Source organism: Mycolicibacterium sarraceniae (genome assembly GCF_010731875.1).
Taxonomy (GTDB): domain Bacteria; phylum Actinomycetota; class Actinomycetes; order Mycobacteriales; family Mycobacteriaceae; genus Mycobacterium; species Mycobacterium sarraceniae.
This window is the reverse complement of sequence record NZ_AP022595.1, coordinates 4,553,607-4,611,277: the sequence shown is the minus strand read 5'-3', so window position 1 is coordinate 4,611,277 and position 57,671 is coordinate 4,553,607. Positions and strand designations below refer to the sequence as shown.

At 66.3% G+C, this 57,671-nt stretch carries 50 protein-coding genes, 2 tRNA genes and 3 pseudogenes (2 of these 55 cut by a window edge); 36 read left to right on the top strand and 19 right to left on the bottom strand.

Going from position 1 to position 57,671, the window contains the following annotated elements:
* On the top strand, positions 1 to 471 hold the 3' portion of the coding sequence (locus G6N13_RS23000; RefSeq protein WP_163700967.1) for an isopenicillin N synthase family dioxygenase. 483 nt of this gene lie to the left of the window's left edge; only the last 471 of its 954 coding nucleotides appear in the window; its start codon lies beyond the left edge, outside the window; it ends in the stop codon at positions 469 to 471.
* Here the strand turns inward: G6N13_RS23000 and G6N13_RS22995 are convergent.
* Positions 427 to 654, bottom strand: coding sequence for a hypothetical protein (locus G6N13_RS22995; protein WP_163700964.1), 228 nt, complete (start codon positions 652 to 654; stop codon positions 427 to 429). The genes G6N13_RS23000 and G6N13_RS22995 overlap by 45 nt on opposite strands.
* A 50-nt stretch (positions 655 to 704) precedes the next feature.
* Between G6N13_RS22995 and G6N13_RS22990 the strand changes: the two are divergent.
* From G6N13_RS22990 to G6N13_RS22970, 5 genes and pseudogenes are all read left to right on the top strand, one after another.
* Positions 705 to 881 (top strand): annotated as a pseudogene (locus G6N13_RS22990) (TetR/AcrR family transcriptional regulator); the annotation flags it as partial.
* Between the two features lie 10 nt (positions 882 to 891).
* The gene (locus G6N13_RS22985; RefSeq protein WP_163700961.1) at positions 892 to 1,371 is read left to right on the top strand and encodes a ribose-5-phosphate isomerase; all 480 of its coding nucleotides are present in this window, start codon (positions 892 to 894) and stop codon (positions 1,369 to 1,371) included.
* A gap of 3 nt (positions 1,372 to 1,374) precedes the next feature.
* Entirely contained in the window at positions 1,375 to 2,166 is a 792-nt protein-coding gene (locus G6N13_RS22980) for an Fpg/Nei family DNA glycosylase (RefSeq protein ID WP_163700959.1), read from the top strand.
* A 440-nt stretch (positions 2,167 to 2,606) separates the two neighbouring features.
* Positions 2,607 to 2,930 carry a helix-turn-helix domain-containing protein gene (locus G6N13_RS22975; protein ID WP_163700956.1) on the top strand — a complete coding sequence of 108 codons (324 nt, stop codon included), beginning with the start codon at positions 2,607 to 2,609 and terminating at the stop codon, positions 2,928 to 2,930.
* A gap of 688 nt (positions 2,931 to 3,618) precedes the next feature.
* Entirely contained in the window at positions 3,619 to 5,307 is a 1,689-nt protein-coding gene (locus tag G6N13_RS22970) for a cation:proton antiporter (protein WP_163700953.1), read from the top strand.
* Here G6N13_RS22970 and G6N13_RS22965 read toward each other — a convergent pair.
* Positions 5,304 to 6,152, bottom strand: a complete 849-nt coding sequence (locus G6N13_RS22965; RefSeq protein WP_163700950.1) for a DUF1542 domain-containing protein — start codon at positions 6,150 to 6,152, stop codon at positions 5,304 to 5,306. The genes G6N13_RS22970 and G6N13_RS22965 overlap by 4 nt on opposite strands.
* A 54-nt stretch (positions 6,153 to 6,206) precedes the next feature.
* A complete protein-coding gene (locus G6N13_RS22960) occupies positions 6,207 to 7,388 on the bottom strand; it encodes a serine hydrolase domain-containing protein (protein ID WP_163700947.1) in 1,182 nt (393 codons plus the stop codon).
* Positions 7,389 to 7,632: 244 nt separating this feature from the next.
* On the opposite strand from G6N13_RS22960, the gene G6N13_RS22955 reads away from it, so the two are divergent.
* On the top strand, positions 7,633 to 9,261 hold the full coding sequence (locus tag G6N13_RS22955) for a metallophosphoesterase (protein WP_235678117.1): 1,629 nt from the start codon (positions 7,633 to 7,635) through the stop codon (positions 9,259 to 9,261).
* Positions 9,262 to 9,304: 43 nt separating this feature from the next.
* Here the strand turns inward: G6N13_RS22955 and G6N13_RS22950 are convergent, their stop codons facing one another.
* From G6N13_RS22950 to G6N13_RS26290, 3 genes are all read right to left on the bottom strand, one after another.
* On the bottom strand, positions 9,305 to 10,924 hold the full coding sequence (locus tag G6N13_RS22950) for a PecA family PE domain-processing aspartic protease (protein ID WP_163700940.1): 1,620 nt from the start codon (positions 10,922 to 10,924) through the stop codon (positions 9,305 to 9,307).
* Positions 10,925 to 10,939: 15 nt separating this feature from the next.
* On the bottom strand, positions 10,940 to 12,544 hold the full coding sequence (locus G6N13_RS25770; RefSeq protein WP_163700937.1) for a hypothetical protein: 1,605 nt from the start codon (positions 12,542 to 12,544) through the stop codon (positions 10,940 to 10,942).
* A gap of 299 nt (positions 12,545 to 12,843) precedes the next feature.
* Entirely contained in the window at positions 12,844 to 13,452 is a 609-nt protein-coding gene (locus tag G6N13_RS26290; protein ID WP_407663825.1) for an FAD-dependent oxidoreductase, read from the bottom strand.
* 69 nt (positions 13,453 to 13,521) lie between these two features.
* Between G6N13_RS26290 and G6N13_RS26285 the strand changes: the two genes are divergently transcribed.
* Positions 13,522 to 14,319, top strand: coding sequence for a hypothetical protein (locus G6N13_RS26285; RefSeq protein WP_407663949.1), 798 nt, complete (start codon positions 13,522 to 13,524; stop codon positions 14,317 to 14,319).
* On the opposite strand, the gene G6N13_RS22935 is transcribed toward G6N13_RS26285, so the two are convergent.
* A tRNA-Gly gene (locus G6N13_RS22935) sits at positions 14,274 to 14,344 on the bottom strand. The two genes, G6N13_RS26285 and G6N13_RS22935, sit on opposite strands and share 46 nt — an antisense overlap.
* A gap of 134 nt (positions 14,345 to 14,478) precedes the next feature.
* On the opposite strand from G6N13_RS22935, the gene G6N13_RS22930 reads away from it, so the two are divergent.
* The 6 genes from G6N13_RS22930 (at position 14,479) to G6N13_RS22905 (ending at position 19,861) form a co-directional block, all read left to right on the top strand.
* A tRNA-Pro gene (locus tag G6N13_RS22930) sits at positions 14,479 to 14,552 on the top strand.
* Positions 14,553 to 14,602: 50 nt separating this feature from the next.
* Positions 14,603 to 16,024 carry a trigger factor gene (gene tig / locus G6N13_RS22925; protein WP_163700932.1) on the top strand — a complete coding sequence of 474 codons (1,422 nt, stop codon included), beginning with the start codon at positions 14,603 to 14,605 and terminating at the stop codon, positions 16,022 to 16,024.
* 105 nt (positions 16,025 to 16,129) lie between these two features.
* A complete protein-coding gene (locus tag G6N13_RS22920) occupies positions 16,130 to 16,717 on the top strand; it encodes an ATP-dependent Clp protease proteolytic subunit (protein ID WP_179965175.1) in 588 nt (195 codons plus the stop codon).
* Positions 16,710 to 17,366, top strand: a complete 657-nt coding sequence (locus G6N13_RS22915; RefSeq protein ID WP_163700926.1) for an ATP-dependent Clp protease proteolytic subunit — start codon at positions 16,710 to 16,712, stop codon at positions 17,364 to 17,366. The genes G6N13_RS22920 and G6N13_RS22915 overlap by 8 nt, the downstream gene beginning before the upstream one ends.
* Positions 17,367 to 17,969: 603 nt before the next feature.
* On the top strand, positions 17,970 to 19,250 hold the full coding sequence (gene clpX, locus G6N13_RS22910; RefSeq protein WP_163700923.1) for an ATP-dependent Clp protease ATP-binding subunit ClpX: 1,281 nt from the start codon (positions 17,970 to 17,972) through the stop codon (positions 19,248 to 19,250).
* A gap of 350 nt (positions 19,251 to 19,600) precedes the next feature.
* Positions 19,601 to 19,861 (top strand): hypothetical protein, encoded by a 261-nt coding sequence (locus tag G6N13_RS22905; protein WP_163700920.1) that lies wholly within the window; start codon positions 19,601 to 19,603, stop codon positions 19,859 to 19,861.
* Between the two features lie 3 nt (positions 19,862 to 19,864).
* Here the strand turns inward: G6N13_RS22905 and fdhD are convergent, their stop codons facing one another.
* Both fdhD and G6N13_RS22895 read right to left on the bottom strand, forming a co-directional pair.
* Positions 19,865 to 20,692 carry a formate dehydrogenase accessory sulfurtransferase FdhD gene (fdhD, locus tag G6N13_RS22900; RefSeq protein WP_163700917.1) on the bottom strand — a complete coding sequence of 276 codons (828 nt, stop codon included), beginning with the start codon at positions 20,690 to 20,692 and terminating at the stop codon, positions 19,865 to 19,867.
* Positions 20,680 to 23,007: an FdhF/YdeP family oxidoreductase gene (locus G6N13_RS22895; RefSeq protein ID WP_163700914.1), complete on the bottom strand. Its 2,328-nt coding sequence runs from the start codon at positions 23,005 to 23,007 to the stop codon at positions 20,680 to 20,682. Before G6N13_RS22895 ends, fdhD begins: the two co-directional genes overlap by 13 nt.
* Before the next feature lie 101 nt (positions 23,008 to 23,108).
* Here G6N13_RS22895 and G6N13_RS22890 point away from each other — a divergent pair, with 101 nt between their 5' ends.
* The gene (locus tag G6N13_RS22890; protein WP_163700912.1) at positions 23,109 to 24,044 is read left to right on the top strand and encodes a LysR family transcriptional regulator; all 936 of its coding nucleotides are present in this window, start codon (positions 23,109 to 23,111) and stop codon (positions 24,042 to 24,044) included.
* A 20-nt stretch (positions 24,045 to 24,064) separates the two neighbouring features.
* Here G6N13_RS22890 and G6N13_RS22885 read toward each other — a convergent pair whose 3' ends face one another.
* Positions 24,065 to 25,489: an HNH endonuclease signature motif containing protein gene (locus G6N13_RS22885; protein ID WP_163700910.1), complete on the bottom strand. Its 1,425-nt coding sequence runs from the start codon at positions 25,487 to 25,489 to the stop codon at positions 24,065 to 24,067.
* A gap of 198 nt (positions 25,490 to 25,687) precedes the next feature.
* On the opposite strand from G6N13_RS22885, the gene G6N13_RS22880 reads away from it, so the two are divergent.
* On the top strand, positions 25,688 to 27,862 hold the full coding sequence (locus tag G6N13_RS22880; RefSeq protein ID WP_163700908.1) for a glutamine synthetase III family protein: 2,175 nt from the start codon (positions 25,688 to 25,690) through the stop codon (positions 27,860 to 27,862).
* A 37-nt stretch (positions 27,863 to 27,899) separates the two neighbouring features.
* Here G6N13_RS22880 and G6N13_RS22875 read toward each other — a convergent pair.
* Positions 27,900 to 28,466, bottom strand: a pseudogene (locus G6N13_RS22875) (thiamine pyrophosphate-dependent enzyme); the annotation flags it as partial.
* 231 nt (positions 28,467 to 28,697) lie between these two features.
* Between G6N13_RS22875 and G6N13_RS22865 the strand changes: the two are divergent.
* The 6 genes from G6N13_RS22865 to G6N13_RS22840 all read left to right on the top strand — a co-directional run bounded on the left by G6N13_RS22865 (position 28,698) and on the right by G6N13_RS22840 (position 35,378).
* Positions 28,698 to 29,510, top strand: coding sequence for a PfkB family carbohydrate kinase (locus tag G6N13_RS22865; protein WP_163702458.1), 813 nt, complete (start codon positions 28,698 to 28,700; stop codon positions 29,508 to 29,510).
* 284 nt (positions 29,511 to 29,794) lie between these two features.
* Positions 29,795 to 31,738 carry a 2-oxoacid:acceptor oxidoreductase subunit alpha gene (locus tag G6N13_RS22860; protein ID WP_163702457.1) on the top strand — a complete coding sequence of 648 codons (1,944 nt, stop codon included), beginning with the start codon at positions 29,795 to 29,797 and terminating at the stop codon, positions 31,736 to 31,738.
* Positions 31,735 to 32,811 (top strand): 2-oxoacid:ferredoxin oxidoreductase subunit beta, encoded by a 1,077-nt coding sequence (locus tag G6N13_RS22855; protein WP_163700899.1) that lies wholly within the window; start codon positions 31,735 to 31,737, stop codon positions 32,809 to 32,811. Before G6N13_RS22860 ends, G6N13_RS22855 begins: the two co-directional genes overlap by 4 nt.
* 19 nt (positions 32,812 to 32,830) lie before the next feature.
* Positions 32,831 to 33,409, top strand: a complete 579-nt coding sequence (gene mobA, locus G6N13_RS22850; protein ID WP_163700895.1) for a molybdenum cofactor guanylyltransferase — start codon at positions 32,831 to 32,833, stop codon at positions 33,407 to 33,409.
* 995 nt (positions 33,410 to 34,404) lie between these two features.
* On the top strand, positions 34,405 to 34,701 hold the full coding sequence (locus G6N13_RS22845) for a transglycosylase family protein (protein WP_235678116.1): 297 nt from the start codon (positions 34,405 to 34,407) through the stop codon (positions 34,699 to 34,701).
* Positions 34,702 to 34,886: 185 nt separating this feature from the next.
* Positions 34,887 to 35,378 (top strand): transglycosylase family protein, encoded by a 492-nt coding sequence (locus tag G6N13_RS22840; protein WP_163700892.1) that lies wholly within the window; start codon positions 34,887 to 34,889, stop codon positions 35,376 to 35,378.
* On the opposite strand, the gene G6N13_RS22835 is transcribed toward G6N13_RS22840, so the two are convergent.
* A complete protein-coding gene (locus G6N13_RS22835; RefSeq protein ID WP_163700889.1) occupies positions 35,375 to 36,526 on the bottom strand; it encodes an FAD-dependent oxidoreductase in 1,152 nt (383 codons plus the stop codon). The genes G6N13_RS22840 and G6N13_RS22835 overlap by 4 nt on opposite strands.
* A gap of 40 nt (positions 36,527 to 36,566) precedes the next feature.
* Between G6N13_RS22835 and G6N13_RS22830 the strand changes: the two are divergent.
* The 12 genes and pseudogenes from G6N13_RS22830 to proB all read left to right on the top strand — a co-directional run.
* A pseudogene (locus tag G6N13_RS22830) lies at positions 36,567 to 37,424 on the top strand (alpha/beta hydrolase family protein); the annotation flags it as partial.
* Positions 37,425 to 37,447: 23 nt separating this feature from the next.
* Complete coding sequence (locus G6N13_RS22825) at positions 37,448 to 38,707, top strand: saccharopine dehydrogenase family protein (RefSeq protein WP_163700887.1); 1,260 nt, start codon at positions 37,448 to 37,450, stop codon at positions 38,705 to 38,707.
* Between the two features lie 19 nt (positions 38,708 to 38,726).
* On the top strand, positions 38,727 to 38,858 hold the full coding sequence (locus G6N13_RS25765; protein WP_268949066.1) for a hypothetical protein: 132 nt from the start codon (positions 38,727 to 38,729) through the stop codon (positions 38,856 to 38,858).
* Between the two features lie 9 nt (positions 38,859 to 38,867).
* Positions 38,868 to 41,531, top strand: a complete 2,664-nt coding sequence (locus tag G6N13_RS22820; RefSeq protein WP_163700885.1) for a valine--tRNA ligase — start codon at positions 38,868 to 38,870, stop codon at positions 41,529 to 41,531.
* Positions 41,528 to 42,931, top strand: coding sequence for a bifunctional tetrahydrofolate synthase/dihydrofolate synthase (gene folC / locus G6N13_RS22815; protein WP_163700882.1), 1,404 nt, complete (start codon positions 41,528 to 41,530; stop codon positions 42,929 to 42,931). Before G6N13_RS22820 ends, folC begins: the two co-directional genes overlap by 4 nt.
* The gene (locus G6N13_RS22810) at positions 42,928 to 43,323 is read left to right on the top strand and encodes a DUF4233 domain-containing protein (RefSeq protein ID WP_163700879.1); all 396 of its coding nucleotides are present in this window, start codon (positions 42,928 to 42,930) and stop codon (positions 43,321 to 43,323) included. The genes folC and G6N13_RS22810 overlap by 4 nt, the downstream gene beginning before the upstream one ends.
* Positions 43,324 to 43,541: 218 nt before the next feature.
* Positions 43,542 to 43,952: a nucleoside-diphosphate kinase gene (gene ndk, locus G6N13_RS22805; RefSeq protein ID WP_163700875.1), complete on the top strand. Its 411-nt coding sequence runs from the start codon at positions 43,542 to 43,544 to the stop codon at positions 43,950 to 43,952.
* Between the two features lie 291 nt (positions 43,953 to 44,243).
* Positions 44,244 to 47,198 (top strand): ribonuclease E, encoded by a 2,955-nt coding sequence (locus G6N13_RS22800; RefSeq protein ID WP_163700871.1) that lies wholly within the window; start codon positions 44,244 to 44,246, stop codon positions 47,196 to 47,198.
* 156 nt (positions 47,199 to 47,354) lie between these two features.
* Complete coding sequence (gene rplU / locus G6N13_RS22795; protein ID WP_163700868.1) at positions 47,355 to 47,666, top strand: 50S ribosomal protein L21; 312 nt, start codon at positions 47,355 to 47,357, stop codon at positions 47,664 to 47,666.
* An 18-nt stretch (positions 47,667 to 47,684) separates the two neighbouring features.
* Positions 47,685 to 47,948: a 50S ribosomal protein L27 gene (rpmA, locus tag G6N13_RS22790; RefSeq protein ID WP_163700865.1), complete on the top strand. Its 264-nt coding sequence runs from the start codon at positions 47,685 to 47,687 to the stop codon at positions 47,946 to 47,948.
* 86 nt (positions 47,949 to 48,034) lie between these two features.
* Entirely contained in the window at positions 48,035 to 49,483 is a 1,449-nt protein-coding gene (gene obgE / locus G6N13_RS22785; RefSeq protein ID WP_163700862.1) for a GTPase ObgE, read from the top strand.
* The gene (proB, locus tag G6N13_RS22780) at positions 49,480 to 50,583 is read left to right on the top strand and encodes a glutamate 5-kinase (RefSeq protein ID WP_163700859.1); all 1,104 of its coding nucleotides are present in this window, start codon (positions 49,480 to 49,482) and stop codon (positions 50,581 to 50,583) included. Before obgE ends, proB begins: the two co-directional genes overlap by 4 nt.
* On the opposite strand, the gene G6N13_RS22775 is transcribed toward proB, so the two are convergent.
* Complete coding sequence (locus G6N13_RS22775; protein WP_163700856.1) at positions 50,580 to 51,416, bottom strand: NAD-dependent protein deacetylase; 837 nt, start codon at positions 51,414 to 51,416, stop codon at positions 50,580 to 50,582. The two genes, proB and G6N13_RS22775, sit on opposite strands and share 4 nt — an antisense overlap.
* Before the next feature lie 18 nt (positions 51,417 to 51,434).
* On the bottom strand, positions 51,435 to 52,025 hold the full coding sequence (locus G6N13_RS22770; protein ID WP_163700853.1) for a YdcF family protein: 591 nt from the start codon (positions 52,023 to 52,025) through the stop codon (positions 51,435 to 51,437).
* Between the two features lie 408 nt (positions 52,026 to 52,433).
* On the opposite strand from G6N13_RS22770, the gene G6N13_RS22765 reads away from it, so the two are divergent.
* Complete coding sequence (locus tag G6N13_RS22765; protein ID WP_163700849.1) at positions 52,434 to 54,476, top strand: NAD(+) synthase; 2,043 nt, start codon at positions 52,434 to 52,436, stop codon at positions 54,474 to 54,476.
* Here the strand turns inward: G6N13_RS22765 and G6N13_RS22760 are convergent.
* Genes G6N13_RS22760 through G6N13_RS25530 form a run of 5 tightly spaced genes read right to left on the bottom strand, consistent with a single transcriptional unit; the run spans position 54,473 to position 57,149 of the window.
* On the bottom strand, positions 54,473 to 55,084 hold the full coding sequence (locus G6N13_RS22760) for a methyltransferase family protein (protein ID WP_163700845.1): 612 nt from the start codon (positions 55,082 to 55,084) through the stop codon (positions 54,473 to 54,475). The genes G6N13_RS22765 and G6N13_RS22760 overlap by 4 nt on opposite strands.
* Entirely contained in the window at positions 55,066 to 55,734 is a 669-nt protein-coding gene (locus G6N13_RS22755) for a cation efflux transmembrane domain-containing protein (RefSeq protein ID WP_179965041.1), read from the bottom strand. Before G6N13_RS22755 ends, G6N13_RS22760 begins: the two co-directional genes overlap by 19 nt.
* Entirely contained in the window at positions 55,734 to 56,063 is a 330-nt protein-coding gene (locus G6N13_RS22750) for an ArsR/SmtB family transcription factor (protein ID WP_163700842.1), read from the bottom strand. Before G6N13_RS22750 ends, G6N13_RS22755 begins: the two co-directional genes overlap by 1 nt.
* A 43-nt stretch (positions 56,064 to 56,106) precedes the next feature.
* A complete protein-coding gene (locus G6N13_RS22745; RefSeq protein ID WP_163700839.1) occupies positions 56,107 to 56,928 on the bottom strand; it encodes an enoyl-CoA hydratase/isomerase family protein in 822 nt (273 codons plus the stop codon).
* Between the two features lie 32 nt (positions 56,929 to 56,960).
* On the bottom strand, positions 56,961 to 57,149 hold the full coding sequence (locus G6N13_RS25530) for a PfkB family carbohydrate kinase (RefSeq protein ID WP_322789285.1): 189 nt from the start codon (positions 57,147 to 57,149) through the stop codon (positions 56,961 to 56,963).
* A gap of 142 nt (positions 57,150 to 57,291) precedes the next feature.
* Between G6N13_RS25530 and G6N13_RS25525 the strand changes: the two genes are divergently transcribed.
* Positions 57,292 to 57,671, top strand: the beginning of a protein-coding gene (locus G6N13_RS25525; RefSeq protein WP_163700836.1) for a TIGR04255 family protein. Its footprint extends 484 nt past the window's final position; the window shows 380 of its 864 coding nt (coding positions 1-380); the start codon lies at positions 57,292 to 57,294; its stop codon lies off the right edge, out of view.

The following is a 57,671-nucleotide window of genomic DNA, read 5'->3' as shown; positions in this document are numbered from 1 at the left end:
CCGTTCGTCGCGCTGGCTGACCGGCCGACTTGGACGATGAACATCAACCACTACCCGCCGGTCAGCGTCGTCGGCGACCCCGAGCCGGGACAGTTCCGGATCGGGCCGCACACCGACTTCGGCACTGTGACGATCCTGGACCGCGAGCCCGGAGCCGTTGGGCTGCAAGTCTTTTCCGAGGCGGGCGGCTGGGAGGACGCGCCCTACGACCCCGCCGCGCTGACCATCAATATCGGCGATCTTCTCGAGTACTGGAGCGGGCTGCGCTGGCCGTCGGGCCGGCATCGGGTGTTACCCCCGCAACCGCACGCCCCCGAAGAGGACCTGATCTCGCTAATCTATTTCTACGAGGCCAACCATGACGCGCTGATCACTCCGCTGGCACCGCCCATCGGCCGGGTCGAGGGGCTGACACCGGTGACGTCGTCAGCCTTCATCAAAGAACGCCTCGACGCCATCACCGTGGGCTAGCGTCTCGCTCGGAACGTCGTCGAGTTCGGCAATCGCTGTGGTGCTCCTCGTGATAGACCCGGCGGCGGCGTTCTCCTCCAGGCGCCCGACCGATCCGGTGCCCGGGATGAGCAGGCTGTAGGCGTTCTGGACGCCGACGATCCGGGCCGGCCCCGCGCGCTGCTCGGCCGGCTTCTGCGCCAAGGCGAGTGGCCCGAAACGTGGCGCGCGCCGACCTTGCTCACGACCAGCAGGTCGTCGGGGCCGTGGACCTGCTGCTGAAGGCGGGTGCGGCCGACGGCAGTCTGCTCGCTGACGTGCAGGCCGACGACGTGGTGTCCAGCCTGTTGGGGATCTTCTTGACGAGTGGAGCAAGCGAGCAGGCCCAGCGAATGCTGGACCTTCTCGCGGCTGGGGTAGCGGCCCGTTAGGGTTACCGCCATGCGTGTCTACCTCGGCTCAGACCATGCCGGATACGAACTCAAACAAGCCATCATCGAGCACCTCACCAAGGGTGGCCACGAGCCGATCGACTGCGGCGCGTTCACCTACGACGCTGAGGACGACTACCCGGCGTTCTGCATCGCCGCGGCCACCAAGACCCTGGCCGACCCCGACAGCCTCGGCATCGTGATCGGCGGCTCCGGCAACGGCGAGCAGATCGCCGCCAACAAGGTACCCGGCATCCGCTGTGCGCTGGCGTGGAGCGCGGAGACGGCGTCGCTGGCCCGCGAGCACAACAACGCTCAGGTGATCGGCATCGGCGGCCGTATGCACCCGGTCGAGGACGCGCTGTCTTTCGTCGACGCCTTCATCGGCACCCCGTGGTCGAAAGCTGAACGCCACCAACGGCGTATCGACATCCTCGACGAGTACGAGCGCACCCACGTGCTGCCGCCAGTACCAGGGGCCCCGGCCTGACCCGTGCCGGAAGGCCACACCCTTCACCGGCTCGCCCGGCTGCATCAACGTCGCTTCGCGGGCGCGCCGGCGGCCGTGTCGAGCCCGCAGGGCCGGTTCGCCGACGCCGCGATCCTCAACGGCCGGGTCTTCACCCGGGCGTCGGTGTGGGGCAAGCACCTGTTCCACCACTACGACGGCGGCCCGATCGTGCACATCCACCTGGGCTTGTACGGCACCTTCACCGAGGCGCCGGTGCCGATGCCGCTACCCGTCGGTCAGGTGCGGATGAGGCTGGTCGGCACGGAGTACGGCACCGATCTGCGCGGCCCGACGGCCTGTGATGTGCTCGACGAGGCGCAGGTGTCCGCAATCGTGGCCCGGCTCGGGCCCGACCCGCTGCGCCGCGACGCCGACCCGGCAGTGCCGTGGGCGCGAATAGCCAAGTCCGGCAAAACTATCGGGGCACTATTGATGGATCAGAGCGTGATCGCCGGGGTGGGTAATGTGTACCGCAGCGAGTTGCTGTTCCGGCACCACATCGACCCTTTCCGGCTGGGCCGTGATGTCAGCGAGGAGGAGTTCACCGACGCCTGGACCGACCTGGTCGCGTTGATGAAGGTCGGCGTGCGGCGCGGCAAGATTGTGGTGGTGGAGCCCGAGTACGACCACGGTGCACCGTCGTATGCGCCGAACCGTCCGCGCACGTACGTCTACCGACGTGCCGGCGAGCCGTGCCGGGTGTGCAGCACACCGATTCTCACCGCCGTGCTGGAGGGCCGCAACGTGTTCTGGTGTCCCATCTGCCAGGTGTAGTCGAGCCCGGACATCGGGAAACGCTCTTCGCCCATTTGGGCCAGGGCTTGCGCCTCACGCCAACCGAGGCTGACATAGTTATCGGCATTGCGCTCGGCCAGCAGCGCGATCGACGAACTACGGAAATCCGGGCACCGACTGGCACTTGTGGTGCGTAGGCGCCATGACGACGCCACCGTCCGTCGACGTGCCGCCGAGCACGGGACGGACAGGCCAGCCGGCTTCGACCGCCCTCGCGTCGCGGTCCGCGATACGCAACGTTTCAAAAGCTGATACGCTCTGTATCAGACGGAGGAATCATGCCTACAACGATCGAACGCACTGTTGACGTCGAACACAGAGTTGAAGTCCTTGCCCACGAAGCACAGATACGTCGGGCACAGGAGCGCTTGCTGCGCATTGAAGACATGCGTGCGGCGAGCCAGCTTAAACAGTCGGGTATGACCCAACGCGAAATCGCCGACGTTTTGCGTACCACGCAGCCGCGGGTGGGCCGGCTGCTGCGCGGAGCAAGCGCGCTCGGTGACGCGCCGACCCCTGAGGAAGTCATCCTGCTTGCCACAGTCCGTGAGATCCCCCGCGACAGGCTGCTGAGACAACTTTGCGGCCTCGACTACACCTTCACCCAGTTCGCGCCCTATCCCCACGAGAGATCGGTACCGGGGACGTGGACTCAGGTGAGTACTGCCCATCAACTCGGACTACTCAGCGACGAGGAATACGAGAGTGTCAGCTCCGCAGTCCACCCGCCGACTGCGCAATAGGGTCCATTCCCAGCTGCCTGCCCTCCACGACGGGGGCAGTTCGCTGTTCCCCGCACGGTGGAGCGGTACCTCAGTGATCAGCTGATCGAGGAGGTCGCACACGAGTACCGCGCCACATGCCCCGACGCGCCGGCCCATGGTCGTGCCGCGATCATTACCGCCGGCGTCCCGGGCGCGGGCAAGTCGGTCGCAGTCAACTTGTTAGCCACGGATCACCGTCGAATCGACCCAGACGACTTCAAGGACCTCATCCTGATCCGACTGCACCAGGCCGGATTCCTCGACTACTGGCGCAACCACGTTCTCACCGACGGCAAACCCGTCCTTCCCAGCGAATTGCGGCGATGGGTGCAGAACGCCTCCACCGAGGCGGCGAACCGTGTTCGTGCCGCGTCTCTGCGTCTGGGCGAGAACTTCGTGATGGAGGGAACCCTGTCCTGGACTTGCTGTCGAGCAGTCCAAACACCGCTGGTGGGTCGGGCGGGAAGCAGCGCGAACCGTAGATGGCGTCGAACTCGGCGGCCGATTCATCGCAGAAGCCGCCCTCGAGGATTACTACATCCGGCAGCCCCTTCGCTGACGCCTTCATGCCTGCCTTCCTGACCCAAGAATCCCCGACGATTTCTTGGTTCACGCCCGTTTGTAACTACACCAGGCGAACTCATAGGGCGGACGGGACAATCTTCGTATGGAACTGATTCTCGTCGTCGTCGGCGCCATCGCAGTGGCGGCGATCGCCAAGCAGCGAGGCCTTGAGCCCGCACTGTGGATCGTCATCGTCGGCATCGCCGCGTCGTTCCTGCCGGGTTTCACCGCACCTGAACTGGATTCCCATGTTCTGCTCTCGGTGGTGCTGCCGCCGCTGCTGTATTCGGCGGCGTTGGACTTCTCGTTCCCGGCTTTCATGCGCAACATCAAGCCGATCCTCGGCCTCGGGGTGGGGCTGGTGGTGGTCACCGCCTTCACCGTCGCCGCTGTCTCGGCGTGGCTGGTCGTGGTGCCGCTGACCTTCGCCACCGCGCTGGTCCTCGGTGCCATCGTCGCACCGCCCGACGCCGTCACCGCCGTGGCGGTGGGCCGCAAACTGGGCCTGCCCAAGCGGGTGATGACGATCCTGACCGGTGAGAGCCTGATCAACGACGCCGCCGCGCTGGCGCTGTTCTCGATCGCGGTCGCCCAGGTCGCCGGTACCCACACCTTCATCAGCAACCCGCTGCTGTTGTTCGGCTACAGCGCGGTTCTCGGTCCGGTGGTCGGCGTGGCTCTGGGCTATGTCACGCTGTGGATCCGCGACCGGCTCAACAGCGCGAGTCTGGAGACGATCCAGGGCTTGGTCGTGCCGTTCGCCGCGTACCTGACCGCCGAACGGTTCCACGCGTCGGGCGTGCTGGCCGTGGTGGCCGCCGGGTTTATCGTCGGCAGTGGCACGTTGAGTGCGGGCTATCAGACCCGGCTGCAGGAGCGTTACGTCTGGCATTCGGTCGACGTGCTGCTGGAGGCGTTCGTCTTCGCCTATATCGGTCTGCATCTGCGGTTCGTCCTGGAAGATCTGCGCGCCGCCCACGAATCGCTGGTGGAGGTCGGCGTCGCCGCGGCGGTGGTGCTGGCGATCGTGCTGGTGATCCGTCCACTGTCGGTGTTCGTGATGTTCGGCCGCGGCGTGCTGTCCCGGCACGTCGATCGCAAGCTGAGCGTGCCGGTCCCCGAAGGTGGCCGGGGTGCGCTCGGCGGCCGCAAGAGAACTCGGCCACCAGGCAAGTGGCGGTCGATGATTGACCACACCTCGCTGACCTGGCAGGAGAACGTGGTGGTGTCCTGGACCGGGATGCGCGGTGTGGTGACACTGGCCGCCGCGGCCGGCATTCCGCCGACGATCGCCAGCGGGGAACCGTTCCCGGAACGGGCCACCATTCAGGCGATCGCCTTCGCGGTGGCGGTCGGCACGCTGCTCCTGCAGGGGTCGACGCTGCCGCCGCTGATCCGGCGACTCAAGCTGTCGTCACAAGAGAACGACCGCGCCTACGACCGGGAGGAGACCCTCAAGGCCGAGGGCACCGTCCACGCCGCGGCCGACGAGGTGCTGGCCTGGTTCGAGGCGAACCCGCCCGAGGGACTTGACCCGCACGTGTTGACCGACATCCGAAATTGGATCGCCCGGCACTCCAAGGACGCCGACGAGATGCCCGACCCCGAGGAGCACGATCTGCGGGCCGCAGTGTTCTCGACGTTGTATCGCGAGGTCTTGGCCGCCCAGCGGGCCGCGCTGATCCGGGAGCGGGATTCCGGCGAGATCGACGACGAGGCCGTGCGCGCCATGCTCGGTCGGCTGGATCTGCAGGAGGCCAGTGTGACCGCCCGGATGGAAAGCAGACTCTAGAAGTCGCCGAAATCGCCCCCACCGAAATCGCCGCCGCCCCAGCCGCCGCCGTCACCGAGGCCGCCCCCGTCGCTGCCCCAACCACCGCCGTCACCAGCCCAGCCGCCACCGTCGCCGCCCGCGCCTGCGTCTTGGCCGGTGCCCGCGTCCAGACCCTGGTCATACCCCTGGTCAAAACCTTGGTCGAAGCCCGAGCCGTAACCGTTCTCGAATCCTGACGCCCCGTAGCTGACGCCGCCCATGCCGGAGAACAGCGCATCGAAGAGCAGCACCGAACCCACGCCCCAGGCGCCAGCGACCAGCGCCGTCTTCCACCACGGCTCGGAATACCAGCCGGCCGGCACCGGTCGGCCCGCTACCTGGCCGCCGGGGTAATAGTTCGGGGTGCGCTCGCTTGGCACCGGCGAAGCCTCGATCTCACGGCCCTCGAACTGCACCTTGCGGTCCTCGGTGACCGCACCCGCCGACTTCTGTCCGGCGATGGTCTCCAATTCCGGACCAGGATCCATGCCCATCGCGGTGCGCGCGGCACGCACGTAGTACAGCCCCTCGATCGCGCTTTCCTTGGCCAGCATGGCCTGTTTGGCGGTGGTCGCCTGCTCGATCTGCGATGAGGCGGCGGTGAAACGTTCCGACGCGTCGGCCAGCGCCTGGGTGGAGGCGTCGTTGTTGCCCGACAGGTTGAGCACTTGGCCGCCGAGACGTTCGATGAGCCGCCGCGCGTCAGCCTTGGCGTCGGCCAGCGAGGCGGCGGTGCGATTGCCCGAGGCGCGCGACGAACTCACCACCGCCAGCACGATCGCAGCGACAACGACGAGGATGAGCACGACCAGCACACCGTTCATGGCGTCTACAGTACCGATCCTGTGAGAGTGCTCCGAAGAACGAGAGTTTGCTTGTCAGAGCACGCCGAGAGCGCGGTAGACCGCGTCACTCAACGCGGTGCTGCGGGGGTCGGCATTGCACTTGGTGGCGTCGAAGTAGTTCATCACGTAGGCGTACCCGATGCCGTGTTCGAGGTCGACAAACCCGTACGAGCCACCCGATCCGCCATGGCCGAAGCTGCGCAGGTTCGGTCCCGCGACACCCCGCTGGTTGAGCATGTAGCCGAGGCCCCAGCCATGATCGGCGACCCGGGCACCGAGCACGACATCGGCATCGAAGCCGCCTTGGGAGACACGGACGGATTCCAGATGGTCGCGGCCGAGCAACTTCTCCTGCGCCAGCCCGTTGTAGAACGTGGCCAGGCCCAGCGCCGACACGTGACCGTTGGTGGCCGGGAACTCGCTGCGTCGCCACCGGGTGAGCTCGTTGGAGCCGAGTTCGTCGTCGGGGACGAACCCCATGGCGACCGACATCCCGGCCATCGGATGCTCGTCGAGTGAGGTGGGGTAGCCCGGCGCCTGGCCGTTGGCCAGGACGTCGCGGATGTGTGGCTTGTTGACCATCTCGGCGCAGCGATGGTGTTCGGCGACCGGCAGGCCGATGTGCACGTCGATGCCCATCGGCTCGGCGATCTCGGTACGCAGGTACTGGCCTATTGTGCGGCCGGTGACGCGACGGACCACTTCGCCGAGGATGAAGCCGAAGGTCACCATGTGATAGCCCTGCGCGGTGCCCGGCGTCCACCACGGCGCGGCGGCAGCCAAGTCGGCGCACACCCGATCCCAGTCGGTGGTGTCCCGCCAGTGCAGACGCGTGCGCGGGCCGATCACCCCGGACCGGTGCCCGAGCACCGACGCGACCGTGATGTCCTGTTTTCCGTTCTGGGCGAATTCCGGCCAGTACTGCGCGACTGGGGCATGCAGATCGATCTCGCCGCGGTCTGCAAGTAGGTGCACACAGGTGGCGGTCAGGCCCTTGGTCCCGGAGAAGATGCTGGCCAGGGTGTCCTGCTGCCACGGCCGCTGACGGTCCGCATCGGCGTAGCCGCCCCAGAGGTTGACCACCAGATCCCCGTCGACCCACACCGCTACGGCGGCACCAACGTCGTCGGCGTCGGTGAAGTTCTTCTCGAAGGCGTCGCGAACCGCGCCAAAACCCGCGGTGCACGCACCGTCGATGGGTAGCTGGTCGCTCAACGCGCCTCCTGACCGGCGGGAATCACAGCTGAATCTACGGAGATCACGGTAGCCAGCAAAGATGCGAAGACGATTGGAGCGGAATCGCAACCAGGTCGTGATTAGCGTGGGCACCCAGCGCCGCCCCTTCCAAAATATGTTCATGTGGAGTTTCCTGTCGATTCCACGTTCTCGCAGGCACGTGCGTCACGATCCAGGGGTGGAGTTTCCCAGCACTGGCATTCCACCGGAGCTCGCCGCCCGGATGACGATGGCCGAGCAGCACGAGTGGCATCAGACCTATCTGCGCCGCCACCAGGTCTCGCGGCGCAACTTCCTGCGCGGCTCGGCCGCCGCTGCGGCCGTGGCCGCCCTGGGCACCGCACCGTTCGGGCATCGGGCCTACGCGCAAGACGCCCCTCTAGGGGTAGCTGGCCGGCGGGTCGGATACGGCTCGGACGCCTCGAGCCAGCTGCGGCTGGCCGCGCAGCTCTCGCGTAATCCTGGCGCGACCAAGGTCTTCGTCGACCACGGTCCGACACCCGGACTCGGCGCAACGATCGAAGCGGAAGTCCGCAATCTCCGCACCCAAATCCCGGACAGCAGTGGGGGAGTGCTGTCGGCCGAGCAGTTCTACGTCCACGCACCGGTGGACGGGTTGCCAGGGCGGACGCCGCACTTCTATCGTTGGCGCACCAGTGACGGTTTCGTCAGTGATGTGAGGTCGGCTACCACCGCACTGCCGAGCGCGCGAAATACGTTGGGCTGGTTCAGGTTCACTATGATGGGGGACCAAGGCACCAACGAGACGCCGACGTTTCCGCCCGGGCTCAGCGCTGGTGATTACGACGACAACTCGTACAAAGCGGACAATGATCCGACGGCCCCGCATGCCACGAATGTGCTGAACCAGATCATCGCTTCGCGTCCCGACTTCCACGTGCTGGCCGGTGATATCGCCTACGCCGACCCCACTGGCGGGGGTAAGCCGGCGCAGTTCGTCCGAAAAGGAGACCCCCCCAAGGGTTTCGACAAGTTCAACCCGTTCGTATGGGACGTATACCTGGGCTCCATCGAGGCCAGCGCATCGACGACGCCGTGGATGTTCGCCACCGGTAACCACGATATGGAAGCTGCCTACCCGGAGCATGGCTACGGCGGGCACCTGAAGCGGCTGGACTTCCCGGGTAACGGGCCGACGGGATGCCCGTCGGTCTATTCATTCACCTACGGCAACGTCGCGGTGTTGTCGCTGGATGCCAACGATGTCACCTATGAGATTCCCGCCAACCAGGGCTACTCGCACGGCACCCAAACCAGTTGGGTGGAAAAGACATTGGCCGCGCATCGAGCTAACCCCGCTATCGACTTCATCGTCGCGTTTTTCCACCACTGCGCCTACTCCACGGTCTTCGACCACGCCAGCGACGGGGGCGTGCGGGCAGCCTGGGGTCCCCTGTTCGATCGCTATCAGGTCGATCTGGTGCTGCAGGGCCACAACCATTCCTTCGAACGAACCGACCCGATCCGATCCAACGCGCCGACCCGGGTTGCCGAGGACAATGCGATCGTCTACCCAGAGACCGACGGAACCGTCTACTACACGGTCGGATCCGGCGGCCGGCGGCGATACAACTTCCAGCCCGACGAGCAGGAGAGCTACCGCGGCCACGCGGTAGCCGACACCTTCGTGCCCAACAGCTACTTCTGGACTGCCGACGGTCACAAGCAGGCCGAGGCCATCGCCTGGTCGCGAGTGCGGTTCCACAACTACGCGTTCATCCGGGTCGATGTGCGCCCCGGCAATCTCCTCAGTGAGATGGATGTAACCGCCGTCGACGAATATGGCCGGGAATTCGACAAGCTGACCTACCGCCGTGAGGTTCGCCGCTAGCGAGGCTCAGAAATAGTCGAAGTGCTTGGCGCCCCGGTAGCTGCTACCAGACGTCGAAGTGCATCGCGCCCAATCGATCCGGAGTGCCGTAGTCGATGTAGACCGGGCCCAGCTGGAAGGGAATGTTGCCGGTGTTCGGGTTCGAGATCGTCGCCGTCACCGGGTAGATGTTTGGGCTGTTCTTCGTGCCGACAACGTAGGTGTACAGGAGCGTCAGTCCGTCAGCGGTGTACACCGACACTCGGGTGCCCGGCCTGAGCTTCGATTCCTGCGCGGCGTCGCCGACTGCCCAATCCGGCAGGCCGCCCCAGACGCCACCGGAATCGACATTGCCCCGCAGCGGCACCGGCGTCCCGTCGTTGATTTGCACCTGCCAATCACCGATCGGGCCGCCACTGATCGACCCCTTCGAGGGAAGTGGGTTGGGGCCGAAGACAACGAGGCCGTACGGGCCGATAATGTTTTCATACATCAAGACCCCGTCCTTGAGCTCGCCGGGCAGCAGCGCTGTCATCGTCGGGCCCGACGGGGTGTTGGCTCCGATACCCAATGTGCCCACGACGCCGACACCGGCGTTCGAGTAGTTCAGGTAGGAAGCTTCGGAGGTTGGGTCGACAACTCTCACCTTGAAGGGCTCGGTGACGGCGCCGCCGCCGAAGTCGACCGTCGTCAAGTAATTGGTGTAGTTGTACGTGACCAACGTGGTGGAGTCGCCGTAGCTGCCCGTGCCCGTCCCCTGTGGCGGGCCGAGGTTCGTCTGGCCAACATACTTGTTGATGATCGTCAGACCCGACGAACCCGTATCCAACAAGACGGGCACGACGGGCCCGCCGTTGACCGAGATGTAGACGATCTGTTGTGTGGTGAAGACGGTCCTCATCAGCCGAACCGCGTAGACCTGGCCGTTGTCTTTGGCCTGGGCAACCAGTGCTCTCGCGTCGGCGGCGGCCGTGGGTGCACCTAGGAGTCCGACGAGGGGCGTGGTCAGTTTCGCGGCATCCAGAGCTATACCCGCCACGGTGGGCAACAGCATCGTGGCCAACAGCGATGCCTGCGCCAACTGGTGTGTGACCGGAACCCCGACGGTGTTGGCCACCGCTGCCTTCACCGGCTCGATGGAGTTCTGCCACATCGTCAGCGACCACGCCGCTTGCGCCAAAAACGTCTGGGGCACAACCGAAGCCAGCCCGGCAGCGACATTGCCAGCACCCCAGGTCTGGGCGTGAAGCAACTGCTGGGTCTGAGTGATCTGCCGTAACGATTCTCTCACCGCTTCGCCCGGCACGACCACCTCGTTGTCGGGCAGATACGAGGTCTCGCCGTAGCCGGGCACGGCGTTCGTAGAGATATCGGCGACGTCGGTGACTGTCGAAGCCGCGTTTTTACGCGCGGATACCGTACTCGAGGGCTGCGAACTGGCGTCGGGCACAGATCGGGCCGAGCCAGCGACCGTTCGAGGGGTCTTCGGGCGCGAATGAGCCTTAGCGGCAGAGGGTTTGGTGTTGGAGACTGAGGAATCGACCTTTCCCGAGGTCGTTCCGGAATGACCGGTGTCGGCAGAGGCTGTCGCGCTCCCTGATGCCAGTGCGGCACCGATGCCGAGGGTGAGCGCACCGGCACCCAGCCAGGCATAGGGCTGTCGTGTGGCCCTGGTCTGATTCATCGCTGCCCCCAGTCACTAACGCTGTTTGCCGTTGAAACCGCCGCGGCCGTACTGACCGCCCACGCCGGCGTAGCCAACCTTGCCTCCGGCACCAGGTTTGGAGTTCTCCCGCGTGAGCGCACTTGAGTCACCGCCGTTTCCGCCGTTCCCGCCGGTGCCGCCGAACTGTCCGCCGAACGTGCCGGATCCGCCCGCGCCACCGTTAGCAGTTCCCGCACCATCGACTCTCGCGAATCCGCCATTGCCGCCGTTGCCGCCAGTGCCAAGGAACCAGCCGCCAGGACCACCGGCGTTCGCCGTGCCGCCGAAGGCATTCCCGGTTCCACGCGCCCGCGCGTCGCCGCCATCGCCGCCGCGACCGCCGGTGCCGAAAACCGGGATGACGCCGCCGAAGTTATTGCCCCCAAGACCGCCATTGCCTGCAAGGGCGTTGCCTGAGCCGGTGGTCTCCGCGGCGCCGCCGGTGCCGCCCGCTCCGCCGGTTCCCGCGATGGTGGCGCCGCCGTCACCGCCGGCTCCGGCCTTCGAGTTAGTGCTGCCCCCACCCTGTGCTGCTCCGCCGGTGCCACCGGCGCCACCGGTTCCGACGGCGGCGAAACCACCACTCCCGCCATTGCCACCAAGGCCACCCCAGGTCTGCGACCTACCTAGACCGCCGGTGCCGCCACTGCCACCGACGCCGACGAGGGTGGAGCCGCCTGCGCCGCCCGCGCCACCGTCCCCGCGAGCGCTTGTGGATTCACCCACCCCGCCGACTCCACCGGCACCGCCGTTTCCGAACTGTGCTTCTCCGCCGGCTCCGCCCGCCCCGCCGATCGCCTGGGCACCTCCTGCGGTTGCGGTTGCTGTCGCGTTGCCGCCGGCGCCGCCGGCCCCTCCGGACCCGCCAAGCCGGCCGGCCATGCCACCGTTTCCGCCGGCGGCGGCGGCCGTCTGCTGGCTCCGGTACGGGTTGAAGTTGTCGCCGCCCTTGCCGCCTGTTCCGCCATTACCGAAGAGGCCGCCGGCACTGCCGCCGTTACCACCGTTGGTTGGTGCGGAGTCCCCATTGCTGTAGTACAGGCCGGTGGAGCCGTTGCCGCCGTTGCCGCCGTTGCCGGCGATCAGACCGCCGCGTCCGCCATTGCCCCCGGCGGTCGCATCGGAGACCAGGGTGCCGTCGACGGTGTAGACAGCCGCCGCCCCGTTGCCGCCGGCACCGCCATTGCCGAATAGTCCTGCGCTGCCGCCGTTGCCGCCATTGGCACCGTTGCCGCCGTTACCCCAGAGCAGGCCGGCGTTACCGCCGTTGCACGCCGCGCCCGTGCAATTCAGGGGCGCGTCCACCCCGTTGCCGATGAGCCAGCCGCCGTAGCCGATGACGGGCCGGGTGGCACCGACCGCTGCCGCCAGTGTCACCGGGGGCGACGCCGCGGCCGCCGGGGCGTTCGCGTTGTGATCGAATAACCAGAGATCGTCGTCGGTGGTGGTCGCCGGAGTCTGTGGAGCCAAAGCGAATTCAGTCGATGCCAACACCACGGCGGGCGCGTGCGCGGCGGTCGGATCGCTGTCGATGGTGATAGCCATGCCGCCGGCCAACGCGCCGCCCGCTACGACCGCGTAGGTGATGGGCAGAATCATCTGCAGCGATATCCGACGATTGTGTAAGCGGCGCTCGACCACGTGATTCCCCCTGGTGTCATCCGCGGTGCCGACCGAGTGGACGACTCAAGAATGCACGGCGTAACTTAGCTCAGGGAATTAGCTGCGTCAAGAAGAACGGGTGCCGACTCTACTCGCTTTGAGTGGGCGCGATCATGCGCATTCCGTCGAAACCTATGCCCGCGCACGGTAGTTCGATGCCATTAACAGTGCGCCAACGCCACTTACACGTCAGGACGATTTGCTTCGCCGTGCTGTTCAGCTGACCCCCGACTGCTTCAGGTCACAGTTGCTGGTTCGTGCCGGATGACTTCTTTGGCTGCGCGCTCAGAGGAGCGGACGGCGCCGTCGACCCACCCGTGCATGACTCCCGACGTCTCGGTACCTGCCCAGTGGATGCGACCGCAGGGTTTGGTGGTGGCCGGCCCGAACTCGGTGAGCACGCCCGGTGGGCAATGGCTGAGCATGCCGCCGTCGGAGTACCGTTTGGCGGACCAATCCTGATCGAGGAAAGCTACTGGGGCAGCTGCTTTTTCGTCGAATCGCTCGACCTGTACCTCGCCGGTTTCCCGGACTCGGATCTCGCGAACTACGATCTGGCGGCCGCAACGCCCAAGCGAGTGCTGATGTGGGGGGAGCGGACCCTCGTCGTCGGTGGAGCCGGTTGCCCCGGGGAGGGGCTGGGCGCCCACTGGGTACCGATAGCGCTGACGCCGGCTCAGTGAGCCGCCGCTCTGGCCGGCCAAACAGACCGGGAATTTCGGTACCCGAGGAATGTGAGTGGGGGTGTCTGACGGGGCCGTCACCACACCCAACGTCAGGATGCCGGCGCTGGCGACGGCAGTATTGGACCGGACAACCGTGCTGGGGAGTCCTCGGTGCACCATTACCTTCCGCCGTCGGCCAGCTGAACAGGCCAATGGAACATCACATTCGCGCGCGTTAACCTCGGCTTTTTGAGCGCACGAGGAATCGGACATGATGGAACCGTGAAGCTGCTGCCCACACCCGACGTCACGCTCACCGATGCCGAGGTCGAAGACGCGCTCAGGCATGCCGTCGCGGTGATCAATCCACTGCTGTACGTGCTGTGGCGAACCGACCCGTTCGACCTCAAGCGGCGCACCCCGCCCAATGCCGTCTCCTGGGCACTCAACGCCGCCGATTTCCCGGGCACGCTCGCCTGGGACGACCTGAGCACCGACGACAAGATCAGTTGGTGGGTATGGCGGGTCGGCGCACTGAACACCATCGTGGTGGCGTTCCCCGGCGTGCTGGGCGTCCTCGCGCGGCGACTGCCGATTCAGGATCTGCTCGGGTTCGCCAGCCAGGCCATCGTGCTGTGCGCAGTGGCCCGCGAACTGGGCGTCACCGACTATCGGCGTCAGGTCAGGTTGCTCGCGTGGGTGCTATGCGGGCGGGACCTGTCGGTGGTGGTCCACGATGGGCACCCGCCGGTCAGCATCCCGTTGACCCCGTTGGGCATCGCCAAAGCGCTGTGGAACTTGGCGGGTGTCCTCGATGCGATCGGCGATGAACTCGCGAAGCGGCCCCATCCGCGCGCGCCATTCCGCTACGTGGCCATGCTTCCTGCTGTGGGCGTGGTGGCCGCGTACCTCGGTGAATGCGGTGCTCTGTCCCGCGCCGCCAAGGCCGGTCAGCAGTGGATCGAAACGCAAAAACCGCCCCAGGGGGGCGGTCCTGCGAGAGCGGGCGACGGGAATCGAACCCGCGTAGCTAGTTTGGAAGACTAGGGCTCTACCATTGAGCTACGCCCGCGTGCTGTACGCGGCCCCAAATGTACCGGCGCCGATCTGATCAAATCCAATCGGCCCACCTGAAAGCGCATCGTCGAGGTCGATTGCCGTTGAACAGGCATTGGGCCGTAGGATTCGGGCGCGAGAAATAGAGCGCGGGGTGTAGCGCAGCTTGGTAGCGCATCCGCTTTGGGAGCGGAAGGCCGCAGGTTCAAATCCTGTCACCCCGACACGCCCAACGAATGTCCCACGACCGAACATCGACCCGAGGAGTCCAGCAGTGAAGAGCACCGTCGAGAAGTTGAGCCCTACCCGGGTTCGCATCAACGTGGAGGTGCCCTTCACGGAACTGCAGCCTGATTTCGACCGGGCCTACAAGGAGCTCGCCAAGCAGGTACGGCTGCCCGGCTTCCGTCCCGGCAAGGCCCCGGCCAAGCTGCTCGAAGCCCGCGTCGGCCGCGGCGCCGTGCTGGAGCAGGTCGTCAACGATGCGCTCCCGAGCCGTTACAGCGAAGCGGTCACCGCCACCGCCGTCACCCCGCTGGGCCAGCCCGAGATCGAGGTCACCAAGATCGAGGACGGCGAGGAGCTGGTCTTCACCGCCGAGGTCGACGTGCGGCCCGACATCGAGCTGCCCGATCTGAGCGCGCTGAAGATCTCGGTCGACACCATCGAGATCAACGACGAGGAGGTCGATGCCGAGCTGGAATCACTGCGCGCCCGCTTCGGCACCCTCAAGGGTGTCGAGCGTCCCGCCCAGACCGGCGACTTCGTCTCCATCGATCTGTCCGCCACCGTCGGTGGCGAAGATCTTCCCGACGCCGCCACCGAGGGCCTGTCCCATGAGGTCGGCTCCGGCCAGCTGATCGACGGCCTGGACGACGCCATCGTCGGCTTGTCCGAGGGCGAGTCGAAGGTCTTCACCACCAAGCTGGCCGCCGGTGAGCACGCCAACGAGGACGCTGAAGTCACCGTGACCGTCAAGTCCATCAAGGAGCGCGAGCTTCCCGAGGCTGACGACGAATTCGCGCAATTGGCAAGCGAATTCGACACCATCGAGGAACTGCGCGAGAACCTCGTCGAACAGGTGAAGCGGGTCAAGCGCATTCACCAGGCCGAGATGATCCGCGATAACGCACTCGAGTTGCTGCTGGAGACCGTCGAGGTTCCGCTGCCCGAGGCGATCGTGCAAGCCCAGGTCGACCAGACCGTGCACAACGCGATCCACGTTCTCGACCACGACGAGGACAAGTTCGCCGAGGCGCTGGAGGCCGAGGGCAGCTCGCGCGAGAAGTTCGACACCGAGACCCGAGAAGCCGCCGAGAAGGCCGTCAAGACCCAGCTCTTGATGGACGCGATCGCCGACGACCTCGACATCCAGGTCGGCCAGCAGGACCTCACCGAGCGACTGGTCCTGATGTCGCGGCAGTACGGCATCGAGCCGCATCAGCTGCTACAGATCCTGCAGCAGAATAACCAGCTGCCGGCGATGTTCGCCGACGTGCGCCGCGGGCTGACCGTGGCCGCGGTGGTCGAGGCGGCCACCGTCACCGACAGCGACGGCAACGTCGTCGACACCGCCGAGTTCTTCGGCGCGCCGGCCGAGGGTGCCGAAGGCATCGAGATCGAAGAAGCCGACACGGACGGTACGAGTGTCGATGCCGACGAGGCCTCTGAGCAGCAGGCCGACAAGGCCGAATAAAGCCGACAGCGAAAGCGCACTCTCTGGGGAGTGCGCTGCGCGCTGCGTTGGTTAGGGTCGGGTAGAACGAAGTCCGGAGAAAGCAGGTATCAAGTCGTGACTGATATGCGTTCAGGCATGCCAGGGCTGAATCTTTCTGACTCGGTGTATGAGCGGTTGCTCGCCGAGCGCATCATCTTCCTTGGCTCCCAGGTCGATGACGACATCGCCAACCGGCTGTGCGCGCAGATTCTGCTGCTCGCCGCCGAGGACCCGACCAAAGACATCTCGCTGTACATCAACTCGCCCGGTGGCTCGATCAGCGCGGGTATGGCGATCTTCGACACCATGGTGCTCGTGCCGTGCGATGTCGCCACCTACGCCATGGGCATGGCCGCCTCGATGGGCGAGTTCCTGCTCGCCGCCGGCACCAAGGGTAAGCGCTACGCGCTGCCGCACGCGCGCATCCTAATGCACCAGCCACTGGGTGGTATCACCGGTGGCGCGGCCGATATCGCCATCCAGGCCGAGCAGTTCGCGCTCATCAAGAAGGAAATGTTCCGGCTCAACGCCGAGTTCACCGGCCAGACGATCGAGCGCATCGAGGCCGACTCCGACCGCGACCGCTGGTTCACCGCGCAGGAAGCGCTGGAGTACGGCTTTGTCGATCACATCATCACCCGCGCCCACTTCAACGGAGTGTCCAATGCTTGACCACACTGAACAGACCTATCGGGGCACTGCACCTACAGCGCGCTACATCCTTCCCTCGTTCGTCGAGCACTCCAGCTGGGGTGTGAAGGAGTCCAACCCCTACAACAAGCTGTTCGAGGAACGCATCATCTTCCTCGGCGTTCAGGTGGACGACGCCTCGGCCAACGACATCATGGCCCAGCTGCTGGTGCTGGAGTCGTTGGATCCCGACCGCGACATCACCATGTACATCAACTCGCCGGGCGGCTCGTTCACCTCGCTGATGGCGATCTACGACACCATGCAGTACGTGCGTGCCGACATCCAGACGGTGTGCCTCGGACAGGCCGCCTCGGCCGCCGCGGTGCTGCTGGCCGCTGGCACGCCGGGCAAGCGCCTGGCCCTGCCGAACGCGCGCATCCTCATCCATCAGCCGTCGCTCGGCGGCGTCATCCAGGGTCAGTTCTCCGACCTCGAGATCCAGGCCGCCGAGATCGAGCGGATGCGGACCCTGATGGAAGAGACGCTGGCCCGTCACACGGGCAAGGATCCCGCAATCGTCCGCAAGGACACCGACCGCGACAAGATCCTGACCGCCGCAGCGGCCAAGGAGTACGGGATCATCGACACCGTTCTGGAGTACCGGAAGCTCTCGGCCCAAAATGCTTAGGCCCGAGAAAGCTTGATCGCGGCGATGGCTGCCGGGCTCGCCCGGCAGCATCCGCCAATGATGTCCGCGCCGCCGCGGCCCGCTGGGTCGCGGCGTTCGCGTCGAAGCAGCCGGTGCCCACCCAGGTCCGCGCCACCCCGTCCCACTCGGTCAGTTGGGCGACAGTCGGGCCGCAGCGACCCGCATACTCCTCGCCGCCCGCCAGGGCTGCGCCATACGGCCCGACCAACAGGGCCACCCCACCGGCGCAGCCGACGTCGGACAGGTCGTGACCACGGCTTTCCCGCTCAGTGGCCTAACCGCCATCGGCGATCAGCACGGTATCGTGGGCAAGGGCGAACACGATGGCGCGACTCTGCGTTCGGCGCAGCCCAACGCTTCGGTTCGGTTACGGCGGCGACACGCCAAAAACACGGCTAAGCGTTCCGGGGCGACGAGAGCCGTGTCAGGCGATATGTTCACCATCAAGTGAATACCATCGACGCGATACGGCTTTATGTGTCGCACCGTGGCAGAGCAAGCGGGTAGCGTCGGGACAGACACCGGCACTGACTAACTGGCAACGATCGAAGACCCGGCGAAGGAAAGTAGGACCTCACCACCATGGCGCGTATCGGAGACGGCGGTGACCTGCTCAAGTGCTCGTTCTGCGGTAAGAGCCAGAAGCAGGTGAAGAAGCTCATAGCGGGCCCGGGCGTCTACATCTGCGACGAGTGCATCGATCTGTGCAACGAGATCATCGAAGAGGAGTTGGCGGACGCCGACGACGTCAAACTCGATGAGCTGCCCAAGCCCGCCGAGATCCGGGATTTCCTGGAGAACTACGTCATCGGCCAGGACACCGCCAAGCGCACGCTGGCCGTTGCCGTCTACAACCACTACAAGCGCATCCAGGCCCAGGAGAAGCACCGCGACTCCCGCTCCGAGCCGGTGGAGCTGGCCAAGTCCAACATCTTGATGCTCGGCCCGACCGGCTGCGGTAAGACCTACCTGGCGCAGACGCTGGCCAAGATGCTCAACGTGCCCTTCGCGATCGCCGACGCCACCGCGCTGACCGAAGCCGGGTATGTGGGCGAGGACGTCGAGAACATTCTGCTCAAGCTGATTCAGGCCGCCGACTATGACGTGAAGCGCGCCGAGACCGGCATCATCTACATCGATGAGGTCGACAAGATCGCCCGCAAGAGCGAGAATCCGTCGATCACTCGGGACGTGTCCGGTGAGGGTGTGCAGCAGGCGTTGCTGAAGATCCTCGAAGGCACTCAGGCCTCGGTCCCGCCGCAGGGCGGTCGCAAGCATCCGCATCAGGAATTCATCCAGATAGACACCACCAACGTGCTCTTCATCGTGGCTGGGGCGTTCGCCGGGCTGGAGAAGATCGTCTCCGACCGCGTCGGCAAGCGCGGCCTGGGCTTCGGTGCTGAGGTGAAGTCCAAGGCTGAAATCGACACCCAGGATCACTTCGCTGAGGTGATGCCCGAGGATCTGATCAAGTTCGGTCTGATCCCCGAGTTCATCGGCCGTCTGCCGGTGGTGGCCTCGGTGACCAATCTGGACAAGGAATCGCTGGTGCAGATCCTGTCCAAGCCGAAGAACGCTCTGGTGAAGCAGTACACCCGGCTGTTCGAGATGGACGGCGTCGAGCTGGAGTTCGCCGACGATGCGCTGGACGCGATTGCCGATCAGGCCATCCACCGCGGTACCGGTGCCCGCGGGCTGCGCGCGATCATGGAAGAAGTCCTGCTGCCGGTGATGTATGACATCCCCAGCCGCGATGACGTCGCCAAGGTCGTGGTGACCAAGGAAACCGTCCAGGACAACGTCCTGCCGACGATCGTCCCGCGCAAGCCCGCCCGCCCCGAGCGTCGCGACAAGAGCGCTTAAGCGCGGACTCGCGTCCCGCGCTCGGCGATCACTTGTTGAGCAGTAGGGCTATCGCGGCCGCCCCGTCCCACTGGGCGAAAGCCGTCTTCAGGATTGATCCCAGCTCCCGACGATCCCACACCTGCGGCCACTCCCGGCCCGTTCGGCGCGCTCACCGACCTGACCGTCGGCCAGGTCGGCCTCGGGCGGAAGCGGGTGTAGTCGGATGCCACACGCACTGATTTTGGCTGCGTGCCGCGGCGAGGTCAGCACGGTGACCCGGATACCGCGGTGGGCCAGGCTGCCCGCAACCGCCAGCAACGGGGTGGTGTGCCCGGCCGCAGACAGTCCCGCGATCAGAGTTTTCGCCAGTGTGGATGATGAACGCGATCGTGGACATCGGCGCTCACCGGGCCCAAGGCCGTCAGCCCTGGTGGTACGCCTCGGCTTACCAGCTCTTCGACCAATTTCTGGGAGCCACCGAGTCCGACGCGGTGCTCGCCGAGTGGTTCGTCCGCCGCACCAGCCTGCTCGATAGCCTCTATCCCACACCCTCACCACGGCTGCTCGCCCGCGCGATTCAGCACAACAGTCGAGCGTGGCTGGCTCAGCGTCGAGCGGGAGATCACTGACAGCTAACGCGTGATGCGGTCGGCCCTACTGTAGACGTTCATCGATTCGCCGCGCAGGAACGCGACCAGCGTCAGACCCGACTGGGTGGCCAGGTCGACGGCCAGTGAGGACGGCGCGGACACCGCGGCAAGGACGGGGATGCCGGCCATGACGGCCTTCTGCGTCAGCTCGAAGGACGCGCGGCCACTGACCAACAGGACGGTGCCGCCGAGCGGGACGCGATTGGCCTCCAGCGCCCAGCCGATCACCTTGTCGACGGCGTTGTGCCGGCCCACGTCCTCCCGTACCGCCAGCATCGCGCCGTCGCTACCGAACAGCGCCGCACCGTGGAGCCCGCCGGTGCTGGCGAACACCTTTTGCGCCGAACGCAGTTGGCTCGGCATAGCGGTCAGCGCCGCGGCGGTGACGATCGACGGGTCGTCGCCGGGGGAGTGCTGGCTGGTCAGCCGGACCGCATCGATCGACGCTTTGCCGCATACCCCGCATGACGAGGTGGTGTAGAAGTTGCGGGTGACATCGACCTCCGGTGCCGGCACATCGGGGTGCAGCGTCACGTCGAGGACGTTGTAGGTATTGGTGCCGTCTTCGGTTTCTGAGCCGCGGCAGTAGCGGACGGTGAGCACGTCGTCGCGGCGGGCGATGACCCCTTCGGTCAGCAGAAAGCCTTGCGCCAGTTCGATATCGGATCCCGGCGTGCGCATCGTGACGCTCAGCGGGGTCCCGTTGACGCGGATCTCCAGCGGTTCTTCGACGACCAGGGTCTCGGGGCGTTCGGTGACGGTGCCGTCGATGACGTGGCTGGCCCGCCGGCGTGCGGTCACCCGTCCCATGATTGCTCCTGCCTGCGTTCCAACCGGATCACGATCGCCTTCGATACCGGTGTATTCGATTTGGCGGCCACGTGATCGAGTGGCACCAGGGGATTGGTCTCGGGGTAGTAGGCCGCCGCGTTGCCGACCGGGGTGGCGTACGGCACCACCAGGAAGTCCTTGGCGCGGCGTTCCTGCAACTCGCCTCGACTGTCGGTGAACTCCGAGATCAGGTCGACGCGGACGCCGTCGGCCAGCCCGAGTGCCTTGATGTCGGCCGGGTTCACGAAGACGACGCGACGGCCACCCTTGATCCCGCGGTAGCGGTCGTCGAGCCCGTAGATAGTGGTGTTGTACTGGTCGTGGCTGCGCAATGTCTGCAGCACCAGTCGACCCGTCGGCACCGGAACCCAGTTCAGCTCGTTGACCGCGAAGTTCGCCTTGCCGGTGATGGTCGGGAATTCGCGGGAATCCCTTGGCGGGTGCGGCAATTGGAAACCGTCGGGCTGACGGACGCGGGTGTTGTAGTCGCCGCAGCCCGGCACCACGGCAGCGATCGCGTCGCGGATCGTGTCGTAGTCGGCAGCGAAGGTCTCCCAGGGCACCGGGTGGTCGGCGCCGAGGAGGGTGCGGGCCAGCTGGCAGATGATCGCGACTTCGCTGCGCACCTCGTCACTCGGTGGCGTCAGGCTGCCCCGCGACAGGTGCACCATTGACATCGAGTCCTCTACGGAAACAACCTGTTTGCGGCCGCCTACCAAGTCGCGATCGGTGCGGCCCAGGGTGGGCAGGATCAGTGCCGTGCGGCCGTGGACCAGGTGGCTGCGGTTGAGCTTGGTGGAGACCTGAACCGTGAGCGCACATGTGCGCAACGCCGCCTCGGTCACCGTCGTGTCGGGGGTGGCCGAGGCGAAATTGCCGCCCATGGCCAGGAATACCGACGCCCGCCCGTCACGCATAGCCCGGATCGCGTCGACCGTGTCATAACCGTGCTTGCGGGGGCTGATGATGCCGAACCGGTCGTCCAGTGCACTCAGAAAGGTCTCGGGGACCTTCTCCCAGATTCCCATCGTGCGGTCGCCCTGGACGTTGGAATGCCCACGCACCGGGCACACCCCGGCGCCGGGCTTGCCGATCATGCCGCGCAGCAACAGCAGGTTGGTCATTTCGGCAATGGTGGCGACGGCATGGGTGTGCTGAGTGATGCCCATCGCCCAGCACACGATCGTGCGCTGGGAGCCGGCCAGCATGCCCGCGACTCGCTCCAGCTGGGGCCCCCCGACGCCGGTGGCTTCGGTGACGGTGTCCAGGTCGACGGTGCGGGCATCGGCCAGGTACTCGTCGAATCCGTGGCAATGCGCGGCGATGAACTCGCGGTCGATGATGCTGCCGGGGTCACGCTCCTCGGCCTCCACCAGCAGGCGGCCCAGCCCCTTGAACAACGCCAGGTCGCCGCCGAGGCGGATCTGCACGAATTCGTCGGCGATCGGCACCCCATGGCCGACAACGCCATTCACCTTCTGCGGATCCTTGAACCGGATCAGGCCGGCCTCGGGAAGTGGATTGACGGCGATGATCTTGGTGCCGTTGGCTTTCGCCTTCTCCAGCACCGACAGCATCCGCGGATGGTTGGTACCCGGATTCTGTCCTGCGATCACGATGACGTCGGCGTGTTCGACGTCATCGACGGTCACCGAGCCTTTACCGATACCGATGGAATCGGTCAGCGCGGTGCCTGACGACTCGTGGCACATATTGGAACAGTCGGGGAGATTGTTGGTGCCGAAGCTGCGGACCAGGAGTTGGTACAGGAACGCCGCCTCGTTGCTGGTGCGCCCCGAGGTGTAGAACACCGCCTCGTGCGGGGAGCCCAGATCGCGCAGGTGGGAGGCGATCAAGCCGAAGGCGTCGTCCCAGCCGATCGGCCGGTAGTGCTGCTCGCCGGGGCGCAGGACCATCGGGTGGGTGATCCTGCCCTGCTGGGACAGCCAGTACTCGGGTTTGGCGGCCAACTCGGCGACGGTATGGCGAGCGAAAAAGTCCGGGGCGACCCGCCGTTTGGTGGCCTCCTCGGCCACCGCCTTGGCGCCGTTCTCGCAGAACTCCGCCAGCTTGCGGCCGCCATGCTCCTCGGGCCACGCGCAGCCCGGGCAGTCGAAACCGTGCCGCTGATTGAGCCGAGACAGTGTCGCCAGGGTGCGCACCGGCCCCATCTCGGCCAGGCCGCGCTGCATGCTGACCATCACGGCCTTCACCCCGGCCGCCTCGTGTTTGGGGCCGCTGACCTCGACGTCCCGTTCGTCAAAGTCCGCATTGACGTCTTTGGCACTGGCCATGCCTCCAATTTAGCCCTCGTTATCGGCGACCCACACCAGATACAAGGGGTTCGTAATCGGTATTTGACATGCGGTGATAGCCCAGGGCTATCGTCAGATCGATGGCGAGCGACGTATTGCTGCAGCACCTGGACTACCTGCTGGCGCTCGCCGCGGAGCGCCACTTCGGGCGCGCGGCCGCCCGCTGCCACATCAGTCAACCGACGCTGTCGGTGGCGATCCGCAGGCTGGAGCGCGATCTGGGGATCGTCATCGTGCAACGCGGCCGTCGCTTCGAGGGCTTCACCGAGGAAGGGCAACGGGTCGTGGCATGGGCCCAGCGCATCACCGCCGAACGCGATGAGATGCTCGCCGACCTCGAACGGATGCAGGGGCGGCTGACGGTCACCGCCCGGCTGGGTGCGATTCCGACGGCGGTACCCGCCAGCCCGTTTGTCACCACCGAGTTCCTGTCCCGCAATCCCGCGGCGTCCGTGCGTATCGAGGCGCTGTCGTCACGCGAAATCGCCAGACGATTGGCCGATTTCGAGATCGACGCCGGGCTGACGTATCTCGATGACGAATCGCTGCCGGGAACCCGCTCGGTCGAGTTGTACCGGGAGCAATACGTTCTGGTGGCATCCGCCGACGACGCGTTGATGGGCAAGCCTCAGGTGACGTGGGCCGAGGCGGCCGGACTCGAGCTGTGCGTGCTGACGACCACCATGCGTAATCGCCACATTCTGGACGCCAATATGGCCGCCGAGGGCATTCATTACCGCCCTGCGGTGGAGGCGGATTCGGTTGACGCGCTCTACGCGCACCTGAGACATTCGCGGCGGGCCACCATTGCCAGCACGGCCTGGCTGCCCCAACTCGGTGTGCCGCAGGGGTTTTCAGCGCGGTCGATGGCCAAACACGGACCGAGCCCGGCGATCGGGCTGGTGGTGCTCGACCGTGCCCCGGCGTCCATCGTTGCGGCGGCGTTCGTCGCGGTGGCCACCGACATCGATCTCGCCGGCCGCATCGACCACTTCTGGACGAGCACGCAGTCCTGACGCCGATCGCTTCGAGTGGGTCATGCCACCTCGTCGTCTCCGACGTCGTCGTCCCGATCCGGGGCGGCCACCTGTCTGGCAATCTCGGTGTCCGCCTGGGATGTGGTGAGCATCCGTTCGGGGTGGTGGTACACGTTCGTTCGCGCCTGGCCGATATCGTTGTGCGGGGGCGGGATCCATTCGACCGATCCGTCGGCCCGGATCCGCACGAAGTATCCGTCATCGGCGAGGCGGTTGTCGGCGGGGCAGGCCAGCACCATGGTGTCGACGTTGGTTTGGCCGCCGGTCGCCCAGCCGGTGATGTGGTGTACCTGGCAGTCGTAGCCGCACACCGTGCATCCCGGGCGGGTGCAGCCGCGGTCGCGTGCCAACAGCACGATGCGTTGATCGGCGGTCGCGATCCGCTTGGAGCGTCCCAAGTACAGCGGACGAGCGGTGTGCTTGTCGAACACCACCAGGCTGTGATGGGCGTGCGACGCGAGCCGGATGACGTCACTCATCGGTAGCAGCGAGCCACCAGCTGTCACGCCGACGCCGGCTGCGTCGGTGAGATCCTGCAGTGTCGTCGACACGATGATCATCGCGGGCAACCCGTTGTGCTGGCCGAGTTCGCCCGACGATAAGACGCTGCGCCCCATCGCGGTGAGTGCGTCGTGGTTGCGCTGCGCCGCTGATCGATCGTCGCCGGCGACCTGGTCATGACTGGGAGTGCCTGATATACAGGGATTTTCGTCGTACGGATTACACATACCGGGAGCGGCCAGTCTGGCGGTGACCGCTTCGAGTGTCGCCAGGCACAGGGGATCCAGCAGTGCGTGTACCGGCGTCATACCGTCGGCCTGTTGCTTGCCGATCCACACCCCGCGCTTGCGTGCCTGTTCGGCGTCGTCGGGCATCGGCCCGTCCTGATCGATCAGCGTCTGCAGCCGCTGGGCGACCTGCTTCAGTTCCTCGGGCGTGAGGCCGCGAGCGTTGACGACCAGATCGGATTCGGCCTGGGTGCGGGTCTGCGGGTCGACCCAAGCTGGCAGCTTGCGGAAAAACTCACCGATGATCGCCACATGTTCGGGACCGATCTGGCCGGCGGCCTGCGCCGCGGCCGTCAGCTCCAGAACCGGTGACAGCGGCTCACCGATGAGGGAACGACGCGGCCCCAGCACTGCGGCATCGCGCACCCGCCGCTTGGCTTCGGTCCGCGAGACACGCAGGCGGGTGGTCAGCACATCGGGGAGAGTTTTGGCGCCGAGTGCTTGCGGTGAAGCCTCGGCGGTGAGCCTGGCGAGGATGCGGTGTGATTGTGCGGGGAGCTGCCGGGACAGGATCTCCAGCTCGCCAAGCACGTCGAGAAGTTCGCGGTGGGACAACGTGTCCACGGGGAGCGCGGCGAGTTCATCGTGCGCGGCGCGGACCGCTGCGACGGCCTTGTGCAGGATGGTCGAACCCATGCTCGAACACTAGTGCGAAGCGCTGACAAGTCTGAATGGCCCCGCGATCGCTTCGCGGAAATCGCACGACAGCGCACGAAACGAATGACTTGTTGCGGTGATGTTCACGTAACGAGCTTGGAACTTCGGCTTCCTAGTGTTGGCCGGTCACACATCCGCGAGCAGGCGCGGACGTCTTGTTTGCAGAGGAAAACTCAATTGAGCGGAAATGCAGCCCGTCTCCAGGCGATCGTCAACGTCGAGGCTTACGAGCCTCCCCCCATCAGCTTCGACCCAGGCGAGGCACCGGGCGAGATCTTCGGATCGAACGTGTTCACACTGGCCGAGATGCGGTTGCGGTTACCCAAATCCATCTACAAATCGGTGGTCGCGACCATCGAAAAGGGTGCCAAGCTCGATCCGGCCGTCGCCGACTCAGTAGCTTCGGTGATGAAGGACTGGGCGCTGTCGAAGGGCGCCACCCACTACGCGCACGTCTTCTACCCGATGACCGGGCTGACCGCCGAGAAGCACGACAGCTTCCTCGACCCCGTCGGTGACGGGACCACGCTCGCCGAGTTCGCCGGCAAGACGCTGATCCAGGGCGAGCCGGACGCGTCCAGCTTCCCGTCGGGTGGTCTGCGCAGCACCTTCGAGGCGCGCGGATACACCGGCTGGGACGTCACCAGTCCGGCCTACATCCTGGAGAATCCGAACGGCAACACGCTGTGTATCCCGACGGTGTTCGTCTCGATGACCGGTGAGGCGCTGGATTACAAGACCCCGCTGCTGCGCAGCCAGCAGGCCATGGGAACCCAGGCCGAGCGCATCCTGAAGCTGTTCGGCCACAAGGATTTCGACCACATCGTGTCGTTCTGTGGTCCGGAGCAGGAGTACTTCCTGGTCGACAGGCACTTCTTCCTGGCGCGTCCCGATCTGATCAACTCCGGTCGCACACTGTTCGGCGCCAAGCCGCCCAAGGGCCAGGAGTTCGACGACCACTACTTCGGCGCTATCCCGGACCGGGTGCTGGCCTTCATGATGGATACCGAGCGGGAGTTGTTCAAGCTCGGGATCCCGGCCAAGACCCGCCACAACGAAGTTGCGCCAGGCCAATTCGAGATCGCGCCGATGTTCGAGCGGGCTAACATCGCCGCCGACCATCAGCAGCTGCTGATGACGACGTTCCGCAATATCGCCAAGAAGCACGGTATGGAGTGCCTGTTCCACGAGAAGCCCTTCGCCGGTGTGAACGGGTCGGGTAAGCACGTCAACTTCTCGATGGGCAACGCGCAGTTCGGCAGCCTGCTGGTGCCCGGTGACACTCCGCATGAGAACGCCCAGTTCCTGGTGTTCTGCGCGGCGGTGATTCGCGCCGTGCACAAGTACGGTGGCCTGCTGCGTGTTTCGGTGGCCTCGGCCACCAACGACCACCGCCTCGGCGCCAACGAGGCCCCGCCCGCTATCATCTCGATCTTCCTCGGCGATCAGCTGGCCGATGTATTCGACCAGATCGCCAAGGGTGCGGCCACATCGTCAAAGGGCAAGGGCACCATGATCATCGGTGTCGACACGCTGCCGGAGCTGCCGACCGATCCGGGCGACCGCAACCGCACCAGCCCGTTCGCGTTCACCGGCAACCGCTTCGAGTTCCGCGCGCCGGGCTCGGGGCAGACGATCAACGTGCCGATGATCATCCTCAACACGATCATGGCCGACTCACTGGACTACATGGCGGGCGTTCTTGAGGAGGCCGTCGCCGGCGGTGAGGACTTCGACCGGGCCGTGCAGAAGCTGCTCACCGACATCATCACCGAGCACGGCGCCGTCGTGTTCAACGGTGACGGCTACTCGGAGAACTGGCAGATCGAGGCGGCCGAGCGCGGACTGCCGAACCTCAAGACGACGCTCGATGCGATCCCGCAGCTGGTGACGCCGGAGGCCATCGAGGTCTTCGAGAAGTACGGCGTCTTCAACGCCCGTGAGCTGCACAGTCGTGAAGAGGTCCGCTACGAGACGTATGCACTGACCGTCAACGTCGAGGCCAAGCTGACGCTGGAGATCGGTTCGACGGTGATCCTGCCGGCGGCGGTTCGGTACCAGACCGAGCTGGCGCAGAACGTCGCGGCGCTGAAGGCGGCCGGGGTGGACGCCGACATCACGCTCCTCTCGACGGTGTCGGCACCGATCTCGGAGCTGACCGGGGCGCTGAGCGCGCTCAAGACGGCGCTGGGTGCACACGGCGGCGATACCGGCAAGGAAGAGGCCGAGCACGCGGCGAGCTTGCTGCCCTTGATGGACGCGGTGCGCGCTGCCGCGGACACCCTGGAAAGCATTGTCGCCGACGATCTCTGGCCGCTGCCTACCTATCAGGAGATGTTGTACATCCTCTGAGCCAGCTGTCGACACCCCTACTCGCGAAAGGTGTCGACATCAGATAGGACCCGTCGCCGACCACGATGAACACGTCACGGTCGGGGCCTGCCATCCGCACACCGATCCCGCCGGCGATCTCGTGGCCCATGCACGAGTAGCCGTATTCGACGTCGTAGCCCTTGCGGTCGCGGGTGCGCCACAACTTGTCCAGATCTCCCGGCATCGAACCCGCGGCGCACACCACGACGTCCCGCGGCTCTGAGAGCGTGTTGACCAATCCGATGACCTGGTTCTGGTTGAGCTGCGCCCCGTCTTCGGTCGCGTACACCGCGGACACGGTGTCTTCCCATTGCTGGGCGAGTTCGGTTACCCGAGAGCGGTATTCGTCACTGACGGTGTAGCCGTCCAACGCGGGGATCAGGGCCTCGATGGCTTCCCTGGCATCGGAGACGACGCTGACACCGCCCTGTTTGACGGAGTCCAGCGAGGCGACGTTGATGTTGACGAACCGCACGTCCGGGTTGTTGAACGCGGTCCGCGAAGCGGAGGTGAAATCGCTCTAGCGGGTTCCGATCCCGATGACGACATCGGCCTCGGCGGCCAGTGCGTTGGCGGCGGTCAGCATGTTGGTGGAGCCAGGCCCGACGCTGGCGGTGACGGCCCAGGCTTCCAGCCGGTCCCTTTGTCGCGCATAGGCGACCGCGGTGTGCGCCATCGCCGACTCGTTGATTCGGTGAATTCCCGACTAGCATGTCGCGCCGACGGCGACGATGAACGCGTCCGCATGCCCCAACGCACACAGGATTCGAGGAGACAGTCCGTGCCATCACCGCGCGCCGAGCTCGTGGCCGGCGTGACCGTGCTCGGCAACCTGGCCGTCGACGTCATCAACGGTGGGCGCAAGACCCCCGGCGGCTGTGCCTCGTTCTCCGGGGTGGCCATCGCGGCCACCGGCATACCCGGCGGTATCGTCGCGCTGGCGGCCGCCGCCGACCGGCCGCTGTTCGACCCGCTGCTGAACCAGTTCGGCTCGATGATCCGGATCCTGACCGCGGACTGCACGAGCGGGTTCCGGCTGGACTACTCCGACCTCGACCACCGGCAGATGTCGGTGGACGCCATCGGCCCGGTCTGGGGCCGGGCTGAGGTCGACGCCGCCGACCCCGACACCACCTGGGTGCACCTCGCGCCGCTGCTGCGCACCGACTTTCCCGCCCAGACGCTGGCGCTGCTGGCAAGGCGGGGCCATCGGCTCGCCTACGACGGCCAGGGCCTAGTGCGCGCCGACGTGGTCGGGCCGCTGGTGGTGGATCGGCACTACCCGCCGGAGCTGCTGGCCCACCTCAGCATTGTGAAGCTGGCCGAGGACGAGGCCGTCATCGTCGCCGACGGGCCCTTCAATCACGCGACCGCCGCGCGTCTCGGTGTGCCTGAGATCCTGGTGACCTACGGGTCCGAGGGGTGTGACATCTATACCGGTGACAGGTGCGTGCGCGTGCCGGCCGCCTGGCGGGTCGAAGGTGTGCAGACCACGGGTGCCGGTGACATGTTCACCACGTGTTATGTCGCGAACCGGGCGGCCGGTGCCGACCCGCGCGATGCGGCGACGGCCGCCAGCGAACTTGTTGCCGGTGAACTCGAGAAACGCCTGCAGGCGCGCCGTTAACTGAGAGCTACCCGCGAGTAGTTCTGCTCTTAGAGAATGCCATTCTCAAAAAGTGACGAACGACACACTTTTGTCTCATCCGGCCGCGGCTCATGTCCGTGAGCTGTGTCTTCTGCGCTGGCCCTGCGGCGTGTCATCGTCGGCGCGTGGTCTGGCTTGCCTAAGAAAGTGCAATAATCGGTACCGCGAGTGACAGCAACTCCTGGGCTGTCAATTCCGTCGGCGCGTCCACCTGACAGCGACGCGGAATTCACACCCGGCGGGATATGACGAAAGGCGGGGACGTGGGTCCCAACGGCAACGGTGCTACGGGCAACCGGCAGAAGCTGGAAAAGGTCGTCATCCGATTCGCGGGTGACTCCGGCGACGGTATGCAGCTGACCGGTGACCGGTTCACCTCAGAGGCCGCATTGTGGGGCAATGACCTTGCCACCCAACCGAATTACCCCGCCGAAATCCGCGCGCCACAGGGCACGTTGCCCGGCGTCTCGTCGTTCCAGATCCAGATCGCCGACTACGACATCCTCACCGCGGGTGACCGTCCCGACGTCCTGGTGGCGATGAACCCCGCCGCGCTCAAGGCCAACATCCGCGACCTGCCGCGCGGTGGTCTGGTGATCGCCAACTCCGACGAATTCACCAAGCGCAACCTCGCCAAGGTGGGCTACGAGAACAACCCGCTGGAGAGCGGCGAGCTGTCCGACTACGTCGTGCAGGCCGTCGCGATGACCACGCTGACGCTGGGCTCCGTCGAGGAGATCGGCGCGTCCAAGAAGGACGGCCAGCGCGCCAAGAACATGTTTGCGCTCGGGCTGCTGTCGTGGATGTACGGCCGCCCGATCGAGACCAGCGAAACGTTCATCCGGGAGAAGTTCGCCCGCAAGCCCGATATCGCTGAGGCGAACGTGCTGGCGCTCAAGGCCGGCTGGAACTACGGCGAGACCACCGAGGCGTTCGGTACCACCTACGACATTTCCCCGGCCAAGCTCGCTCCTGGCGAGTACCGGCAGATCTCCGGCAACACCGCGCTGGCCTATGGCGTGATCGCCGCCGGCCAGCTCGCCGATATTCAGGTGGTGCTCGGCACCTACCCGATCACGCCGGCGTCGGACGTTCTGCACGAGCTGTCCAAGCACAAGAACTTCAACATCTTGACCTTCCAGGCCGAGGACGAGATCGCCGGCGTCGGCGCAGCCATCGGTGCTTCCTATGGCGGCGCCCTCGGCGTGACCAGCACGTCGGGCCCCGGGATCTCGCTCAAATCCGAAGCTATCGGCCTGGCCATGATGGCCGAGCTGCCACTTCTGGTGATCGATGTGCAGCGCGGCGGCCCGTCCACCGGCCTGCCCACCAAGACCGAGCAGGCCGACCTGTTGCAGGTCATGTTCGGGCGCAACGGCGAGTCGCCGGTTGCGGTCCTGGCGGCCAGCACCCCATCGGACTGCTTCGAGGTGGCCATCGAGGCCGCCCGCATCGCCCTGACCTATCGGACCCCGGTCATCCTGCTGTCCGACGGTGCGATCGCGAACGGTTCGGAGCCGTGGCGGATCCCGGATATCGACTCCTTTGCGGCGATCGAGCCGAACTTCGCCAAGGCCGGCGAGGATTTCCAGCCCTACGCCCGTGACCCGGAGACGCTGGCCCGCCAGTTTGCGGTTCCCGGCACCCCCGGTCTTGAGCACCGCATCGGCGGCCTGGAGTCGGCCAACGGTTCCGGCGCCATCTCCTACGAGCCGGCCAACCACGACCTCATGGTCCGGTTGCGGCAGGCCAAGATCGCCGGGATCAGGGTGCCCGACATCGGGGTCGACGACCCGACCGGCGACGCCGAGCTGCTGCTGCTGGGCTGGGGAAGTTCGTTCGGCCCGATCGGGGAAGCGATTCGCCGGGCACGCCGCCGCGGGATCAAGGTCGCGCAGGCTCATCTGCGCCACCTCAACCCCATGCCGGCCAACCTCGGCGAGGTGCTGCGCAAGTACCCGAATGTGGTGGTCCCGGAGATGAACCTCGGTCAGCTGGCGCTGCTGCTGCGCGGCACCTACCTGGTGGACATCCACTCGGTGACCAAGGTGGAGGGCATGGCGTTTCTGGCCGATGAGCTGGAGGGCATCATCGATGCCGCCCTTGACGGGACGCTGGCCGACAGGGAAAACGACAAAGCGAAATTTGCCAGACTGGCGGCAGCTACCGTGAGTACCGGCACAGTTGGCGCAGGAGTGAACGGATGACTGACCTGATCGGCTCGGATCTGCTGGCACCCGGGGTGTCCAAGACGGCGTGGGTGCCGACGACGGACCAGCCCCAGAAAGCCAAGGACTTCACCAGCGACCAGGAGGTGCGCTGGTGCCCGGGCTGCGGTGACTACGTCATCCTCAACACGATCCGCAACTTCCTGCCGGACCTGGGCCTGCGCCGGGAGAACATCGCGTTCATCAGCGGTATCGGCTGCTCGAGCCGTTTCCCGTACTACCTGGAGACCTACGGTTTCCACTCGATCCACGGCCGTGCCCCGACCATCGCCACGGGCCTGGCGCTGGCTCGCCCGGATTTGTCGGTCTGGGTGGTCACCGGTGACGGCGACGCTCTGTCGATCGGTGGTAACCACCTGATCCACGCGCTGCGCCGAAACGTCAACATCACGATCCTGCTGTTCAACAACCGGATCTACGGTCTGACCAAGGGCCAGTACTCGCCGACCTCCGAGGTCGGCAAGGTCACCAAGTCCACCCCCATGGGCTCACTGGACTATCCGTTCAACCCCGTGTCGCTGGCGCTGGGTGCCGAAGCGACATTCGTCGGCCGGGCCCTGGACTCCGACCGCAAGGGTCTGTCGGAGGTACTCAAGGCAGCTGCCGAGCACCGCGGTGCCGCACTCGTCGAGATCATGCAGGACTGCCCGATCTTCAACGACGGCTCCTTCGACCTGCTCCGCAAGGAAGGTTCCGAGGAGCGGATCATCAATGTCCGCCAGGGTGAGCCGGTCACGTTCGGTGCCAACGGCGAGTACTGCGTGGTCAAGACCGGCTTCGGTCTAGACATCGCCAAGACCGCCGACGTCGCGGCCAGCGACATCGTGGTGCACGACGCGACGATCGCCGACTCCGCCTACGCGTTCGCGCTCTCGCGGTTGAGCGAGCAAAACCTCGAGCACACGGTGATGGGTGTCTTCCGCCAGGTCAGCCGGCCGAGCTACGACGACGCCGCGCGCGACCAGGTCCGTCTGGCCCGCGAGGCCACCCCGCATGACCGGCACGCGCTGCAATCGCTGCTGCGCGGTCGCGATACCTGGACCGTTGACTAGCTGAGCCGAGACAGGAGCCGTGAGTACGCCCGCCCCGCTGGCCGCCATTGTGTTGGCTGGTGGGGCGTCGCGCCGGATGGGGCGTGACAAGGCCACGCTGACGCATCCCGACGGTCGCACCACGATGGTCGAGTACACCGTCGGTGTCCTGGAATCCCGCTGCGCGCCGCTATTTGTGATCGCCGCCCCAGGCCAGGCCCTGCCTGCGTTACAGGCCGAGGTGCTGCGCGACGAGGTTCGCGGGGTGGGGCCGCTTCTGGCAACCGGCCGCGGACTTCGCGCGGCCGCGGCCGCCGGTCTGGAGCGGGCGTTCGTCTGCGCGGTGGACATGCCGTTCCTGACCACCGCTGTCATCGACGAGCTGGCGGACTACCGGGGTGTCGACATCGTGCTGCCCTGGGACGGCCGGGATCACTATCTGGCCGGCATCTATCGCACCGATCTCGCCGACCACATCGACATCCTGGTCGCCGCGGGTGACCGGAGTATGCGGGCGCTGGCCGAGACAGTCGTCACCCAACGGGTCGTCATCCCTGCGGGCCCGGTGCTGGCCAACGTGAATTCGCCTGCTGACGTGCAGCAGCAAATAGCACTATGAATCGGTCATTCCGGCTAATTTGATGGCGAAATTGCAAAATCCTTTTATGAATTCGGCATTCTCCGTTCATTCTCCGTTTTTGGGCCACAAGATCCGCTGAGCCACAACGCATTTCGGTTGGCGGCTCCCAGTGAAGCCGCGATATCCAGGACCTTTCTCGCCGGTTCTGATGCGGTAGGGGATCGCATGCGGAGCTCGTGTGCGCGCCGGCTGGCGGCCGTCGTTGGACGGGCTGTGGTCACCGTGTGGCCGTCGCGAACATGCCTGGCTCTCAAGGCGTCCTGAGTTCGGGGGACAGCGGTGGCTGGCGTCCGGCTATCGGAGAGTGGGCAGTCGGTCCGGCTCGATTTGATGAAAATTGTTTTCTGGCAACAGATTTGGTTCTATTGCCCGATGCGCTTCGCCGAGCGGCGCCAGCTAATGAAGTCCGCGTCTTCCGCTGTTGCGGTGCGGGATTGACCGCGCCACTCGCTTCGAGGCAACCGCATGGGCCTGTTTCGTGATCGAATCGTGTGGCTCAGCCCACAAATCAGACGTGATTTAAATCACAACATTGACGGGCGTGTCCATCAAACGCCTGGTGGCAAAACGCGGGTCTGACCTGCATAGACAACTCGTAATTTCCGGCCGTGATCATGCCGTTATCGAACCGATATAAGCGTGTCGTCGATGTGACTTCATTTGATTGGCTCCGTACGTTCCTATCCGATCCCTCTGGGGACAAACATCTCGACCGATAACTCCACAATTCGAACCCTGCGTGTGTGCGGGGCCGGGAGGTCCGAAAGGCCTTCTGCGGATCGCTGGGTGCGCAAGCCCCGAAGTGATGCCGGCCGGCCGCGCTGTCGTGCCCGACCGAGACGGCGCGACCCGAATTCCCACAGCCCAGCAACGGGCTGTACCCCGTCCGACGGTGCGGGATGGCATTCGGCGCGTGCACGGCGAAAGGAAACCTGTTGAAGAACGTCCGCACAAAACTCGCACGCTCCGCTGGAATGGCCGCGATCGGCGGTGCCGCCGTGGTGGCTCCGATGGTGCTCGGCACCGGTACTGCCTCGGCTGACGGCATGAACTGGGACGCGGTCGCACAGTGCGAGTCCGGCGGCAACTGGGCAATCAACACCGGTAACGGCTACTACGGCGGGCTGCAGTTCACCCTAGGCACCTGGCGGTCCAATGGCGGCAGCGGTTCCCCGCACATGGCCTCGCGCGATGAGCAGATCCGCGTGGCAGAGAACGTTCTGCACAGTCAGGGCCGAGGAGCATGGCCGGTCTGCGGTCGTCGCGGCTGAGTTAGCCGGCGGATTCAAGAGTGGTGCCGAGTCCCCGGACTCGGCACCACTCTTGTCTCTAGAGAAGCTTCCGTATCAAAAATCTCAGAAAAAACAATCGACACGCCCGTAACGACTGCATCACGAGGTGCGATTCACCTCACAGTGGCACACCAGTGCCCCCTTTGTCGGGAAGGGAAACACCAATGAGCACTGTGCGCGGGATCATCACCATCGCCCTCATCTCCGGAGCGCTGGCACTGGCCGGATTCGTTCTGAGCTGCGGAAACGCCAGTGCAGACAGCGGTGTGAACTGGGACGCGGTCGCACAGTGCGAGTCCGGCGGCAACTGGGGTGCCAACACCGGCAACGGCTACTCAGGTGGACTGCAGTTCAGTGACGCCACCTGGACCGCCAACGGCGGCGTCGGCAGCGCGGCCCGGGCCTCCCGTGAAGAGCAGATCCGGGTCGCCGAAAACGTCGCCGGCAAGCAGGGCATGGGCGCCTGGCCGAAGTGCGGTCAGGCCGCCGACAGCGCCACGTTCGCGACCCCGGTCTCGGCCGGCACTCCGGCCCCGGCGCAGGGCGTGTGCTCCAACGTTCTGAGCGGCCCGTTCAAGTCGGTCGACTTCAACAAGATGTGCCAGGCCTTCCATGACCCGGGCCGCGCGATCGCCAACGCCCTCGGCCTGCACTAACCGATATCGGGCAACCGAAACGCCGAACCGGCCGCGATCGACGCCAGGTGGCGGGTCACCACGGACTCCGGCAGTGCGACCGTGGCCCGGCTGGTCAACGCACTCAGCGCCGCGGGGCGCAGGTTGACCACCCGGCCAATCAATCGTGATTCGGCGACGATGGCGCGCACCCGGCGCCGACGGAATGCCTCGAACACGGTGAACGCGCTGGGTAGGTCGCGCGACAGCTCGACGACCACACCCAGCACCGCCGCGTCCTCGAGTGCCTGGCAGCCGCCCTGGCCGAGGTGCGGTCGCATCGGGTGGGCGGCGTCACCGACCAGCACCACCGGCCCCGCCGCCCAGCGCCGGGCCGGTTTGCGGTCGTAGAGGTCGTTGCGCAGCACCTCGGCGGGATTTGTGGCCCCCAGCATCGCGGGTATGGGTTCCGCCCACGACGCGAACTTAATGCGCAGGTAGGCCAGCTCACCGTGCGGTGAGGTGGCACCCTCGGGCGCTCGCTCCGTCGCGAACCAATACGTCCGGTCAGGCCCCATCGGGACGTGGCCGACTTGGGCCCCGGCGCCCATCGTCTCGCCGGCCAGATCGGCGGCGATGGCCAGCGAAGAAACCCCCCGCCACGCGGTGTACCCGGCGTAGCGATGGGGGAGCGGACCGTTGAGATGGCGGGCCACCACCGATCCGGTGCCGTCGGCGCCGACCACCGCGTCGACGTCGCGGGTCGAGGAATCGATCAGGTTCAGCCGCACCCCGGTGGGCGTGGTGCGCAGCTCGCGCACCGCAATACCGTCGATGACGGTGCCCGCTGCCAGCGCGGCGGTGAGAATGTCGCGCAGGGTGACACGGTGCAGCACGACCAGGGGCTCGCCCAGTGCCGTGACGATTCGGTCATCGGATGGCCGGCGCAGCCAGGTGCCGTCCCGCCATCGCATCGCGCCAGCGGTGATCCGGCCGCCGGCAGCCCGCACCTGGTCACCCACGCCGAGTTGGTCCAGCGCGGCGAGCGCGTTGGGCCAGATGCTGATGCCGGCGCCGGAGCTGGTGTCGGTCCGCCCTTCGAGCACTGTGACGGAATGGCCGCGGCGCTGGAGAGCCACCGCGGTGGCGAGCCCAGCGATACCGGCCCCGACGACAGCGATCTCAGCCATGGGTTGAACGTAACGTGCGCTGATGACCACGGGCTCATTCGACGACCCCGACGCCGACCTGGAATACCCCACCATCTCCTCGGATCGCACAGGCGTGTCGTTCACCCGCGAAACCGTTTCCACACGACTGCAGGCACCCCGAATATCGCTGTGCCACTTGAATTGAGAAACGGGGGTTTGGGCGCTACTGGTCACCGCCGATGACAACGGCCGCTGCCCGATTTTCGAGATCGGCCTTGACGGCGACGTCCGGCAGATCACCGCCGACGGCTTCGCCTACAGCGACGTCATCGGCACGCCTGACGGCACCATCTACGCGCTGCGGACCTCGTATGCAGCGCCGCACCCGGTGCGCATCGACCCGTCCGGGGCGCTCACCGAGTTGCCGTGCGTGGCGCTGCCGGAGGGTGCCTGGGGTGGCCCGCCGTACGAGGATGTCATGGCGGCTGTCGACGGGGCGGTAGCTGATCCCCGCATCGATGCCGAGCGCACCGCGGCGATCGTCACCCACGCCAGTCTGTGGGCGCTCGACCAGTTCGGCCCGACCACCGACGGAGCCTACTGCTGGGCGCGCGAGATGACACCGGCTATGGCACAGGACAATTCACCACACCGCGTCGTCGGGAAGATCACCACACCGATGCTGGTGATCCACGGCGACAAGGACTACCGAGGGCCCATCTGTGAGGCACTGCGACTGTGGTACGAGCTGCTGACCGAATCCGGCTTACCCGCTGCCGACGACGGCACCACCTCGCACCGGTTCCTGGGCTTCCCCTCCGAGAATCACTGGGTGCTATCCCCGCAGCACGCCAAGATCTGGTGTCAGGTGGTGACGGCGTTCCTGGCTGAGCATGTGCTGGGGGAGTCGGTCGGTTTGCCCGAAACGCTGGGCTGACTACGGCCGGTATGTTGGCGCTCATGACGCCAGAAGAGCGGGAATTCGACATCGTCGTGTATGGGGCCACTGGATTCGTCGGCAAGCTCACCGCCGAGTACCTGGCCCGCGCCGGTGGCGGTGCGCGGATCGCCCTTGCCGGACGGTCTCCCGACAAGCTGCTGGCGGTGCGGGAGACACTGGGCGAATCGGCGCAATCGTGGCCGATTCTGACCGCCGACGCCGGGTCCCCGTCGTCGCTGGCTGATATGGCCGCGCGCAGCCGCGTCGTCATCAGCACCGTCGGCCCCTACACCCGATACGGCCTGCCACTGGTGGCCGCGTGCGCGGCCGCGGGCACCGACTACGCCGACCTCACCGGCGAGGCGATGTTCGTGCGGCAGAGCATCGACGACTACCACAAACAAGCCGTCGACACCGGGGCGCGCATCGTCCATGCGTGCGGATTCGATTCCATCCCTGCGGATATGAGCGTGTTCGCGCTCTACCGGCGGGCTCTGCAAGACGGCAGTGGTGAGCTCGGCGACACCGACTTCGTACTCCGCGGATTCTCCGGCGGGGTGTCGGGCGGCACTGCCGCCTCGATGATCGAGGTCTTCGGAGCCTCCTCCAACGACCCGAACACCCGGCGCATGCTCGAAGACCCCTACACACTCACCCAAGACCGGGCCGTCGAACCCGAACTCGGTCCGCAACCGGATCTGCCGTGGCGGCGCGGTAGCAATATCGCGCCCGAACTGGCCGGGGTGTGGACGACAGGCTTCGCGATGGCGATGTACAACACCCGAATCGTGCGGCGCAGCAACGCGCTATTGCATTACGCCTACGGCCGTAGGTTCCGGTACGCGGAGAACATGAGCGTCGGGTCCTCGGTTGCCGCGCCGGTGTTATCGGCGGTGGCGAGTGTGGCGAACAACGGCATCGTCGCACTGGGCAGCCGGTTCTTCCGTTTCCTGCCACGCCGGCTGGTGGATCGCGTCGCCCCAAAACCCGGAACGGGTCCCAGCCAGCAGACCCGTGATCGTGGTTACTACCGGGCCGAGACCTACACGACCACCACCACTGGTGCGCGGTATCGGGCCACGATCTCCCAGCAGGGTGACCCGGGGTACAAGGCCACCTCGGTGATGCTCGGCGAGTGCGGCCTGGCGTTGGCGCTGGACCGCGACAAGCTCTCCGAGCTGCGCGGTGTGCTCACTCCGGCCGCCGCCATGGGTGACGCCTTGCTCGCCCGGTTTCCCGCTGCCGAGATTTCTCTGGAGACGGTCCGCCTCGAGGGCTAGTGTCGGTCAGGGTGATCAGTTGGTTCCGCGGATCTTCGGTGGCAGTGACACCAGCCAGGTGGCCTCGGCGTTGGCCGGCTCCGGGCGGGAAGAAGTAGCGCAGGTCACGACCGCCCAGGTCGCCCGCTGGGCCGGTCGCCGGCGTTCTTAGACTTGTCGGGTGACCACCACTGACGACTCCCGCGCCGACGCCCTCCCCAAGTCTTGGGATCCCGGTGCGGTAGAGGCGGGGCTTTATCAGGGCTGGGTCGCCGCCGGCTACTTCACGGCCGACGTGACGAGCGGCAAGCCCGCGTATTCGATCGTGCTGCCGCCACCGAACGTGACCGGCAGCCTGCACATGGGTCACGCGCTGGACCACACGCTGATGGATGCGCTGACCCGGCGTAAGCGCATGCAGGGCTACGAGGTGCTGTGGCTGCCCGGGATGGATCACGCCGGTATCGCCACCCAGAGCGTGGTGGAAAAGCAGCTCGCCGTGGACGGTAAGACGAAAGAAGACTTCGGCCGTGAGCAGTTCATCGACAAAGTGTGGGACTGGAAGCGCGAATCGGGCGGCACCATCGGCGCCCAGATGCGAGCGATCGGCGACGGTGTCGACTGGAGCCGGGACCGATTCACGATGGACGAGGGCCTGTCTCGGGCGGTGCGCACGATCTTCAAGCGGCTCTATGACGCGGGTCTGATCTACCGCGCCGAGCGGCTGGTGAACTGGTCGCCGGTGCTGGAGACCGCGATCAGCGATCTCGAGGTCAAATACGAAGACGTCGAGGGTGAACTGGTGTCGTTCCGGTACGGATCTCTTGCTGACTCCGAACCGCACATCGTGGTGGCCACCACCCGGATCGAGACGATGCTCGGCGACACTGCGATCGCGGTGCATCCCGACGACGAGCGCTACCGGGACCTGGTCGGCAAGACACTGCCGCATCCGTTTCACAATCGGCAGATCCCGATCGTGGCCGACACGCACGTCGATCCTGAATTCGGCACCGGCGCAGTCAAAGTCACCCCGGCGCACGATCCGAACGACTTCGAGATCGGCGTACGACACCAGCTGCCGATGCTGACGATGTTCGATACGAAGGGCCGGGTCACCGATACCGGAACGCAATTCGACGGCATGGACCGGTTCGAGGCCCGTGTCGCTGTGCGTGAGGCGTTGGCCACCGAGGGCCGGATCGTCGCCGAGAAGCGGCCGTACCTGCACAGCGTCGGCCACTCCGAGCGCAGCGGTGAGCCGATCGAACCACGGCTGAGCCTGCAGTGGTGGGTCAAGGTCGAGTCACTGGCCAAGGCAGCCGGTGATGCGGTACGCAACGGCGACACCGTCATTCACCCTAAGAGCCTCGAACCGCGCTGGTTCGCCTGGGTCGACGATATGCACGACTGGACCATCTCGCGGCAACTGTGGTGGGGCCACCGAATTCCGATCTGGCACGGCCCGGGCGGCGAGCAGGTGTGCGTCGGACCCGATGAAACCCCGCCGGAAGGCTGGAAGCAGGACCCCGACGTACTGGACACGTGGTTCTCGTCGGCGCTGTGGCCGTTCTCGACGATGGGCTGGCCTGAGCGCACACCGGAGCTGGAGAAGTTCTATCCGACCAGTGTGCTTGTCACCGGTTACGACATCCTCTTCTTCTGGGTGGCCCGGATGATGATGTTCGGCACTTTCGTCGGTTCCGATGAGACGATTCCTCAAGGCGGTACGAAGGGCCCGCAGGTTCCGTTCCGGAACGTGTTCCTGCACGGCCTGATTCGTGACGAGTTCGGCCGCAAGATGAGCAAGTCGAAGGGCAACGGTATCGACCCACTGGATTGGGTCGAACAGTTCGGTGCCGATGCGCTGCGGTTCACCCTGGCCCGCGGCGCCAGCCCGGGTGGTGACCTGTCCATCGGTGACGACGCCGCTCGCGCGTCGCGCAATTTCGCCACGAAGCTGTTCAATGCCACTCGGTTCGCCTTGATGAACGGCGCGGCACCGGCACCGCTGCCGGATTCGGCCGATCTCACCGACGCGGACCGCTGGATTCTGGGACGCCTGGAAGAGGTTCGGGCCGAGGTGGATTCGACCCTTGACAGCTACGAGTTCAACCGGGCGTGTGAGGCGCTGTACCACTTCGCCTGGGACGAATTCTGTGACTGGTACCTGGAGCTGGCCAAAGTGCAGTTGGCCGAAGGTATTTCCCATACGACCGCCGTGCTGGCCGCGGTGCTGGACACCTTGCTGAAACTGCTGCATCCGGTGATTCCGTTCGTCACTGAGACGCTGTGGAAGGCATTGAATCAAGGTGAGCCCGATGCTGCATCGCTGGTGATCGCGCCGTGGCCGACCGCCTCCGGGATCGCACTGGATCCGGTTGCCGCGCAGCGGATCGCCGATGTGCAGAAGCTGGTTACCGAGATCCGGCGGTTCCGCAGCGACCAGGGTCTGGCCGACCGGCAGAAGGTGCCGGCCCGGCTATCAGGTGTCGATGCGGCCGGCCTGGGCGGTCAGGTCGCACCGGTCACCGCACTGGCATGGCTGAGCGCATCGAAGGCGGACTTCACTCCCACCGCACACATCGAGGTGCGGCTCTCGGGTGGCACCGTCAACGTCGAGGTCGACACCTCGGGGACCGTCGACGTGGCGGCCGAACGCCGCCGTCTCGAGAAGGATCTGGCCGCTGCGCAGAAGGAATTGGCCGGTACCACAGCCAAACTCGGCAACGACGCATTCCTGGCCAAGGCGCCCGACGACGTCGTCGCCAAGATTCGCGGCCGTCAGCAACTGGCTAGCGAGGAAGTTGAGCGGATCACCGCCCGACTGGCTGCGCTGGCATGACCGACCCGACGCCTGACGAGATCGCCGCGCTGTTGCAGGTGGAGCATCTGCTCGACCAGCGATGGCCGGAAACCAAGCTGGAGCCCAGCACCGCGCGGATCGAGGCGTTGATGGAACTGCTCGGCTCACCGCAGTTGAGCTACCCGTGCATCCATATTGCCGGGACCAACGGCAAGACCTCGGTAGCCCGGATCGTCGATGCGCTGCTGGCCGCGTTCAGCCGCCGCACCGGGCGCACCACCAGCCCGCACCTGCAGTCCGCCGTCGAGCGCATCGCCATCGACAACGAGCCGATCAGTCCGGCGCGCTACGTTGAGATCTACCGCGAAGTCGAGCCGTTCGTGCACCTCGTGGACGCGCAGTCGGAGCAGGACGGTGGCCCGGCGATGAGCAAGTTCGAGGTGCTCACCGGCATGGCGTTCGCCGCCTTTGCCGACGCACCCGTGGACGTCGCCGTCGTCGAGGTCGGGATGGGCGGACGCTGGGACGCCACCAACGTTGTCGACGCGCCTGTCGCGGTGATCACCCCGATCGGCATCGATCACGCCGAATATCTCGGCGGCACCGTCGCCGAGATCGCCGCCGAGAAGGCCGGCATCATCGGGGCCCCGCGGGGCGACCTGATCCAGACGGACACCGTCGCGATCGTCGGTCGCCAGGCACCCGAGGCGATGGAAGTGCTGATGGCCCAGGCGGTTAAGTCCGACGCGGCGGTAGCCCGCGAGGATTCCGAGTTCGCGGTGCTGGGCCGACAGGTGGCCATCGGCGGGCAGGTGTTGCAGCTACAGGGTCTCGGGGGGCAGTACTGCGACATCTTCCTGCCGCTGCACGGCGAGCATCAGGCCCACAACGCCGTCGTGGCACTGGCCGCCGTCGAAGCCTTCTTCGGTGCCGGTGCCGACCGGCAGCTGGACATCGACACCGTGCGGGCTGGGTTCGCCGCGGTGACCAGCCCGGGCCGACTGGAACGGATGCGCAGCGCACCGACGGTGTTCATCGACGCAGCCCACAACCCGGCCGGCGCGGCTGTACTTGCCGACGCACTGGCCACCGAGTTCGATTTCCGGTTCCTCGTCGGGGTGATCTCGGTGATGGGGGACAAGGACGTCACCGGCATCCTCATCGCGCTGGAACCGGCATTCGACCACATCGTGGTCACGCACAACGGATCGCCCCGCGCCCTCGAGGTCGAGGCGCTGGCGATCCGGGCTGAGGAGATCTTCGGGCCCGACCGCGTTGTGCGCGCCGAAACGCTTCCGGACGCCATCGAAACCGCCACCGCACTGGTTGAAGAGTCTGCCGCCGAATCCGACGGTTTCTCCGGGGCCGGGATCGTCATCACCGGCTCGGTGGTGACGGCGGGCGCGGCGCGAACCCTGTTCGGGAAGGACCCGCAATGAGCGACACGCCCGCAGGCCCAGCTGCTCCCGACCCCTGGAAGTCCTTCCGCGGCGTCATGGCTGGCACGCTGATTCTCGAAGCGATCGTGGTGCTGCTGGCACTACCCGTCGTCAGCATGGTCGGCGGTGGACTCACCGCTTGGTCGACGGCGTATCTGGTCGGCTTCACGGTGTTCCTGGTGCTGCTGTCGGGCGTGCAGGGCCGGCCGTGGGCCGTCTGGCTGAACCTCGGCGTGCAACTCATCCTGGTCGCGGGGTTCCTCGTGTACCCCGCGATCGGAATGGTCGGGGTGGTGTTCGCGATCGTGTGGGGGATCATCGCCTACCTACGGGTCGAGGTGCTGCGCAGACAGCGGCAAGGGCGGCTGCCGAGTCAGCAGCCGCCCCAGTGAACCCCGGCGGGCACTGGCCGCGTTGCCTTTTCCGACGGCCACCCCGGTGCTCAAACCCGGGCCCTTGGGCGGATTCCTGTCGCCGCTGTTCCTAGAGCTGTAGGGCAGTCGAGTACCGTGCGCCCACAGTGGGGTAGCGGCTCACTCGAAGCGACCGTGCGGTGCTGCCTGCTGCCCGGTCGGCAGCGGCTAAGTGACTGACGGGTACGCTGTGCGCCGTGACTGAGCGGACCCTGGTGTTGATCAAGCCCGACGGCGTCGAGCGCGGGGTGATCGGCGAGATCATCAGCCGAATCGAGCGCAAAGGCCTGACGATCGCAGCGCTGGAGCTCAAGCAGGTCAGTGACGAGCTTGCTCGTGCGCATTATGCCGAGCACGACGGCAAGCCGTTCTTCGACTCGCTGCTGGAGTTCATCACCTCAGCCCCGGTGGTGGCGGCGATCTTGGAAGGCCCCCGTGCGATCGCGGCGTTTCGCCAGCTCGCCGGCGGAACCGATCCGGTGGAGAAAGCCACGCCGGGCACGATCCGCGGTGATTTCGGCCTGGAAACGCAGTTCAATCTCGTGCACGGCTCGGACTCCCCAGAGTCCGCCGAGCGCGAGATCGGTCTCTGGTTTCCCGGGGCCTAAGGGGACTTGCCGCGCCACTGTCGTCCGGACAGGGTGTGCGGTGTGGGATACTGATGCCGGATGCGTCCGCCAGGGTGCATCCGGATGAAGACTTACGACGTGCGCGACCACCTGCACCAACGGTGAGGCGCCGACCGTCACAGCCGTCATTCAGCCAGGCGCCGGGCGTGTTCCCCATGAACCGTTCGGAGCGAGACCATAAACAAGTCCGGGCGATCTAACCCGGGCAAATAGCGGAGGCCCTCGCGTGGCCGCGTCGATGTGACGCGCCCGGGGGCTCGAGGAGAATACGTGGCCGACGATGACCTCTTTCAGGAACTACCCGAAAACGAACCCCAGACGGAGTGGGGACCCCCGGCAACTGCTGCGGGTGAAGAGTTGCCTGCCCGTCTGAGGGTGCATTCGCTGGCACGGGTGCTCGGCACCACCAGCAGGCGCGTGCTCGACGCCTTGAGCGAGCTCGACGGCCGCACCCGAAGCCCACACTCCAGCGTGGATCGCACCGATGCGGTGCGAGTCCGCGATGTCCTGGCTGCCGGATCCGAGGCCAGCGCCGACGAGCCCCCCGCGCGGGAGACCCCCGCGCCCGAGGTCCTGCTGCTCGAGATCGACACCGAGATTGCCGAAGCCCGTGAGGTCGCTGAACCGGCCGACGCTGCCGATGCGTCCGAAGAGCCCGAGTCGCGGCTGATCCTGGAGACCGCCCCCGTCGAGCCGGCGGCGTACATGCCGCTGTTCGTCGCGCCCCAGCCGATCGAGACCGAACGCCGTGTCACCCGCGCCGCTCGCGACGAGGACGACGATGTCGACGATGATGATGACGACGACGAGGACGACGAGTCCGCCGCCGATACCGACGGCGACCAGTCGGAACGCCCCGCCAATCGGCGTCGTCGTCGTGGCCGTCGTGGCCGTGGCCGCGGCCGCGGCGAGCAGGGCGGTCCCGACGGCGAGGACCGCGACGAATCCGAACGGCCCGAAGGCGCCGACGAGAATGCCGAGGCCGGCGAGGACTCCGACAGCGACGACGACGACAGCGACGACGAGTCGGGCGGCGGCGAAGCCGCAACCCGTCGGCGCCGCAGGAGGCGGCGCCGCAAGTCCGGTGGTGGCGGCGGCGATGCATCTGATGACGGCTCGTCGGACGACCCGCCGAACACCGTCGTGCACGAGCGCACTCCGCGCATGGAGAAGGAGCGCGACCCCGATGCCATCCAGGGCATCAGCGGCTCCACCCGGCTTGAGGCCAAGCGTCAACGCCGCCGCGACGGTCGCGATGCCGGCCGCCGGCGCCCGCCGATCCTGTCCGAGGCCGAATTCCTGGCTCGCCGCGAAGCCGTCGAACGCGTCATGGTCGTGCGCGACAAGATCCGCACCGAACCCCCGCATGAGGGTGCTCGCTATACCCAGATCGCCGTCATGGAAGACGGGGTCGTCGTCGAACACTTCGTGACCTCGGCCGCCTCGGCGTCGCTGGTCGGCAACATCTACCTCGGCATCGTGCAGAACGTGCTGCCCTCGATGGAGGCGGCGTTCGTCGACATCGGCCGCGGTCGTAACGGTGTGCTCTATGCCGGCGAGGTGAACTGGGAGGCCGCCGGGCTCGGCGGGGCGCAGCGCAAGATCGAGCAGGCCCTCAAGCCGGGCGACTACGTCGTCGTCCAGGTCAGCAAGGACCCGGTCGGCCACAAGGGTGCGCGACTGACCACGCAGGTGTCGCTGGCCGGGCGCTACCTGGTCTACGTACCGGGCGCGTCCTCCACCGGGATCAGCCGCAAGCTGCCCGACACCGAACGTCAGCGGCTCAAGGAAATTCTGCGCGATGTGGTGCCCGATGACGCCGGTGTGATCATCCGGACTGCGTCGGAAGGCGTGAAGGAAGAAGACATCCGCGGCGATGTCACTCGGCTGCAGGAACGCTGGAACACGATCGCCGAGGAAGCCGAACGGGTCAAGGGCAACAAAGCCGGCGCCGCCATCGCGCTGTATGAAGAGCCCGATGTGCTGGTCAAGGTGATCCGCGACTTGTTCAACGAGGACTTCTCCGGCCTGGTCGTCTCCGGCGACGACGCCTGGGAGACCATCAACGGTTACGTGAGTTCCGTTGCGCCCGATCTTGTTTCGAAGCTGACCAAATATAACCCGCCCGGTGGTGACGGGCCGGATGTGTTCGCGGTGCATCGCATCGACGAGCAGCTGGCCAAGGCGCTGGATCGCAAGGTGTGGCTACCTTCGGGTGGCACCCTGGTGATCGACCGCACCGAGGCGATGACGGTCGTCGATGTCAACACCGGAAAGTTCACCGGTGCGGGCGGCAACCTCGAGCAGACGGTGACCAAGAACAACCTCGAGGCGGCCGAGGAGGTCGTGCGCCAGCTGCGGCTGCGCGATATCGGCGGCATCGTGGTGATCGACTTCATCGACATGGTGCTGGAGTCCAACCGCGACCTGGTGCTGCGGCGGCTGACCGAGGCGCTGGGCCGCGACCGCACCCGACACCAGGTATCGGAGGTGACCTCGCTGGGCCTGGTTCAGCTCACCCGGAAACGGCTGGGCACCGGACTGGTCGAGGCATTCTCGACCACCTGTACGCACTGCGCCGGCCGGGGCATCGTCCTGCACGCCGATCCGGTCGACACCGCACAGGCTGTCGGGCGCCGGTCCGAGTCAGGCCCTGGTGCCGGCGGTGGTGGTGGGCGGCGAGGTAAGCGGGGCAAGCGCGGCCGCCCCGAAGAGGCACCCGTCGCGAAGGTGCCGCAGCACTCCAGTGAGCATCCGATGTTCAAGGCGATGGCGGCGGCCAACGGTAAGCACGAGGACGACGAGGCTGAGGAAGAGCTGGCCGACGAGCTCGAGCGCGAGACAGAAGCCGAGGAGTCCGAAGACGGTGTCGACTCCGGCGCCGCCGAACTGGTCACCGAGGACGATGGTGCCGAGGAGGACGACGACGACGACGAAGACCTCGACGACGAGGACGATGCCGACGAGGACGATGCCGACGAGGACGACGCCGACGAGGACGACGACGACATCGAGGTCGACCTGGATGACGACGACGAGGATCTCGACGACGCCGACATCGAGGTCGACCTGGACGACGACGATGAGGATGACGACGAGGACGACGATGACGTGGCCGACGAATATGAGGTCGACCAGCCCGTCGAGGCCCCGGCGCCAGCAGCATCGGCCGGCCGGAACCGGCGCCGGGCGGCCGCACGTCCGGCTGGACCGCCAGCCCTATAGAGTGGCGGTTTGACCCTCCCGGTGCTGGTCACGTAACCTTGAGCAGTTGTCGCCAGGCGTCCGACGCCGGTGGCAGCGGGCTGAAGATCCCGCACCCCCAGACCCGCGCACGCAGCTTCGGTTAGCGCGCGCCCGCAGAGCAAGGCAGAGGACACGATGGCGACGTACGCAATCGTCAAGACCGGCGGCAAGCAGTACAAGGTCGCCGTTGGAGACATAGTCAAGGTCGAGAAGCTCGAGGTCGAGGCTGGCGGTTCGGTTTCGCTGCCCGTCGCCCTCGTGGTCGACGGAGCCGAGGTCACCAGCGATGCCAAGGCCTTGGAGAAGGTTGCCGTCACCGGTGAGGTGCTCGAGCACACCAAGGGCCCGAAGATCAAGATTCACAAGTTCAAGAACAAGACCGGTTACCACAAGCGGCAGGGTCACCGTCAGCCGCTGACGGTTCTCAAGGTCACCGGAATCAAGTAGTCAAGGGAGCGAACTGACATGGCACATAAAAAGGGCGCTTCCAGCTCGCGCAACGGTCGCGATTCCAACGCCCAGCGCCTCGGCGTCAAGCGGTTCGGCGGCCAGGTCGTCAAGGCCGGCGAGATCCTCGTCCGCCAGCGCGGCACGCACTTCCACCCCGGCGTGAATGTCGGCCGCGGCGGCGACGACACGCTGTTCGCCACCGCCCCCGGCGCTGTCGAGTTCGGCGAGAAGCGTGGCCGCCGGACGGTCAACATCGTTCGCGTCGCGCGACCGGAGTAAGTCTCACTCGCGAGTGTGAAACCACTGCGAGGTTGAGGCTGATATCTCGCAACAGGTTCACACTTAGCGGTTGAAAGGACTCTCCGATGCCCCGTTTCGTTGACCGCGTCGTCATCCATGCCCGCGCGGGCAACGGCGGGAACGGCTGTGCCTCGGTACACCGGGAGAAGTTCAAGCCACTCGGTGGACCCGACGGCGGTAACGGCGGCCGTGGCGGCAGTGTCGTGCTGATTGTCGATCCGCAGGTGCACACTCTGCTGGACTTCCATTTCCATCCGCATGTCGCGGCACCGTCCGGGACACCGGGGATGGGCAATAACCGCGAGGGGTCCAACGGCTCCGATCTCGAGGTGAGAGTGCCTGACGGCACCGTCGTGGTCGACGCCAATGGCCGTCTGCTGGCCGATCTGGTCGGTGCGGGCACCCGTTTCGTGGCCGCCGAGGGCGGCCGCGGTGGGCTGGGCAACGCCGCGCTGGCGTCCCGGGCCCGCAAGGCCCCGGGATTCGCGCTGCTCGGCGAGAAGGGCCAGGAGCGCGAGCTCACCCTGGAGCTCAAGACTGTCGCCGACGTCGGGCTGATCGGCTTTCCGTCCGCTGGTAAATCCTCACTGGTGTCTACGATCTCGGCGGCCAAGCCGAAGATTGCCGACTACCCGTTCACCACGCTGGCGCCCAATCTCGGCGTCGTGTCGGCGGGGGAGCATACCTTCACCGTCGCCGACGTCCCCGGTTTGATCCCGGGCGCCTCGGCGGGCCGTGGGCTGGGCCTGGATTTCCTGCGCCATATCGAGCGCTGTGCGCTGCTTGTCCACGTGGTCGACTGCGCCACCCTGGAACCCGGTCGCGACCCGATCTCCGATATCGATGCACTGGAGGCCGAGCTGGCCGCGTATCGGCCGACGCTGCAAGGCGATTCGACACTCGGCGACCTGGCCGACCGGCCGCGGGCGGTGGTGCTCAACAAGATTGACGTCCCCGAGGCCCGGGAGCTGGCCGACTTCGTGCGCGCCGACGTCGAGGCGCGTGGCTGGCCGGTATTCGAGGTATCGACCGTGAGCCGGGAAGGCTTGCGGGAGCTGACTTTTGCGCTCTGGGGGATGGTGGACGCCTACCAGACCGCACAGCCCGAGGTGGTGCCGCGGCGCCCGGTGATCCGGCCGATTCCCGTCGACCAGACCGGGTTCACCGTCGAGGCCGATCCGGCACACCGCGGCGGTTTCATCGTGCGCGGGGTGCGGCCGGAACGCTGGATCGCCCAAACCAACTTCGACAACGACGAAGCCGTCGGCTATCTCGGCGACCGGTTGGCCCGGCTCGGCGTGGAGGACCGACTGCGCAAACTCGGCGCCAAACCCGGCTGTGCGGTCACCATCGGCGATATGACCTTCGATTGGGAGCCGCAGACCCCGGCCGGTGTCGACGTTGTACCGACCGGCCGTGGCACCGATGCCCGGCTGGAGCAAACCGATCGAATCGGCGCCGACGAGCGCAAGGAGGCCCGCCGCCAGCGTCGCGAGCACGAGGACGGCGCGTGAGCGAGTACCGCGACGCCGTGCGCTCCGCGCGCAGCGTCGTCGTCAAGATCGGTACCACCGCACTGACCACGAAGTCGGGGTTGTTCGACGCGGGCCGGCTGGCTCAGCTCGTCGACGTGATCGAGGCGCGGATGCAGGCCGGATCCGATGTCGTCATCGTGTCCTCGGGTGCGATCGCGGCCGGTATCGAACCGCTCGGCCTGAATCGGCGCCCGACCGATCTGGCCACCAAACAGGCCGCCGCCAGCGTCGGGCAGGTGGCCTTGGTCAACTCCTGGAGCGCGGCCTTCGCCCGCTATGACCGCACGGTCGGTCAGGTTCTGCTGACCGCACACGATGTTTCGATGCGGGTGCAGCACACCAACGCCCAGCGCACGCTGAGCCGGCTGCGGGCCCTGCATGCCGTGGCCATCGTCAACGAGAACGACACCGTGGCCACCAACGAGATTCGCTTCGGTGACAACGATCGGCTCTCGGCGCTGGTGGCCCACTTGGTAGGTGCGGACGCGCTGATCCTGCTCTCCGACATCGACGGGCTCTACGACGGGGACCCCCGCAAGTCGTCGGATGCCCGATTCATCCCGGAGGTGGCTGGGCCGGATGACCTCGACGGCGTGGTGGCCGGTCAGGGCAGCCGGCTGGGCACCGGTGGGATGCGGTCCAAGTTGTCCTCGGCGCTGTTGGCCGCCGACGCCGGGGTTCCGGTGCTGCTGGCCGCGGCGGGCGATGCCACGGCGGCGCTCACCGATGCATCGGTGGGCACGGTCTTCGCGCCTCGACCCGACCGGATGTCGGCGCGGCGGTTCTGGGTTCGCTATGCGGCGGAGGTTGCCGGGGCTCTGACCCTGGATGTTGGTGCCGTGCGCGCGGTGGTCAAGCAGCGACGCTCGCTGCTGGCGGCCGGTATCACCGAGGTGACGGGCCGGTTCTTCGGCGGTGATGTGGTCGAGCTGCGTGATCTGGACGGGGAGATGGTTGCCCGCGGGGTGGTGGCCTATGACGCGGGGGAGCTGTCCACGATGATCGGCCGGTCGACCTCGGACCTGCCGGCCGACATGCGCCGTCCCGCCGTGCATGCCGACGACCTTGTGGCGGTTTAGCTTGCGTTCGTGAGCCCGGACAGTTCGTCGGCCAGTAGCGCCAGCATCGGCGAACAGCCGCTGTCCACCGTGACCGTCGCGAGGTTGTCGCCGCGGGTGGCGCCGCGGTTCACGATCGCGATCGGCTTGCCCAGCGCGGCGGCCTGCCGCACGAACCGGTACCCGGAGAACACCGTCAGCGACGATCCGGCGACTAGCAGTGCATCTGACTCTTCGACCATCGAATAAGCCTGCGCGACAATCTCTTTGCGCACACTCTCGCCGAAGTAGACGATATCCGGTTTGAGCATCCCTGCGCATGACGGGCAGTCGAGGAATTGGAAGGATTCGGTGTCACTGACCACGGCGTCGGCATCGGGCGCCACCGCGATACCGCCGAGTCGTTCGGCCCGCTCGGTGAATCCAGGATTGGCCGCCTCGAGTTCGTCGGCCAGTGCCGCGCGTGACATGGGGTGCCCACAATCCAGGCACACCACTTGGGCATAGGTGCCGTGCAAGTTGATGACGTTTCGGCTGCCGGCCTTGGTGTGCAGCAGGTCGACGTTCTGGGTGATGACACCGCTCACCACACCGGCACGCTCCAGGTGCGCCAGCGCCCGATGCCCGGCATTGGGCGGGGTCTGCGCCATGTGTCGCCAGCCCAGGTGATTACGGGCCCAGTAGCGCTGCCGGAATGCGCGACTCGAGGTGAACTGGCGGATCGTCATCGGGTTCGCCGGCGGCGAATCCGGGCCACGATAGTCGGGAATGCCGGAGTCTGTGGAGATCCCGGCACCGGTCAGCACCGCGACGCGACGACCCGCCAATAAGGCGACGAGTTCGGGGCTTTCCACGTATTCAAGGGTAGGTGCTTAGCCGAAATTTGTGAGCGGGCTGAGTACGTCGTGAGCGAACTGGGTGATGTTGAGCGTCGGATTCCCGTCCGGGTAGCTCACGGTGGCCAGCAGGTTGGCGCCGGCGTCGACGAAATCGCCGTCGGCGCGGTCCTGGTGCGTCGACGAGGTCACCAGGATGATGCCGGAGGTGCCGGCCTGTTTGGCCAGCGGCACCGAGAACTGCGCGTTCTGGACGGTGCTGTTGGCACGGTCCTCCACGATGATCCGGCTGTCGGGAAAACCGAGCATCAGCAGCATCCGGCGCATCTGAGCGGCTTCGGTGACGCCGTTCTTCGGGTTACCGCCGGTGACGATGATCGGTGAGTGTGGGTACATCTGGGCTACCGCGAGCCCGGTCAGCACTCGGCGGCGCAGGATCATCCGCATCGAACCGTCGGGCAGCAGGCCGTATCCCAGCACGACGATCGCGGGATTGGAGAAATCCTTGGCGGCCGGTAGGGGCGCCGGAGGCGGGTCGGCTTGAGCGACAGCGGGAATGAGCTCGCCGATCAGGCCGGCGACAACCAGCAGCAGAGCGCCGCAGGCGGCCTTCCATCGACGACGCATGCTTCCTCCGGCCCGTGTGAGTTTACTGCCTCGATAATCGCACGGGTGGAGGCAGCCGTTACTCCCGTCTCAGAGGTCACCGCGTGAATCGGCTCCCCCTGGCTGGCTCCGCGCCTGAGATGGCCGCGGCCGTCAACAACATTTCGATCCCCCGATCTAGTGGGCCGGCGAAGTTCGGTCTCCTAGGGAGAAACCTACGACCGGGTCGACGGATGCGAACGGGTGAAGACATACTCGAAAGTCCGACACCCGCCACGCAAAAGCCCTGAGCGACAACGAACGTGGTGGCTGAGGCCACTCGCCCCAAGCGATGTGATCGGGGTCGTGTTCGCTGCGCGTGTGACCCGTTTCGAGGCACGAAGCGCGGGTTGTCGCTTCCACGCCGGGAGCGACGGGCAACAATGGGGCATGGATTTCTACTCGGCCTACCGGCACGGCTTCGCGCGGCTGGCCGCCTGCACCCACCGCACGGTGCTCGCGGATCCCGCCGCCAACGCCGAATCGGTGCTGCGGATCGCCAAGGCGTGCCACGACGACAGCGTCGCGGTCGCGGTGTTCCCCGAACTCACGCTGTCGGGTTACTCCATCGAAGACATTCTGCTACAGGACTCGCTGCTCGATGCGGTCGAGGACGCCCTGCTCGCCATCATCGCGGCGTCGGCCGACCTGTTTCCCGTGCTGGTGGTCGGTGCGCCCCTGCGCTACCTGCACCGCATTTACAACACGGCGGTGGTGATCCACCGCGGTGCGGTGCTCGGCGTGGCGCCGAAGTCCTACCTGCCGACATATCGGGAGTTCTACGAACGACGCCAGGTCGCCGCCGGTGACGACGTGACGGGCACGATCCGGATCGGCGGGGCGGACGTGCCGTTCGGCCCGGATCTGTTGTTCGCGGCCGACGATGTGTCCGGGCTGGTGCTGCACGTCGAAATCTGCGAGGACATGTGGGTGCCGGTGCCGCCGAGCGCAGAGGCCGCACTGGCGGGTGCGACGGTGCTGGCGAACCTGTCCGGCAGTCCGATCACCATCGGCCGGGCCGAGGACCGCAAGCTGCTGGCCCGCTCGGCGTCGGCGCGCTGCCTGGCGGCCTACGTCTATGCCGCTGCCGGTGAAGGTGAATCCAGCACCGACCTGGCCTGGGACGGCCAGACGATGATCTACGAAAACGGCCGTCTGCTCGCCGAATCCGAGCGCTTCCCCAACGGGGAGCGCCGTTCGGTCGCTGACGTCGACCTGGATCTCTTGCGCTCCGAGCGAGTGCGGATGGGCACCTTCGACGATAATCGTCGTCACCACCAAAACCGGCTGAAGTCGTTCCGGCGCATCGGTTTCCGGATCGACCCGCCCAGCGGCGACATCGGCCTGCTGCGGGCGGTCGAACGCTTTCCGTTCGTGCCCAGCGATCCGTTCCGGCTGGAGCAGGATTGCTACGAGGGTTACAACATTCAGGTGGCCGGGCTCGTGCAGCGGCTGCGCGCGCTGAATTACCCCAAGCTGGTGATCGGGGTGTCCGGCGGTCTGGACTCGACGCACGCACTGATCGTGGCCGCACATGCGATGGACCGAGAAGGCCGGCCCCGCGGCGATATACTCGCTTTCACGCTGCCCGGTTTCGCGACCGGCGAGCACACCAAGAACAATGCGATCAGGCTCTCGCAGACCCTGGGTGTCACGTTCGCCGAGCTCGACATCCGCGACACCGCCACACTGATGCTCACCGAGATCGACCACCCATTCGGGCGCGGCGAACCGGTCTACGACGTCACCTTCGAGAACGTCCAGGCCGGCCTGCGCACCGACTACCTGTTTCGGCTGGCCAATCAGCGCGGTGGCATCGTGCTGGGCACCGGCGACCTGTCCGAGCTCGGACTGGGCTGGTCGACCTACGGGGTCGGCGATCAGATGTCGCACTACAACGTCAACGGCGGGGTACCGAAAACCCTTATCCAGCATCTCATTCGGTGGGTGATCTCGTCCGGTCAGTTCGAAGACGAAGTCGGTGAGATCCTGCAGTCGGTACTGGACACCGAAATCACGCCCGAGCTGGTGCCCGCCGGCGAAGATGAGGAGATCCAGAGCAGCGAAGCCAAGGTGGGTCCCTACTCGCTGCAGGACTTTTCATTGTTCCAGGTGCTGCGGTACGGCTTCCGGCCGTCCAAGATCGCGTTCCTGGCCTGGCACGCCTGGAACGATCCCGACAGCGGCAGCTGGCCGCCGGGCTACCCGGAAGGCAAGCGACCGGCTTACTCGCTCAAGGAGATCCGGCACTGGCTGGGAGTTTTCGCCGCTCGCTACTACTCGTTCAGCCAGTTCAAGCGGTCGGCTTTGCCGAACGGGCCCAAAGTGTCTCACGGCGGCTCGTTGTCGCCCCGTGGTGACTGGCGAGCCCCGTCGGACATGTCGGCACGAATCTGGCTGGCCGAGATCGAGCGGGAAATCCCCGAAGACTAGTGAGCGATCCGCCGGCCGACGCCGGGGATGAAGCGGCCGACCGTGGCGGCGTAATCTCGGTAGGCCCGGCCGTGCACGCGCAGCAGATATGGTTCCTCGACCACGCGAACCTGTAGTTCGATCGTGCCGGCCAGCAGTGCAAAGGCGATGAGCGCCAAGATGTTCGGCGTGATCAGCACCAGCCCGGCACCGAACAGCAGCATGGCGGTGAAGACCGGGTTGCGCACCCGGCCGAACAAGCCGGTGCGAACAAGCGTCGTCGTCTCGCCGTCGTCCACCCCGATGCGCCACGAGTCACCCATATCGAGCTGCGCCCACACCATGGTCGCGGTGCCCGCCACCGCAAAGACGATGCCGGTCAACTGAATCCACCACGCGATCAGGATCGGGAGGGCAGCGATGACGCCGGCCAGCTGGAGCGCCGGCGCCACCACGGCGCCGATCAGCGCTACCACGAACCCGACGCCGGCCAGCCACTCGACCGACCCCAGCTGTCCGCTGATGCCTTTGAAGCCGGTCGACCCGGTGCGGCGGTGCTGTTCCCAACTGCGCCAGCCGAATCCGACCGCTGCGAAGACGGCGAACAGGATCAATGCGATGGTGGCCATGGTGTCTCTCCTGAGCAGCAGTCGTCCATCGGAGCCGGTGCGCAACACCCGTCGCCACGCCAGGCTTTGAGCCCTTCCCGAGCCGCCACAGCGGCGATCACCAATGCGGCGAGGGGATCGGCCCACCACCAGCCGGCCAGTGCATTGACCAACAGCCCGGCCAGCAGCACCGCCGACAGGTAGGTGCACAGCAGGGTTTGCGTGGAATCGGCCACCGCAGAAAACGAGCCGACTTCCCGGCCCGCGCGGCGCTGGGCCAGCGACAGCACCGGCATGATCGCCAGACTGATGGCGGCCAACCCGATGCCGATCGGGGAGTGGCGCGCCTCCTGCATGCCGACCAGCGCCAGAACCGAATCGATGGCCACATAGATCGCCAGCGCAAAGAACGAGACGGCGACGATTCTCAGCGCGGTCTTCTCCCGGGTCTGCGGGTCGTGCGCCGAAAACTGCCACGCGATCGCGGCCGCCGAGGACACCTCGATCAGCGAGTCCAGGCCGAATCCGATCAGTGCCGCCGAGGAGACGCGCGTGCCCTCGGTCAGCGCAACGGCGGCTTCGGCGACGTTGTAGGCGATGGTGGCGGCGACCAGCAGGCGGATCCGTCGCTTCAGCCGGGCACGCCGCGCGGGGGTGGCGACGGTGGTCATCAGCAGCAGTCCTCGGTGTCGGCCGCCGGGCAGCAGGCCGGGTCGACGGTGAGTACCAGCCCGATCAGATCGTCGATCGCCTTGGCGATCCGGGTATCGGCCAGCTCGTAGCGGCTGCGCCGGCCCTCGGGTTCGCTGACCACCAGGCCGCAGCCCCGCAGGCAGGCGAGGTGGTTGGACAGGATCTGGCGAGACACACCGATCCGCTCGGCCAGATCCGACGGGTACCCGGGGTTTTCGCGCAGCAAGAGCAGGATCTCGGCGCGGGTGGGATCGGACAGGGCACAGCCGAATCGAGCCAGGGCGTCGGTGTGGATGGCGATCTTCATCCACCGACAGTACAGCTAGATCTGTATTCAGAACAGCCTGAACTCAGAGCCTGCCGTCGATGCGCAGGTCCGGGTGCACCCAGTCCGGCGACCGGCGTTCCTTGAACGCCATGAAGCCCTCGATGGACTCCGGTGAGCCGAGGCTGCGCTGCATCCCGATCCGGTCGTAGAGGCCCAGGTAGTTGTCCAGGCTCGACTTCACCACCGAGCGTGCGCCGGGTGCGGTGCGACAGCATTGGGCGAGGATCTCGCGGGCCGCCTCGGCGAGGTCCTCGTGGGGGACCACGCGCGCGACCATGCCCCAGTCCCGGGCCTCGTCGGCGGTCAGGGTGCGGCCGGTGAACATCAGGTCACGGGTGCGGACCGGGCCGATCAGCCGTGCCAGCATCTGGCTGTGATAGGTGTCGGCGATACCGCGGTAGAGCTCAGGGACGCGGAACGTGGCGCGGTCACTGACCACCGCCATATCGGCGCATAACGCGATCTGCAGCCCACCGCCCTGGCACAGCCCGTTGACCGCGGCCACCACCGGCTTGGCGGATTGCCGCAGCGTGTCGAACGGCAGGGCGTCCATGCCCAGCGCCGCCCCGAAGGTCAGCCAGTTGTCCTCGCCAGCACCGGCCATATCGCCACCGGGGGCGAAAACGTCGCCGGTGCCGGTGATCAGCAGACCGGCCAGGTCGGGATCAGACCCCACGTGGTTCACGGCGTACTTGATGCCGAAGTACATCGCTGGGGTCATCGCGTTGCGCGCCTCGGGCCGGTCCAGGGTGCACACCCCGAACCCGCCCTCCCGGGTGAACTTCAGGAACTTCGTGCCCAGCCAGTCACCGTCGGGCGGCCGCGGAGTCTCGGTGTCTGTCATCGCCGCAGACTATCGCCACAACCGTAGGGCGTTCAGTACTGGGTGAGCACATCGTCGACCGCCTCGGCGGTGGGTGTGCAGTCGCCGGTGCCGGGCACCAGGGTGGCCAGTGCGCCCGCCGCGCAGGCTCGGCGAAGCGCACGGTCATGGCCGGCCAGCCGGTCCGCGGCCAGCACGCCGGCGAAGAAGTCACCCGAACCGGCGGTATCGATGGCCTCCACCTCGGGGCTGGGTAGGTTGACGTCCCCCTCGGCGCCTCGGTACAGCGCCCCGAGAACCGCGGGTCACGACCAGATGCCCTGTGGGCCAAGTCCAATGGGGTTCCGCAGCCTCATTGACAATAGACACGTAGTTTGAGTTCTTATGAGCAGCTATCCAGAGACATTTGGCATCCCACCGGTGGTCGCGGTGGTCGCCGAGGTCCGATTCACCGAGGCGCCGAGGCTGCGCAGGCAGGAAGCGTTCGAGGCCCTGGCGGTCGCCCTCGCAGGCCGCTTCCCGCTGGCCGATGCGGTGACCGGCGTCAACCTCGTCAACGCGGGACCGGGACTGCCGCCGCGGGCGGAGCCCCGACAGGGTGTGGTGGTGCGCAACACCGAAGGCACGGAATCGCTGACCTTCACCCCGGCGGCATTCATGTACGAGACGACCAGCTACACCGGCCTCGAGGCGATCGAGACCGCGATCGCCACCGGGTGCCGCGCACTCGTCGCCGCCAAGGTCGGCTCGGCATTCCAACGAGT

Bases quoted from the DNA above. Each gene is read 5' to 3' on its own strand.
- G6N13_RS22985 (WP_163700961.1), top strand. From the start codon at position 892: ATGCGTGTCTACCTCGGCTCAGACCATGCCGGATACGAACTCAAACAA.
- G6N13_RS22975 (WP_163700956.1), top strand. From the start codon at position 2,607: ATGACCCAACGCGAAATCGCCGACGTTTTGCGTACCACGCAGCCGCGG.
- G6N13_RS22970 (WP_163700953.1), top strand. From the start codon at position 3,619: ATGGAACTGATTCTCGTCGTCGTCGGCGCCATCGCAGTGGCGGCGATC.
- G6N13_RS22965 (WP_163700950.1), bottom strand. From the start codon at position 6,152: ATGAACGGTGTGCTGGTCGTGCTCATCCTCGTCGTTGTCGCTGCGATC.
- G6N13_RS22955 (WP_235678117.1), top strand. From the start codon at position 7,633: ATGACGATGGCCGAGCAGCACGAGTGGCATCAGACCTATCTGCGCCGC.
- G6N13_RS22950 (WP_163700940.1), bottom strand. From the start codon at position 10,924: ATGAATCAGACCAGGGCCACACGACAGCCCTATGCCTGGCTGGGTGCC.
- G6N13_RS25770 (WP_163700937.1), bottom strand. From the start codon at position 12,544: ATGATTCTGCCCATCACCTACGCGGTCGTAGCGGGCGGCGCGTTGGCC.
- G6N13_RS26290 (WP_407663825.1), bottom strand. From the start codon at position 13,452: ATGGTGCACCGAGGACTCCCCAGCACGGTTGTCCGGTCCAATACTGCC.
- G6N13_RS22920 (WP_179965175.1), top strand. From the start codon at position 16,130: ATGCGTTCAGGCATGCCAGGGCTGAATCTTTCTGACTCGGTGTATGAG.
- G6N13_RS22915 (WP_163700926.1), top strand. From the start codon at position 16,710: ATGCTTGACCACACTGAACAGACCTATCGGGGCACTGCACCTACAGCG.
- clpX (WP_163700923.1), top strand. From the start codon at position 17,970: ATGGCGCGTATCGGAGACGGCGGTGACCTGCTCAAGTGCTCGTTCTGC.
- fdhD (WP_163700917.1), bottom strand. From the start codon at position 20,692: ATGGGACGGGTGACCGCACGCCGGCGGGCCAGCCACGTCATCGACGGC.
- G6N13_RS22895 (WP_163700914.1), bottom strand. From the start codon at position 23,007: ATGGCCAGTGCCAAAGACGTCAATGCGGACTTTGACGAACGGGACGTC.
- G6N13_RS22890 (WP_163700912.1), top strand. From the start codon at position 23,109: ATGGCGAGCGACGTATTGCTGCAGCACCTGGACTACCTGCTGGCGCTC.
- G6N13_RS22885 (WP_163700910.1), bottom strand. From the start codon at position 25,489: ATGGGTTCGACCATCCTGCACAAGGCCGTCGCAGCGGTCCGCGCCGCG.
- G6N13_RS22855 (WP_163700899.1), top strand. From the start codon at position 31,735: ATGACTGACCTGATCGGCTCGGATCTGCTGGCACCCGGGGTGTCCAAG.
- G6N13_RS22845 (WP_235678116.1), top strand. From the start codon at position 34,405: ATGGCCGCGATCGGCGGTGCCGCCGTGGTGGCTCCGATGGTGCTCGGC.
- G6N13_RS22840 (WP_163700892.1), top strand. From the start codon at position 34,887: ATGAGCACTGTGCGCGGGATCATCACCATCGCCCTCATCTCCGGAGCG.
- G6N13_RS22835 (WP_163700889.1), bottom strand. From the start codon at position 36,526: ATGGCTGAGATCGCTGTCGTCGGGGCCGGTATCGCTGGGCTCGCCACC.
- G6N13_RS22825 (WP_163700887.1), top strand. From the start codon at position 37,448: ATGACGCCAGAAGAGCGGGAATTCGACATCGTCGTGTATGGGGCCACT.
- folC (WP_163700882.1), top strand. From the start codon at position 41,528: ATGACCGACCCGACGCCTGACGAGATCGCCGCGCTGTTGCAGGTGGAG.
- G6N13_RS22810 (WP_163700879.1), top strand. From the start codon at position 42,928: ATGAGCGACACGCCCGCAGGCCCAGCTGCTCCCGACCCCTGGAAGTCC.
- rplU (WP_163700868.1), top strand. From the start codon at position 47,355: ATGGCGACGTACGCAATCGTCAAGACCGGCGGCAAGCAGTACAAGGTC.
- rpmA (WP_163700865.1), top strand. From the start codon at position 47,685: ATGGCACATAAAAAGGGCGCTTCCAGCTCGCGCAACGGTCGCGATTCC.
- obgE (WP_163700862.1), top strand. From the start codon at position 48,035: ATGCCCCGTTTCGTTGACCGCGTCGTCATCCATGCCCGCGCGGGCAAC.
- G6N13_RS22770 (WP_163700853.1), bottom strand. From the start codon at position 52,025: ATGCGTCGTCGATGGAAGGCCGCCTGCGGCGCTCTGCTGCTGGTTGTC.
- G6N13_RS22765 (WP_163700849.1), top strand. From the start codon at position 52,434: ATGGATTTCTACTCGGCCTACCGGCACGGCTTCGCGCGGCTGGCCGCC.
- G6N13_RS22760 (WP_163700845.1), bottom strand. From the start codon at position 55,084: ATGGCCACCATCGCATTGATCCTGTTCGCCGTCTTCGCAGCGGTCGGA.
- G6N13_RS22755 (WP_179965041.1), bottom strand. From the start codon at position 55,734: ATGACCACCGTCGCCACCCCCGCGCGGCGTGCCCGGCTGAAGCGACGG.
- G6N13_RS22750 (WP_163700842.1), bottom strand. From the start codon at position 56,063: ATGAAGATCGCCATCCACACCGACGCCCTGGCTCGATTCGGCTGTGCC.
- G6N13_RS22745 (WP_163700839.1), bottom strand. From the start codon at position 56,928: ATGACAGACACCGAGACTCCGCGGCCGCCCGACGGTGACTGGCTGGGC.